This is a genomic window from Micromonospora sp. II (genome assembly GCF_001709195.1).
GTDB classification, from domain to species: Bacteria; Actinomycetota; Actinomycetes; order Mycobacteriales; family Micromonosporaceae; genus Micromonospora; species Micromonospora chalcea.
This window is the reverse complement of the sequence record NZ_LYXF01000003.1, coordinates 1-56,088: the sequence shown is the minus strand read 5'-3', so window position 1 is coordinate 56,088 and position 56,088 is coordinate 1. Positions and strand designations below refer to the sequence as shown.

57 protein-coding genes and 2 pseudogenes (1 of these 59 only partly in view) are annotated in these 56,088 nt (G+C 71.6%); 30 read left to right on the top strand and 29 right to left on the bottom strand.

The genetic code is table 11. The features are described from left to right. Positions 1–705 carry the 3' portion of a GNAT family N-acetyltransferase gene (locus A8711_RS00305; protein ID WP_043326715.1) on the top strand. 258 nt of this gene lie to the left of the window's left edge, so only the last 705 of its 963 coding nucleotides appear in the window; the start codon falls outside the window, past its left edge; it ends in the stop codon at positions 703–705. Positions 706–780: 75 nt separating this feature from the next. On the opposite strand, the gene A8711_RS00300 is transcribed toward A8711_RS00305, so the two are convergent. Beyond that, positions 781–1,236, bottom strand: coding sequence for a gamma-glutamylcyclotransferase (locus tag A8711_RS00300; RefSeq protein ID WP_030501227.1), 456 nt, complete (start codon positions 1,234–1,236; stop codon positions 781–783). 106 nt (positions 1,237–1,342) lie between these two features. Here A8711_RS00300 and A8711_RS00295 point away from each other — a divergent pair, with 106 nt between their 5' ends. The 3 genes from A8711_RS00295 to A8711_RS00285 all read left to right on the top strand — a co-directional run bounded on the left by A8711_RS00295 (position 1,343) and on the right by A8711_RS00285 (position 4,869). After that, positions 1,343–2,746, top strand: coding sequence for an NAD(P)H-quinone dehydrogenase (locus tag A8711_RS00295; RefSeq protein WP_069087160.1), 1,404 nt, complete (start codon positions 1,343–1,345; stop codon positions 2,744–2,746). A 93-nt stretch (positions 2,747–2,839) separates the two neighbouring features. After that, a complete protein-coding gene (locus A8711_RS00290; protein ID WP_069087159.1) occupies positions 2,840–3,778 on the top strand; it encodes a GDP-mannose 4,6-dehydratase in 939 nt (312 codons plus the stop codon). Continuing rightward, positions 3,775–4,869: a DegT/DnrJ/EryC1/StrS aminotransferase family protein gene (locus A8711_RS00285; protein WP_069087158.1), complete on the top strand. Its 1,095-nt coding sequence runs from the start codon at positions 3,775–3,777 to the stop codon at positions 4,867–4,869. Before A8711_RS00290 ends, A8711_RS00285 begins: the two co-directional genes overlap by 4 nt. Here the strand turns inward: A8711_RS00285 and A8711_RS00280 are convergent. The 4 genes from A8711_RS00280 to A8711_RS00265 form a co-directional block, all read right to left on the bottom strand. Continuing rightward, positions 4,866–5,711, bottom strand: a complete 846-nt coding sequence (locus A8711_RS00280; RefSeq protein ID WP_083296900.1) for an LLM class flavin-dependent oxidoreductase — start codon at positions 5,709–5,711, stop codon at positions 4,866–4,868. The genes A8711_RS00285 and A8711_RS00280 overlap by 4 nt on opposite strands. A gap of 89 nt (positions 5,712–5,800) precedes the next feature. Beyond that, a complete protein-coding gene (locus tag A8711_RS00275) occupies positions 5,801–6,349 on the bottom strand; it encodes an NUDIX hydrolase (RefSeq protein ID WP_199744086.1) in 549 nt (182 codons plus the stop codon). After that, a complete protein-coding gene (locus A8711_RS00270; protein ID WP_069087156.1) occupies positions 6,346–7,743 on the bottom strand; it encodes a hypothetical protein in 1,398 nt (465 codons plus the stop codon). Before A8711_RS00270 ends, A8711_RS00275 begins: the two co-directional genes overlap by 4 nt. A gap of 41 nt (positions 7,744–7,784) precedes the next feature. Next, positions 7,785–8,930, bottom strand: a complete 1,146-nt coding sequence (locus tag A8711_RS00265; RefSeq protein ID WP_069087155.1) for a fructose-bisphosphatase class II — start codon at positions 8,928–8,930, stop codon at positions 7,785–7,787. A gap of 350 nt (positions 8,931–9,280) precedes the next feature. On the opposite strand from A8711_RS00265, the pseudogene A8711_RS00260 reads away from it, so the two are divergent. After that, a pseudogene (locus A8711_RS00260) lies at positions 9,281–9,601 on the top strand (NAD(P)H-quinone dehydrogenase); the annotation flags it as partial. Positions 9,602–9,618: 17 nt separating this feature from the next. On the opposite strand, the gene A8711_RS00255 reads toward A8711_RS00260, so the two are convergent. The 3 genes from A8711_RS00255 to A8711_RS00245 all read right to left on the bottom strand — a co-directional run bounded on the left by A8711_RS00255 (position 9,619) and on the right by A8711_RS00245 (position 11,213). Then, positions 9,619–10,272, bottom strand: a complete 654-nt coding sequence (locus A8711_RS00255) for a DUF998 domain-containing protein (RefSeq protein WP_069087153.1) — start codon at positions 10,270–10,272, stop codon at positions 9,619–9,621. 96 nt (positions 10,273–10,368) lie between these two features. Continuing rightward, positions 10,369–10,569, bottom strand: a complete 201-nt coding sequence (locus A8711_RS00250; protein WP_051611232.1) for a hypothetical protein — start codon at positions 10,567–10,569, stop codon at positions 10,369–10,371. Between the two features lie 20 nt (positions 10,570–10,589). Next, positions 10,590–11,213: a DedA family protein gene (locus A8711_RS00245; RefSeq protein WP_043330647.1), complete on the bottom strand. Its 624-nt coding sequence runs from the start codon at positions 11,211–11,213 to the stop codon at positions 10,590–10,592. A 496-nt stretch (positions 11,214–11,709) separates the two neighbouring features. Here A8711_RS00245 and thrS point away from each other — a divergent pair, with 496 nt between their 5' ends. Beyond that, positions 11,710–12,924: a threonine--tRNA ligase gene (thrS, locus tag A8711_RS00240; protein ID WP_069087152.1), complete on the top strand. Its 1,215-nt coding sequence runs from the start codon at positions 11,710–11,712 to the stop codon at positions 12,922–12,924. Positions 12,925–12,994: 70 nt separating this feature from the next. Here the strand turns inward: thrS and A8711_RS00235 are convergent, their stop codons facing one another. From A8711_RS00235 to A8711_RS00220, 4 genes are all read right to left on the bottom strand, one after another. After that, complete coding sequence (locus A8711_RS00235) at positions 12,995–15,049, bottom strand: ABC transporter ATP-binding protein (protein WP_043326707.1); 2,055 nt, start codon at positions 15,047–15,049, stop codon at positions 12,995–12,997. Continuing rightward, positions 15,046–16,779 carry an ABC transporter ATP-binding protein gene (locus A8711_RS00230; protein ID WP_064447642.1) on the bottom strand — a complete coding sequence of 578 codons (1,734 nt, stop codon included), beginning with the start codon at positions 16,777–16,779 and terminating at the stop codon, positions 15,046–15,048. Before A8711_RS00230 ends, A8711_RS00235 begins: the two co-directional genes overlap by 4 nt. After that, positions 16,773–17,294 carry a MarR family winged helix-turn-helix transcriptional regulator gene (locus A8711_RS00225; RefSeq protein ID WP_043330646.1) on the bottom strand — a complete coding sequence of 174 codons (522 nt, stop codon included), beginning with the start codon at positions 17,292–17,294 and terminating at the stop codon, positions 16,773–16,775. Before A8711_RS00225 ends, A8711_RS00230 begins: the two co-directional genes overlap by 7 nt. Before the next feature lie 61 nt (positions 17,295–17,355). Further along, positions 17,356–17,871: a MarR family winged helix-turn-helix transcriptional regulator gene (locus tag A8711_RS00220; protein WP_064447643.1), complete on the bottom strand. Its 516-nt coding sequence runs from the start codon at positions 17,869–17,871 to the stop codon at positions 17,356–17,358. Positions 17,872–17,925: 54 nt separating this feature from the next. Here A8711_RS00220 and A8711_RS00215 point away from each other — a divergent pair, with 54 nt between their 5' ends. After that, positions 17,926–19,548, top strand: coding sequence for an MFS transporter (locus A8711_RS00215; protein ID WP_043326702.1), 1,623 nt, complete (start codon positions 17,926–17,928; stop codon positions 19,546–19,548). A 53-nt stretch (positions 19,549–19,601) separates the two neighbouring features. Here A8711_RS00215 and A8711_RS00210 read toward each other — a convergent pair whose 3' ends face one another. After that, the gene (locus A8711_RS00210; protein WP_069087151.1) at positions 19,602–20,045 is read right to left on the bottom strand and encodes a DoxX family membrane protein; all 444 of its coding nucleotides are present in this window, start codon (positions 20,043–20,045) and stop codon (positions 19,602–19,604) included. Positions 20,046–20,129: 84 nt separating this feature from the next. On the opposite strand from A8711_RS00210, the gene A8711_RS00205 reads away from it, so the two are divergent. After that, positions 20,130–20,669 carry a TetR/AcrR family transcriptional regulator gene (locus tag A8711_RS00205; protein WP_064447645.1) on the top strand — a complete coding sequence of 180 codons (540 nt, stop codon included), beginning with the start codon at positions 20,130–20,132 and terminating at the stop codon, positions 20,667–20,669. Positions 20,670–20,682: 13 nt separating this feature from the next. Here the strand turns inward: A8711_RS00205 and A8711_RS00200 are convergent, their stop codons facing one another. Together A8711_RS00200 and A8711_RS00195 are read right to left on the bottom strand one after the other, a co-directional pair. After that, positions 20,683–22,122: a GuaB1 family IMP dehydrogenase-related protein gene (locus tag A8711_RS00200; RefSeq protein WP_069087150.1), complete on the bottom strand. Its 1,440-nt coding sequence runs from the start codon at positions 22,120–22,122 to the stop codon at positions 20,683–20,685. Positions 22,123–22,247: 125 nt separating this feature from the next. Then, complete coding sequence (locus A8711_RS00195) at positions 22,248–23,999, bottom strand: biotin carboxylase N-terminal domain-containing protein (RefSeq protein WP_069087149.1); 1,752 nt, start codon at positions 23,997–23,999, stop codon at positions 22,248–22,250. A 132-nt stretch (positions 24,000–24,131) separates the two neighbouring features. On the opposite strand from A8711_RS00195, the gene A8711_RS00190 reads away from it, so the two are divergent. The 4 genes from A8711_RS00190 to A8711_RS00175 all read left to right on the top strand — a co-directional run bounded on the left by A8711_RS00190 (position 24,132) and on the right by A8711_RS00175 (position 28,048). Further along, positions 24,132–24,722, top strand: coding sequence for a PadR family transcriptional regulator (locus A8711_RS00190; protein ID WP_043326691.1), 591 nt, complete (start codon positions 24,132–24,134; stop codon positions 24,720–24,722). A 127-nt stretch (positions 24,723–24,849) separates the two neighbouring features. Beyond that, positions 24,850–25,809 carry a daunorubicin resistance protein DrrA family ABC transporter ATP-binding protein gene (locus A8711_RS00185; protein WP_043326688.1) on the top strand — a complete coding sequence of 320 codons (960 nt, stop codon included), beginning with the start codon at positions 24,850–24,852 and terminating at the stop codon, positions 25,807–25,809. 17 nt (positions 25,810–25,826) lie between these two features. After that, positions 25,827–26,582 carry an ABC transporter permease gene (locus A8711_RS00180; RefSeq protein WP_013284036.1) on the top strand — a complete coding sequence of 252 codons (756 nt, stop codon included), beginning with the start codon at positions 25,827–25,829 and terminating at the stop codon, positions 26,580–26,582. Positions 26,583–26,644: 62 nt separating this feature from the next. Further along, the gene (locus A8711_RS00175) at positions 26,645–28,048 is read left to right on the top strand and encodes a sugar MFS transporter (protein ID WP_069087148.1); all 1,404 of its coding nucleotides are present in this window, start codon (positions 26,645–26,647) and stop codon (positions 28,046–28,048) included. Between the two features lie 78 nt (positions 28,049–28,126). Here A8711_RS00175 and A8711_RS00170 read toward each other — a convergent pair whose 3' ends face one another. The 6 genes from A8711_RS00170 to A8711_RS00150 all read right to left on the bottom strand — a co-directional run bounded on the left by A8711_RS00170 (position 28,127) and on the right by A8711_RS00150 (position 32,716). Continuing rightward, positions 28,127–28,780: an O-methyltransferase gene (locus tag A8711_RS00170; protein ID WP_069087147.1), complete on the bottom strand. Its 654-nt coding sequence runs from the start codon at positions 28,778–28,780 to the stop codon at positions 28,127–28,129. A 9-nt stretch (positions 28,781–28,789) separates the two neighbouring features. Next, entirely contained in the window at positions 28,790–29,446 is a 657-nt protein-coding gene (locus A8711_RS00165) for a nucleoside triphosphate pyrophosphatase (RefSeq protein ID WP_069087146.1), read from the bottom strand. Between the two features lie 10 nt (positions 29,447–29,456). After that, positions 29,457–30,524: a S8 family serine peptidase gene (locus A8711_RS31270; protein ID WP_082931073.1), complete on the bottom strand. Its 1,068-nt coding sequence runs from the start codon at positions 30,522–30,524 to the stop codon at positions 29,457–29,459. A 62-nt stretch (positions 30,525–30,586) separates the two neighbouring features. Continuing rightward, positions 30,587–31,954, bottom strand: a complete 1,368-nt coding sequence (locus A8711_RS32280; protein WP_158629857.1) for a hypothetical protein — start codon at positions 31,952–31,954, stop codon at positions 30,587–30,589. Then, on the bottom strand, positions 31,951–32,403 hold the full coding sequence (locus A8711_RS00155; protein WP_069087144.1) for a hypothetical protein: 453 nt from the start codon (positions 32,401–32,403) through the stop codon (positions 31,951–31,953). The genes A8711_RS32280 and A8711_RS00155 overlap by 4 nt, the downstream gene beginning before the upstream one ends. A 100-nt stretch (positions 32,404–32,503) precedes the next feature. After that, complete coding sequence (locus A8711_RS00150) at positions 32,504–32,716, bottom strand: acyl-CoA carboxylase subunit epsilon (protein ID WP_069087143.1); 213 nt, start codon at positions 32,714–32,716, stop codon at positions 32,504–32,506. Between the two features lie 91 nt (positions 32,717–32,807). Here A8711_RS00150 and A8711_RS00145 point away from each other — a divergent pair, with 91 nt between their 5' ends. Further along, positions 32,808–34,793 (top strand): serine/threonine-protein kinase, encoded by a 1,986-nt coding sequence (locus A8711_RS00145; RefSeq protein WP_069087142.1) that lies wholly within the window; start codon positions 32,808–32,810, stop codon positions 34,791–34,793. An 87-nt stretch (positions 34,794–34,880) separates the two neighbouring features. Next, positions 34,881–35,087 carry a hypothetical protein gene (locus A8711_RS00140; protein WP_043326669.1) on the top strand — a complete coding sequence of 69 codons (207 nt, stop codon included), beginning with the start codon at positions 34,881–34,883 and terminating at the stop codon, positions 35,085–35,087. A 66-nt stretch (positions 35,088–35,153) separates the two neighbouring features. Here the strand turns inward: A8711_RS00140 and A8711_RS00135 are convergent, their stop codons facing one another. After that, on the bottom strand, positions 35,154–35,906 hold the full coding sequence (locus A8711_RS00135) for a GH25 family lysozyme (RefSeq protein WP_069087141.1): 753 nt from the start codon (positions 35,904–35,906) through the stop codon (positions 35,154–35,156). Between the two features lie 128 nt (positions 35,907–36,034). Further along, positions 36,035–36,214, bottom strand: a complete 180-nt coding sequence (locus A8711_RS31265) for a hypothetical protein (RefSeq protein WP_233514584.1) — start codon at positions 36,212–36,214, stop codon at positions 36,035–36,037. Between the two features lie 99 nt (positions 36,215–36,313). On the opposite strand from A8711_RS31265, the gene A8711_RS00130 reads away from it, so the two are divergent. The 4 genes from A8711_RS00130 (at position 36,314) to A8711_RS00115 (ending at position 39,518) form a co-directional block, all read left to right on the top strand. Continuing rightward, positions 36,314–37,057 carry a M50 family metallopeptidase gene (locus A8711_RS00130; protein ID WP_069087140.1) on the top strand — a complete coding sequence of 248 codons (744 nt, stop codon included), beginning with the start codon at positions 36,314–36,316 and terminating at the stop codon, positions 37,055–37,057. 49 nt (positions 37,058–37,106) lie between these two features. After that, positions 37,107–38,090, top strand: a complete 984-nt coding sequence (locus A8711_RS00125; protein WP_069087139.1) for a ketopantoate reductase family protein — start codon at positions 37,107–37,109, stop codon at positions 38,088–38,090. 62 nt (positions 38,091–38,152) lie between these two features. After that, positions 38,153–38,653, top strand: a complete 501-nt coding sequence (locus A8711_RS00120; protein ID WP_043326656.1) for a SigE family RNA polymerase sigma factor — start codon at positions 38,153–38,155, stop codon at positions 38,651–38,653. Then, positions 38,646–39,518 (top strand): hypothetical protein, encoded by an 873-nt coding sequence (locus A8711_RS00115; RefSeq protein WP_069087138.1) that lies wholly within the window; start codon positions 38,646–38,648, stop codon positions 39,516–39,518. Before A8711_RS00120 ends, A8711_RS00115 begins: the two co-directional genes overlap by 8 nt. A gap of 43 nt (positions 39,519–39,561) precedes the next feature. Here the strand turns inward: A8711_RS00115 and A8711_RS00110 are convergent, their stop codons facing one another. Further along, a complete protein-coding gene (locus A8711_RS00110; protein WP_069087137.1) occupies positions 39,562–41,145 on the bottom strand; it encodes an acyl-CoA carboxylase subunit beta in 1,584 nt (527 codons plus the stop codon). A gap of 72 nt (positions 41,146–41,217) precedes the next feature. Between A8711_RS00110 and A8711_RS00105 the strand changes: the two genes are divergently transcribed. Both A8711_RS00105 and A8711_RS00100 read left to right on the top strand, forming a co-directional pair. After that, positions 41,218–42,090 carry a biotin--[acetyl-CoA-carboxylase] ligase gene (locus A8711_RS00105; RefSeq protein ID WP_043330645.1) on the top strand — a complete coding sequence of 291 codons (873 nt, stop codon included), beginning with the start codon at positions 41,218–41,220 and terminating at the stop codon, positions 42,088–42,090. 111 nt (positions 42,091–42,201) lie between these two features. Continuing rightward, the gene (locus A8711_RS00100) at positions 42,202–42,771 is read left to right on the top strand and encodes a PH domain-containing protein (protein ID WP_043326648.1); all 570 of its coding nucleotides are present in this window, start codon (positions 42,202–42,204) and stop codon (positions 42,769–42,771) included. 63 nt (positions 42,772–42,834) lie between these two features. Here A8711_RS00100 and A8711_RS00095 read toward each other — a convergent pair whose 3' ends face one another. Together A8711_RS00095 and A8711_RS00090 are read right to left on the bottom strand one after the other, a co-directional pair. Beyond that, on the bottom strand, positions 42,835–43,527 hold the full coding sequence (locus A8711_RS00095) for a GtrA family protein (RefSeq protein ID WP_043326646.1): 693 nt from the start codon (positions 43,525–43,527) through the stop codon (positions 42,835–42,837). Positions 43,528–43,589: 62 nt separating this feature from the next. Continuing rightward, positions 43,590–44,126: a GtrA family protein gene (locus A8711_RS00090; protein ID WP_043330644.1), complete on the bottom strand. Its 537-nt coding sequence runs from the start codon at positions 44,124–44,126 to the stop codon at positions 43,590–43,592. 491 nt (positions 44,127–44,617) lie between these two features. Here A8711_RS00090 and A8711_RS00085 point away from each other — a divergent pair, with 491 nt between their 5' ends. The 4 genes from A8711_RS00085 to A8711_RS00070 are packed head-to-tail and all read left to right on the top strand — an operon-like array spanning position 44,618 to position 49,344. Continuing rightward, positions 44,618–46,459 carry a phosphoenolpyruvate carboxykinase (GTP) gene (locus A8711_RS00085; protein ID WP_043326644.1) on the top strand — a complete coding sequence of 614 codons (1,842 nt, stop codon included), beginning with the start codon at positions 44,618–44,620 and terminating at the stop codon, positions 46,457–46,459. 40 nt (positions 46,460–46,499) lie between these two features. After that, positions 46,500–47,345, top strand: coding sequence for a hypothetical protein (locus A8711_RS00080; protein ID WP_069087136.1), 846 nt, complete (start codon positions 46,500–46,502; stop codon positions 47,343–47,345). Positions 47,346–47,381: 36 nt separating this feature from the next. Then, complete coding sequence (locus A8711_RS00075; RefSeq protein WP_069087135.1) at positions 47,382–48,542, top strand: geranylgeranyl reductase family protein; 1,161 nt, start codon at positions 47,382–47,384, stop codon at positions 48,540–48,542. A 31-nt stretch (positions 48,543–48,573) separates the two neighbouring features. Next, on the top strand, positions 48,574–49,344 hold the full coding sequence (locus A8711_RS00070; RefSeq protein WP_043326637.1) for an isoprenyl transferase: 771 nt from the start codon (positions 48,574–48,576) through the stop codon (positions 49,342–49,344). 100 nt (positions 49,345–49,444) lie between these two features. Here the strand turns inward: A8711_RS00070 and otsB are convergent, their stop codons facing one another. The 3 genes from otsB to A8711_RS00055 form a co-directional block, all read right to left on the bottom strand. Beyond that, complete coding sequence (gene otsB, locus A8711_RS00065; RefSeq protein WP_043326635.1) at positions 49,445–50,269, bottom strand: trehalose-phosphatase; 825 nt, start codon at positions 50,267–50,269, stop codon at positions 49,445–49,447. Between the two features lie 69 nt (positions 50,270–50,338). Further along, positions 50,339–50,692 carry a hypothetical protein gene (locus tag A8711_RS00060; RefSeq protein WP_013284062.1) on the bottom strand — a complete coding sequence of 118 codons (354 nt, stop codon included), beginning with the start codon at positions 50,690–50,692 and terminating at the stop codon, positions 50,339–50,341. 163 nt (positions 50,693–50,855) lie between these two features. Beyond that, a complete protein-coding gene (locus A8711_RS00055; RefSeq protein ID WP_069087134.1) occupies positions 50,856–51,296 on the bottom strand; it encodes a helix-turn-helix transcriptional regulator in 441 nt (146 codons plus the stop codon). A gap of 264 nt (positions 51,297–51,560) precedes the next feature. Between A8711_RS00055 and A8711_RS00050 the strand changes: the two genes are divergently transcribed. The 6 genes and pseudogenes from A8711_RS00050 to A8711_RS31260 all read left to right on the top strand — a co-directional run. Beyond that, the gene (locus A8711_RS00050; RefSeq protein WP_064447658.1) at positions 51,561–51,902 is read left to right on the top strand and encodes a hypothetical protein; all 342 of its coding nucleotides are present in this window, start codon (positions 51,561–51,563) and stop codon (positions 51,900–51,902) included. Further along, positions 51,899–52,324, top strand: coding sequence for a hypothetical protein (locus A8711_RS00045; RefSeq protein ID WP_064447659.1), 426 nt, complete (start codon positions 51,899–51,901; stop codon positions 52,322–52,324). Before A8711_RS00050 ends, A8711_RS00045 begins: the two co-directional genes overlap by 4 nt. 318 nt (positions 52,325–52,642) lie before the next feature. After that, positions 52,643–54,052, top strand: coding sequence for a PhoH family protein (locus A8711_RS00040; protein WP_069087133.1), 1,410 nt, complete (start codon positions 52,643–52,645; stop codon positions 54,050–54,052). Between the two features lie 233 nt (positions 54,053–54,285). After that, on the top strand, positions 54,286–54,969 hold the full coding sequence (locus tag A8711_RS00035) for a transglycosylase SLT domain-containing protein (protein WP_043326625.1): 684 nt from the start codon (positions 54,286–54,288) through the stop codon (positions 54,967–54,969). A gap of 103 nt (positions 54,970–55,072) precedes the next feature. Next, positions 55,073–55,732 (top strand): rhomboid family intramembrane serine protease, encoded by a 660-nt coding sequence (locus A8711_RS00030; protein ID WP_064447660.1) that lies wholly within the window; start codon positions 55,073–55,075, stop codon positions 55,730–55,732. 106 nt (positions 55,733–55,838) lie between these two features. Continuing rightward, positions 55,839–55,991, top strand: a pseudogene (locus tag A8711_RS31260) (FAD-dependent oxidoreductase); the annotation flags it as partial. Positions 55,992–56,088: the final 97 nt, after the last annotated feature.

Below are 56,088 nucleotides of genomic sequence, written 5' to 3'. Positions count from 1 at the left end.
CTGGTCGACCCCGACCGTGGCGCCGACCTGCGTGCGCCGCTGCTGGCGCGGCTGCTGGAGCGGGTCGCCGAACGTGCCGCCGAGCGCGGCCTGCCCGCGCTCACCGCCCGCGCCGGCGTGTACGCGCCGGAGACCCGCTGGGCCGGTGAGCTGGCCGAGGCCGGGTTCACCCGGATCAAGCGCTACATCCGGATGAGCCGCTCGCTGGCCGACCTGCCCGCCGAGCCGGCGCCCCCGCCCGGGGTGACGGTGCGGCCGCTGCGCGCCGACGACGAGAACGACCTGCGGCTGTTCCACCGGATCTACGACACCGCGTTCCGGGACACGCCCGACCACGACCCGCTCGACTTCGAGCAGTGGCGGGACCTGCTGCCCTCGTACGGGAAGGTCTGGGACGAGTGGTTCCTGGCCGAGGTCGACGGCGAGCCGGCCGGCGCGCTCCAGTCCTCCGACCAGGCGCTCGACCAGGACCGGGGGTGGGTGCGGACGCTGTCGGTGCTGCCCGCGTACCGGCGGCGCGGGGTGGGTGCGGCGCTGCTGCGCCGGGCCTTCGCGGTCTACGCGGCGAAGGGCCGCGAAGGGGCCGGGCTCGGCGTCGACCTGGCCAACCCGACCGCACCGGTCACGCTCTACCGCTCCGTCGGGCTGGTGGAGGAGCGCTGGGTCGACATGTACGAGCGGAGCGTGCCCGCCTCGCGGGTGTGACCCGGCACCCCTCGTACCGGGGTCGCCGAGCGCGGGTGCGGCCGCACGGCGCACACTGTGGGTGTGGGAGACGCGCTACGCGGACGCGGTGCCGGTGGGGCGGGACCGCAGCTCGGTGACGTAGTCGTCCGGCGCGCCCGCCTTCTCCGCGGCGTTCGCCAGCTCCGACAGGTACCACGCGGTGGGCAGACCGCCCTCGTAACCGTCGAACACGTAGACCCACGCGGTCACGTCGCCGTCGAGCGTCGACACGCGCACGGTCAGCCTGCGGTACGTCTCGGCGGTCACGCCCTCGATCTCGTCGAGCTGCGCGGCGTCGTACGGGTGGATGTCGTAGAGCGCCACGAAGACCCGGTCACCCGGGGACTCGACAACGGTGCTGACCGAGCCCTCCCATCCGATGACGTCCTCGCCGGCGAAGGTGAGCCGCCACCCCTCCAGCCAGCCGGTACCCACCATCGGCGAATGCGGGCAGTAGGCGCGCATGCGGGCCGGGTCCAGGTTTGAGCCGTAAGCAGCGTAGAGACGCACGGCGACGACGATAGCCCGGCTGGCGGGTGGGGGAGAATACGACAGTGCGTGTCGAACCCGACGGGGAGAAGAAAGTCACTGTGAGCACAGACGAGGGGCTAATGCTGTGAGCCAGATCGTGATCATCGGCGGCGGGCCGGCCGGGTACGAGGCGGCCCTGGTCGCCGCGCAGTTGGACGCCGAGGTCACAGTGGTCGAGGCGGAGGGGGCCGGCGGCGCCTGCGTGCTCTCCGACTGCGTGCCCTCCAAGACGTTCATCGCCAGCTCCGAGGTGGTCACCGGCTACCGGGACACCGAGGAGTTCGGCGTGCACTCCGACGGCCTGGAGGCGGTCACCGTCGACGCCCGGGCGGTGCACGAGCGGGTCAAGCGGCTCGCGCTGGCGCAGTCCGCCGACATCCACACCAAGCTGGTCAAGGCCGGCGTCGAGTTCGTGGCCGGCACCGCCCGGCTGGGCGAGGACACGCTCGGCCACACCCACCGCGTGATCGTCACCCCGGCCGGCGGCGGCGAGGAGTACTCCATCGCCGCGTCGACGGTGCTCGTCGCGACCGGCGCGACCCCGCGCCAGTTGCCCACCGCCGTACCGGACGGCGAGCGCATCCTGACCTGGCGTCAGGTGTACGACCTGCCCGACCTGCCCGAGCACCTGATCGTGGTCGGCTCCGGCGTGACCGGCGCCGAGTTCGCCAGCGCGTACCTGGCCATGGGCGTCAAGGTCACGCTGGTCTCCAGCCGGGACCGGGTCATGCCGCACGAGGACGCCGACGCCGCGATGGCGATCGAGCGGGTGTTCCGCAACCGGGGCATGAGCATCCTGAACAACTCCCGCGCCGAGGCGGTCCGCCGCGTCGGCGACGGGGTGGAGGTGATGCTCTCCGACGGCCGCCAGGTCACCGGCTCGCACGCGCTGATCGCCGTCGGCTCGATCCCGAACACCGCCGACCTGGGCCTGGCCGAGTACGGCGTGGAGCTGGCCCGGGGCGGTTACGTGACTGTCGACCGGGTGTCCCGTACCAACGTGCCGGGCATCTACGCGGCCGGCGACTGCACCGGCGTGCTGCCGCTCGCGAGCGTCGCGGCCATGCAGGGCCGGATCGCCATGTGGCACGCGCTGGGCGAGGCGGTCCGGCCGCTGCGGCTGCGTACCGTCGCGGCGAACGTCTTCACCGACCCGGAGCTGGCCACCGTCGGCGTCTCCCAGGACGAGGTGGACGCCGGCAAGACCCCGGCCCGCCAGGTGATGCTGCCGCTGTCCGGCAACGCGCGGGCGAAGATGGACGACCTGGCCGACGGCTTCGTCAAGCTGTTCTGCCGGCCGGCGAGCGGCCAGGTGATCGGCGGCGTGGTGGTGGCGCCGAAGGCCAGCGAGCTGATCCTGCCGATCACGATGGCGGTGGAGAACAACCTCACCGTCAACGAGCTGGCCCACACCATCACCATCTACCCGAGCCTGTCCGGTTCCATCACCGAGGCCGCCCGCCAGCTCATGCTCCACGAGCTGGAGTGACCCGGCGAGCGGCGGCCGGCTTCGAATTCGCCGGTGGCTGCGTGCCGTCGATGTCCGTAGGATGCGGCCAGGGCGAGCGGCGGAGCGTGTCGGATGCGGGTCCTGATCACCGGGGCTGCCGGATTCATCGGCACCCACCTGCGACGGCACCTGACCCGGTCCGGCGCGACGGTCATCGCCGTGGACCTAGCCGACTGTGACATCCGGGACCACGACGGGATGCGCGACGTCGTCGCCGGCGCCAGCCCGGATGCCGTCTACCATCTCGCCGCCCTGGCCAGCGTGAGCGAGTCGTGGACGCGCCCCTTCGACGCCTGGTCGGTCAACGTCCTCGGCACCGTCTCCGTGCTCGATGCCGTGCGGACCGCCGCTCCGGGCGCCCGGGTGCTGCTGATGAGCACCGCGAGCGTCCATGACGGCGGCGACGTGGCCGACCCGATCACCGAGGAGCAACCGGTAGCGCCGTTCTCGCCCTACGGCAGCAGCAAGGCCGCGGCGGAGGCCGCCGGTCGGCAGTACTTCTCCGCCTTCGGCACGCACGTGATGTTCGCCCGTGCCACCAACGTGATCGGGCCGGGTCAGGCGGCCACCTACGTGGTGCCGGCCCTCTGCCGGCGCATCCTGCACGCCCAGTCGGCGAATCTTCCGCAGATCAATGTGGGTAACGTGGAATCCGAACGGGACTTCGTCGACGTGCGGGACGCCGTCCGGGCACTGGCCGCGATCATGGAAGGCGGCCGCCCAGATCGCGTGTACAACGTCTGCACCGGGGTCGGCACAAGGATCGGCGACGTGGCGCGTCGCTTGTGCGAACTGGCCGGCGCCCGGCTGGACGTACGGGTGGAACCGGCGCTCGACCGGCGATCCGACACCCGGCGGCTGGTGGGTGACCCCACCCGGACCGGCAGGGAAATCGGGTGGCGCTGGGAGACCCCGCTGTCCCGCACGCTCGCGGACGTGCTGGCCGCCGCTCAGGAGCCGGTCGTGCCCGGTCCCCGCAGCGGCCACTGCTCGACGGAGGCCGGAAGATGACACCGAGGATCCCGCTCTCGCGCCCCGCCCTGGGTCCCCTGGAACGCAGGTACGTCGAGGACGCTCTGGCCTCCGGGTGGATCTCCGGGACCGGTCCCTACCTGGAGCGGTTCGAGGCTGCCATCGCTGAACGGGTCCGACGCTCGCACGTCGTGGCAGTGTCCAGCGGCACCACCGCCCTGGAGTTGACGCTGGCCGCCCTTGGGATCGGGCCGGGCAACGAGGTCATCGTCCCGGCCCTCACCTTCGTCGCCCCCGCAGCCGCGGTGCTGACGGTCGGCGCGGTTCCAGTCCTGTGCGACGTGTCCCCGGTCGACTGGACCATCGATCCGGTGAGGGCTGGGGACCTCGTCACGTCCCGCACCCGTGCCATGATCGCCGTGAACACCCTCGGCCATCCCTGTGACCATCGGGCACTCGCCAGGCTAGGCATTCCCGTGATCGAGGATGCCGCCCAGTCTCACGGCGCCGCGGTCGGCGCCTCGCCGGCCGGCAGCTTCGGCCGGGTGTCCGTCTTCAGCTTCCACGCCAACAAGGCGGTCACGTCAGGCGAGGGCGGATGCGTGGCGACCGACGACGGAGACCTGGCCGCCCGGATACGACTGCTCGCGAACCACGCGATGAGCCCGGACCGGCCGTACGTCCACCACCTCGTCGGCCGCAATGGCCGGATGACGAACCTGACGGCCGCGCTCGGGCTGGCGCAGGCGCAACGGTGGGACGAACTGGTCGACGCGCGACGTCGGATCGGTGACCGGTACGTCGACCAGGCGAGAGAACTCGGGCTCGGTAGTCGTCCGACGCGCCGGGGCGTGACGCCGTCCTGCTGGCTCCACACTGTGGTGACGGCACCGGAGACCCGGAACCGCATGATCCGGTTGGGCCGCGACGCCGGGATCGACGTCCGCGCCATCTGGCCGGCCCTGCCGAGCCTGGATCTGTACTCAGGTCGAACGCCCCGGCCCTGTCCGGTCGCGGTCGGGGCCTCCGCATCGGCCGCCTGGCTGCCGACGTCGGCCGACCTGACTGACGTCGAGATCGAGACGGTGGTGGAACGGGTGCTGAGGCCGGTTGCCGGCGCGAGCGCCTAGCGACCGAGCGCTTCGAGCACGCGGCGCACCTGGGTCAGGGGATCGGCGCCGATCGGACGGAGCACCACCGTGTCGGCGCCCGCATCCCAGAGCGAGGTGACGCGCTTCGCCGCCGTTCCCGGATCGCCCGCCGCGATCATGGCGGGATCGGGCGCGACCCGGTGCAGCTCGGCGAACTTGGCGATGACGGGTCCGCCCACCTTCTCGACATGTCGCTTGTCGGAATGGATCAGCAGGTGCTGGTAGACCACGACCTCGTGGGGCCCGGCGCCGCCCGCCCTGAGGTACGCGAGATCGCGTCCGAGGACGTCCGGTGTGCATCCCTCGGCCAGGACCGTGCCGTCCGCGATGCGGCCGGAGAGCGCGAGCGTCCGGGGTCCCACGGCGCCGACGTACAGCGCGGGCGGTACCGGAGGCACGTGTTCCAACCGCGCGTCGTCGAGGTGGACGGACTCGCGTCGGAGCGTGACCCGGTCCCCCGCGAGCAGACGACGGACGGCCGCGAGCGTCGCTTCGAGGAGGGCAAGCTGCGATCCGCCACGGGGCGCGACCCGTCGCAGCCGGGCCGGTGAGCCGTGCCCGAGCCCGGCGATCAACCGTCCCGGGTGCAACTCGGCCAGCGCGGCGAGTTCCATGGCGTGGAGTACCGGGTTGCGCAGGGGCACCGGGCAGACGCCCATGCCGATCCGCAGCCGGGAGCTGTTGGCTAGCGCGGTCGCGGTGAGGGCCACCGAACCCGCCCATCCGATGTCCTCGACGATCCAGCAGTCGTCGACCGGCATCCTGTCGAGGGCACGGACGAACTCGGGCAGCGCGGTGGGTCGGTGCGAGCGGTCGAACATGACGCCGATCGATCGCCCCCGCAGTGGCGTGTGCCTGGGCGGCATAGGTCCTCCTGACACCACCGGTGAGGTGCTAACCTGCTGAAACGCTATAACATGGCAAGTGCGTCGAGCCCCAGGTAGCCAATGTCCACATCCACGAAGTCACCGGTCCGGAGCAGGCGCCGGAAGGCCGTCGGGCTGACCACCAGCACCTCGATGAATTCCTCCGGGTCTGGACGTGGCGCCCGAGCCACGATGCAGTCGCGGGCCACTCCACAGTATTTCCTGGCTGTGGCGTACGAATCGCCGTAGCATTGGCCGACGATCTCCATCACCCCCGCGAAGCCGGTCTCCTCCAACAGTTCCCGCTCGGCGGCGACGGCAGGGCTCTCTCCGTCCTTTAGGTAGCCACCGGCCAGTTCGTACACGAACCGTCCGGGACCGGGACGGAACTGGCGCGTCAGGATCACCTCCTGCGCCGGGGTCAGTGCCAGCACGCCGACGTTGTCGCGCTCGGCTCGGAGCGTGAAGGTGTCCTCCCGCCCGGAGGGCAGGCGGAAGTCGACCTCGACCACCGCACGACCGAACCGCTCGTAGACGGTGCGCCTGCCGAGTTCCTGCCAGGCGACGGGCGCCAAGCCCTGCCGGGGGTTCAACCGCTCGCCGTCCGTCGGAGCACCCGCCAGAGCAGGACCAGAGGTAGCACGATGAGGGTGGCCGAGATGCCGAGTCGTACCCATGTCCCGGCGTCGGCCCAGTCCGCGATTTGCTCCACGAAACCGGGCACCTGCACGACGGCGAGGACCACCGCGAGCATCGCGATTAGGGCGTCCCTTCGGGAGCGTTCGGTCTCCTCGTGTACGCGGTACAGGCTCATCGCCAACGCGCTATACCGGTCAATGTGGCGCAGCAGTGCACTCGTGGCGCGACTGCCCGAACGGTAGGTCGTGATCTGCTCGTCCAGCGCCCGGTTGCGAGCCTCGACGAATTGATCGCGGAAGGTGACGATCCGGTCGAGCAGCCGAGAGTGCCGCACGTGGAGGCGCGTCATCTCCGCCTGCTCGACCACGGTGATCTGACGACGGGCGATCAGGTCCACCACCGCTTCCCGGTATCGCTGGCTGAGATCCTCGGCGATCGCGGTGCGCAGCATGCTGATGGACCAAACGAAGATCGATGAGGAGTCGTATCCGTAGTTGGTCAGGCGGAAGTCGGACCGGTCCCGGAGCCAGGCGGGAAGGTGGGCCATCTCCAGACAGCAGTCGGCGTTGACGAAGACCATGTGGTCGTCAAAGAAGCCGGACCCCGACCGCACCGTGCTGTAGATCTGCTGCCGGCTCCGTCGCCGCCACAGCCCGTCTTCCTTGAAGTGGTCCGAACTGTAGGAGAGGATCGCCGAGATCTCCCACGAGTACTCCGCGGACTCCTTGCTTCCCTCGTACAGCTTCGCGGTGTCCCGCCCTGTCGTTCCGTCGAGGTTCCAAATCTGGATGCCGAACGATCCGGTGACGGGCCAGGTCCGCTCGATCTCGTCCACCCGCAGGCCCAGCCTGCGCGCCAGGGCTGCGGCGGCCTGCTCTCCGACAGAACGCGCTATGGCCGGCTCGGCGAGGAGACCGAGGAACCGCAGCAGGCCGTCCACGGTCAACGGGGCAGTCAGTTCGATGCCCGCGCGGTCCGGTCGGCGTACCGAGAGGAAGAACGGGATCGCCGATACAACGTACTCCTCGCCGAGCCACAGCACGGACTGCTGGAGCCGGGCGGCGTGGTTGCTGTGCACGATGCGGGTCAGGGCTGCCGGCACCGGACCGGCGTCGACGAACGCCGAGTACTCAAGTCCGGAGCCGGGCCGGACCTTGCTCGCGTACGACCGGTCGTCGTCGATCGAGGCGAGGGTGCCGAGTTCGAACGCCTCCGCCAGGCGGGTCGGGGAGGCCAGCCGGTGGGCGTGATAGCTAACCACGCTGCAACCGCTGATGAGCAGGCGGTCGGTGACGGGTGGGGCGGGCACGTCGTCGAGGGACGAGAGGATGACGCTGCCGTTTTCCACGCTACCTGCCTTCCTGATGGTCGGCGCGGACGAGAGCTGGATCAGCCGTAAAACACCTCGAGGCGGGTCACCTGCCCGCCCGGTTCGAACAGCAGCCCCTGGGTGCGACGCCGAGTGCGTGGATCCGGCCCGGCGAGCCCGAGCATCGGTTCGTCGGTGACCGCGAAGACCACGGCGGCTCGGCCACCGCCCGGCCGGACGACGTCCGTGTTGGTGTACTGGCGGTCGGTATGCCAGCCGTACCGCGCGAACTCCCGCTCCTCGTCCGGTGAAAAGTCGAAGATCGGATCGAGCGTCACCGAGGTCGGCCGGGACCGAGGCCCGTCGATCGATGCGGCTCGGAACGCGAAGCCGTGGTCGGGTGCGACGAGGTCGAGCAGGAGCGCCGCGAAGGCCAGCTCGGACAGGCCGATGCTGCCGATCATCGTGTCGATGCGCGGCTCGGCCAGCCCTGCGAGGCTTACCAGATATGGCGGCTCGATTGTCACGAGGGGCGGCACGATCACGGTGCCGGCGCGGGAACGGAGCAGCTCCACCAGCGTCTGGTGCAGCGGCTTCCCGGAGAGGGAATGGGTGAAGACGGTGAGTTCCGGGACCGGCTTTCCGAGCGAACGGGCGAGCTGTCCGAGCACCGCCTCCGCGTGCTTCTCCGGAGGCGACATGATGTCGATGCGACCGAGCAGGGAGGCCGGTGCGAGCACGAGGTACGCCGACAGGTCGGGCACCGGGCGAAGATCGATGCCGAGTCCGCCCAGCGCCAGGGCTCCCGGCTCGCCGGTCGCCGCCAACGTCGTGCCGTCCACGTAGTCGAAGATGCCGTCGAGGACGGGCACTCCGGCCGCCCCGCGCCCCAGCACCTGCCCGCTGTGCGCGCCAGGGCTGCTGTCGCGCTGTCCCTCTCCGCCTGTGACCCTGATCCGCGCGGGGGACCGCTGGAAGACGGCCTCGGCCGCCTCTGTCGCGGCCCCGTCGACCAGTGTCTTCGTCTCGGGCAGCGGCGCCCGGTCGGTGTCGACGCCGGCCGCCGCGAGCGCGGCCGCCGACATCGCCGCGATCAGGGTCGCCCGCTCGGGGGTCGGCAACGGCGCCCCGTCCGTCGCCTCTCGAACCCGGCTGACGCTTACCGCTACGACCCGGTCGTCGAGGGCCCGCATCGCCCGCTCCAGCTCCTCACGCGGTTCCGCCATCAGCGTCCTCGTTTCGTCATGATCGTGCGAAGGTGAGCCCGTCCCGCGCGACGGCCGGCGGAGGGCGGACACAACGTCCACAGTGACATGCCGGCTCGACGCCGGCGACAGGACGGTCGGCTTTCGGCGCCCCGCGCCCGACGCGCGCGACGGCGGAAGCCGGACCGGCGCCGCTCAGTCAGCCGTGACGCGCGCCTCGGCCTCGGCGGCGGAATATCGGGCGTCGGTCCAGGTGATCGCCCAGCCTGCCGCCGCGAACCCGCTCGCGGCCACGCCGCCGATCAGCAGCAGCCGCCACGCCGACTGGTTGAGCGCCGTGCCGCCCAGTTGGCCGACGAGCGGGCCAGCCGATCGGCGTGTCCCAGGACGAGGTGGACGCCGGCAAGACCCCGGCCCGCCAGGTGATGCTGCCGCTGTCCGGCAACGCGCGGGCGAAGATGGACGACCTGGCCGACGGCTTCGTCAAGCTGTTCTGCCGGCCGGCGAGCGGCCAGGTGATCGGCGGCGTGGTGGTGGCGCCGAAGGCCAGCGAGCTGATCCTGCCGATCACGATGGCGGTGGAGAACAACCTCACCGTCAACGAGCTGGCCCACACCATCACCATCTACCCGAGCCTGTCCGGCTCCATCACCGAGGCCGCCCGCCAGCTCATGCTCCACGAGCTGGAGTAGCCCCCTTCTTTCGTCGATCATGGAGTTGCGGCCCCCGATCCGACCGGTATGCCCGGTCTGTGCGGGGTCACAACTGCATGATCGACGACTTTGGTCAGGGCGAGGTGCAGGGCCAGGGTGGTGATGACTGCCGTCTCCGTGAGGATGAGCGCGCGCTCGATCAGGCCCAGCAGGGCCCGGTCGCCGGGGTAGGCGGACCAGATCATCGCGCCCGCCAGCAGCAGGCTGGCCACGGTCAGGCCGCGCAGCCAGGCCGCGGCTCCCGCGACCGGGTTGCGGGCCAGCAGCCAGGCGGCCACGGGTAGGGCCAGGAACGACAGCACCGAGGCGTACCGGTGCACGTACGCGGCGGTGTCCATCGGCGTACCCGGCTCGTTAGTGGGCACCACCGCCGCGGCCAGCAACCCGGCCGACCAGGCGGTGAGCAGCGCGAGCGGCACCCGGCCCGCGCCGGCCCGGCGCAGCGCCGGCAGCAGCACCACGCTGGCCGCCGCGAGCACCGCCATCGCGGTGTCGATGACGCCGCCCCGATCGGAGACGGCGAAGTCGCTGACGGTCAGCGACCAGGGATCCAGATCGTCGCTCACCCCGACGTGACCCATCACCGCGAGCACCGCCGCCAGGACGATCCCGCCGAGGGCCAACAGGCCGCTGCTCCGCGTTCCAGGCATACGGCCAGCCTGTCGCCGGAACAGCCCCAGACGGATCCGGGACCACCACCCACTTCGCTACCCGGGTCGTCCCCTACCGGATCCCCGAGAACGGCGTCAGGTCCCGTCGGGTGAAGGCGCATCGTCTGCCGGGTCTCCCGTCGACTGCGCGCCGTTGATCGAGGCCAGCATCTGTTCTCTGAGCTGCCCGCGCCGGGTCACGCGCTCGGCGTCATCCCATGAGGGATCGATTCGCCGAGCCCTGGCCTTGACGTCGTGCCACGCCGCCGTGTCGCTCATGGCCTGTTCTTCCTTCACGTCGATCAGGTGCTCGGGGGTCAGCTGCCGGTCGAGTCGGCGGTGGCCTCGGCGCGGGTCTGCCGGGCGCTGCTGATCCAGGTCATCGCCCATCCGGCCAGCGCGAACCCGGCCGCCGCCACCCCACCGATCAGCAGCAGCCGCCACGCCGAGTGGGTCAGCGCCGTACCGCCCAGGTGGCCGACGAGCGCGCCGTAACTGGACCAGGCGAGCGCCGCCGCCGCCTCGTAGGGCAGGAAGAGGCGGTACGGGTAGCGGCTGCGGCCGGCCGAGAAGCAGGCCGCCATCCGGCCGCCGGGCACGAACCGGCAGAGCAGGATCACCAGCGGCCCCGGCTCGCGCAGCCCGCGGGTGACCCGGGTGACGGCGCGGCGTGCCCGTCCGCGTGGCGTGGCCCGTGCCGGCCGGCGGGTCGGCGTGGTGCGGCCGATCAGGTAGCAGGTCAGGTCGCCGATGAAGACGCCGGCCGCGCCGACAGCGATGGTGACCGGCAGGCTGAGCCCGCCGTAGACGGTCAGCGCCCCACTGGTGATCATGACGAGCTGGGTCGGCACCACCGGGACGAAGGCGTCGGCGATCAGCAGGGTCAGCAGCAGCGCGTACGCCCACATGGGCGACGCGACGTCAGAGATGAGCTCGGCCACGACCGCCACCTCGCCGGAGTTCTCCGTTCGACCGGATCGAGGGTGACGCCGTGTCCGGCGTCACCACCACCGGCCCCACCTGGCGGTGACCAGCGACACCGACGGGCCGTAGGTGTGGAACGAGCCGACCCGGCCGGAAGTGACGGATGGGCGGGGCCGCGGAGCGGGGCGGCGGATCGACGGATCGCGGCGTACCGTTGGCGGGACGCGGCACCGGAGCCGTCGGGTCCCCCGTTCCCGATGTCCGGGCCGCCGCGGGTCGCCGGCAGGTCCCGTGTCGGCGACCCGCACCCTCTCTCCGAAATCCAGGTGCGCCGGTGTCGTCCGCGCGTCTACGGTCGGGGCATGCGCAGCGCGGTAGTGACCACGACGCCGGGTGTTCCCGGCGCGCCGCACTGACGTTTCCGTCGACGAGGCCCCGGGGCGATCCGCTCCGGGGCCTCGCGGCGTTCCGGGCCTGCTCGCCTCCGGGTCGTACCCGATCAAGGAGAGCGACATGATCGACCACCGCAGGCTCGGCCGGGACCTGGAGCTGTTCGTCTCCGACCCGCTCGCGGGCGCCGGGCTGCCGATCTGGCTGCCGGACGGCGCCGCCGCCCGGCACGCCGTCGAGGAGTACGTGCGGGAGCTGGAGCGGCGGGCCGGCTACCGGCACGTCTACTCGCCGCCGCTGGGCAAACGGGAGCTGTTCGAGCTGTCCGGGCACCTCGGCTACTTCGCCGACGACATGTTCCCGCCGATGCGGCTGAGCGCCGACGACGAGTTCGTGCTGCGCCCGGCGCTGTGCCCGCATCACGCGCTGGTGTTCCGCGCCCGTGGGCGCTCCTACCGGGAGCTGCCGCTGCGGATCGCCGAGCTGGGCGGCATGTACCGGGCGGAGCGTTCCGGGGTGCTCGGCGGGCTGTCCCGGGTGCGCGCCATCTCGCTCAACGACGCGCACACCTTCTGCGCGCTGGACCAGGTCGGGGACGAGGTCCGCGAGGTCCTGCGGCTGATCGGCGAGGCGCACGCCGCGCTCGGCGTCCGCCCCGCCGGGTTGCGGCTGTCGTTGCGCGGGCCGGGCCAGCGGTACGTGGGCGACGACGCGAGCTGGGCGCGGGCCGAGGACCTGCTCCGCGCGGCGCTCGACGGGGTGGACGTCGTGGAGGCGCCGGGCGAGGCCGCGTTCTACGGCCCGAAGATCGACATTCAGATCGTGGACGCGGCCGGCCGGGAGTCGACCATCTCCACCGTCCAGCTCGACTTCGACAAGCCGGAGCGGTTCGACCTGTCGTACACCGACTCGGACGGCCGCCGGAAACGGCCGGTGATGGTGCACCGCAGCCTCGTCGGCAGCATGGAGCGGCTGTTCGCGTACCTGATCGAGGTGCACGAGGGCGCGTTCCCGGCCTGGTACGCCCCGGTGCAGTTGCTGCTGCTCCCGCTCGACGCGGCGCAGGCCGACGCGGCCGCCGGGCTGGCCCACCGGGCCGAGGCGGCCGGGCTGCGGGCCGAGGTGGACCATGCCGGCTCGCTCGGCGCCCGCATCCGCGACGCGGCCCGCAGGCGCATCCCGTACACCGGGGTGGTCGGCCCCCGGGAGGCGGCCGACGGGTCGGTCTCGCTGCGTCTGCGCGACGGCCGGGTGCTCGACCCGATGCCCGCCGCGCAGGCGCTGGGCCTGATCGGCGCGGTGGTCGCGAGCCGGTCGGCGGCGCTGCTCCCGGTCTGACCCCGGCCCGTCCGGGTGCCGGTGAGGCACCCGGACGGGGACCGGTGTCGGACCTGTGGCCGGGTCCACGTCAGTTCCCGACCGGCGTGCCGGCGCCGGCACGCATTCCGTTCGGCGGGCCGGCCGGTGCCGGCGCCGGAACCTCGTCGGTGATCACCGCGCCGGTGAACTGCGCCCGGTAGAGCCGGGCGTACGCGCCACCGGCGGCGACGAGCTGCTCGTGGGTGCCCTGCTCCACGATCCGGCCCTGCTCCATCATCAGGATCAGGTCGGCGTCGCGGATGGTGGAGAGCCGGTGCGCGATGACGAAGCTGGTCCGGTCCGAGCGCAGCGCCGCCATGGCGCGCTGGAGCAGCACTTCGGTGCGGGTGTCCACCGAGCTTGTCGCCTCGTCCAGGATCAGCAGTGACGGCTCGGCCAGGAACGCGCGGGCGATGGTGATGAGCTGCTTCTCGCCGGCGCTGACGTTGCTGCCCTCCTCGTCGATCACGGTGTCGTAGCCGTCCGGCAGGCTGCGGACGAACCGGTCCACGAACGTGGCCCGCGCGGCGGCGAGGATCTCCTCCTCGGTGGCGTCCGGGCGGCCGTAGGCGATGTTGTCCCGGATGGTGCCGCCGAACAGCCAGGTGTCCTGCAGGACCATGCCGATCCGGCCGCGCAGGTCGTCGCGGCGCATCGTGGAGATGTCCACCCCGTCCAGCGTGATCCGGCCGGCGTCCAGCTCGTAGAACCGCATGACCAGGTTGACCAGCGTGGTCTTGCCCGCGCCGGTGGGACCGACGATGGCGACCGTGTGGCCCGGCTCGGCGACCAGGGACAGGTCGTCGATGAGCGGCTTCTCCGGGTCGTACCGGAAGGAGACGTGCTCGAACTCGACCCGCCCGTGCGGGTCGGCGATCCGGGCCGGCTCGGCCGGGTCGGGGCTCTGCTCGTCGGCGTCGAGCACCGCGAAGACCCGCTCGGCCGAGGCCACGCCGGACTGCAGCAGGTTGGCCATCGAGGCGACCTGGGTGAGTGGCTGGGTGAACTGCCGCGAGTACTGGATGAACGCCTGCACGTCACCGAGGCTCATCGAGCCCGACGCCACCCGCAGCCCGCCGACCACCGCGATCGCGACGTAGCTGAGGTTCCCGATGAAGAACATCGCCGGCATGATGATGCCGGAGACGAACTGCGCGCCGAAGCTGGCCCGGAACAACTCCTCGTTCTTGGCGTGGAAGGCGGCCTCGACCTCCTTCTGCCGGCCGAAGACCTTGACCAGCTCGTGCCCGGTGTACGCCTCCTCGATCTGGCCGTTCAGCTCGCCGGTGTGCTTCCACTGCGCGATGAACTTGCCCTGGGACCGCTTCGCGATCTGGCCGGTGACCACCACCGACAGCGGCACCGCGACCAGCGCGACCAGCGCCAGCAACGGCGAGATCCAGAACATCATCCCGAGTACGCCGACGACTGTGAGCAGCGACGTGAGCAACTGGCTCAGCGTCTGCTGCAGCGTCTGCGACACGTTGTCGATGTCGTTCGTGACCCGGCTCAGCAGCTCACCCCGGGGCTGCTTGTCGAAGTACGGCAGCGGCAGCCGGTTGAGCTTGTCCTCCACGTCGGCGCGCAGCTTGAGCACGGTGCGCTGCACCACCCCGTTGAGCACCCAGCCCTGCGCCCACTGCAGGATGCTCGCGCCGATGTAGAGCACCACCGCGAACGCCAGCACCCGGCCCAGCGCGTCGAAGTCGATGCCGGCGCCGGGGATGACGTCCATCCGGGCCAGCATGTCGGCGAAGTTGCCGTTGCCCTCGGCGCGGGCCGCCTCCGCCGCCGCCTCGGTGGTGGTGCCGGGCGGGAGCTGCCGCCCGATCACCCCGCTGAAGATGATGTCGGTGGCGTGGCCGAGCACCTTCGGTCCGACGACGCTGAGCCCGACGCTGCCCAGGGCCAGCGCGAGCACGCCGGTGAGCTGGAGCCGGTACGGCCGCAGCCGCCCCAGCAGGCGGCGCGCCGACGGCCCGAAGTTCATCGCCTTCTCGGCCGGCATGCCCATGTTCATGTGCGGCGGTCCACCGGCGGGCCGGCGTCCGGCCGGAGGCAGCCGCTTCGGTTCGTTCTTCTGCTGCGGTACCGGCGCGCTCACGCGGCCACCTCCGCCGTCTGCTGCGACGCCACGATCTCGGCGTACGTGGGGCAGCTCTCCAGCAGTTCCTCATGTCGTCCCATCCCGACGACACCCCCGTCCTCGAGCACGATGATCTGGTCGGCGTCGACGATCGTGGAGACCCGCTGGGCCACGATTACCACCGCCGCGTCCGCGGTGACCGGCTTGAGGGCGGCCCGCAGCCGGGCGTCCGTGCCGAGGTCGAGCGCGGAGAAGGAGTCGTCGAAGAGATAGATCTCCGGTTTGCGTACGAGCGCACGGGCGATCGCCAGCCGTTGCCGCTGGCCACCGGAGACGTTCGTGCCGCCCTGCGCGATCGGCGCGTCCAGTCCGCCCGCCATCTCGGCGACGAAGTCACGCGCCTGGGCGATCTCCAGCGCGGCCCACAGGTCCGCGTCGGTGGCGTCCGGGTTGCCGTACCGCAGGTTGCTGGCGACGGTGCCGCTGAACAGGTACGGCCGCTGGGGTACCAGCCCGATCCGCCGCCACAGCTCATCCGGGGCGAGTTCCCGGACGTCCACGCCGTCGACCAGGACGGCGCCGGCGGTCGGGTCGACCAGCCGGGGGATCAGGGTCAGCAGCGTCGTCTTGCCGGCGCCGGTGGAGCCGATGATCGCTGTGGTCCGGCCCGGTTCGGCCCGGAACGAGATGTCGTGCAGCACCGGCGCGCTCGCGCCCGGGTACTGGAATCCGGCGCCGCGCAGTTCCAGCTCGCCGTGGCCGGTGACCTCGGTGACCGGGTCGGGCGCCGGCACCACCGACGAGTCGGTGTCCAGCACCTCCTCGATGCGTTCGGCGCAGACCGCGGCCCGGGGCACCATCATCAGCATGAAGGTGGCCATCATGACCGCCATCAGGATCTGCATCAGGTACTGCAGGAACGCGGTCAGCGCGCCGACCTGGATCTGGCCGGAGTCGACGCGCGCCGCGCCGAACCAGAGCACCGCGACGCTGGAGACGTTCAGGACCAGCATCACGATCGGGAAGATCAGCGCCTGGAGCCGTCCGATCCGCAGCGCGGTGGCGGTCAGGTCGGTGTTCGCCGCCCGGAACCGGTCGGTCTCGTACGGCTCCCGGACGAAGGCCCGGACCACCCGGATGCCGGTGATCTGCTCGCGCATCACCCGGTTGACGGTGTCGATCCGGGTCTGCATGAGCCGGAAGCCCGGCACCATCCGGCGGATGATCAGGCCCAGCGCGACGGCGAGCACCGGTACGCAGACCAGCATCAGCCAGGAGAGCCCGACGTCCTCGCGCAGCGCCATCACCACGCCGCCGACGCTCATGATCGGCGCGGCGACCAGCATGGTGCAGCTCAGCAGCACCAGCATCTGCACCTGCTGGACGTCGTTGGTGTTGCGGGTGATCAGGGACGGCGCGCCGAACCGGGCCACCTCGCGGGCGGAGAAGCTGTTCACCCGCCGGAAGATGGCGCCCCGCACGTCGCGGCCGAAGCCCATCGCGGTCTTCGCCCCGAAGTAGACGGCGGCGATCGAGCAGGCGATCTGGAGCAGGCTGACCAGCAGCATCCAGCCGCCCGTACGCAGGATCTGGTCGGTGTCGCCGACGGCGACGCCGCGGTCGATGATGTCGGCGTTGAGGCTGGGCAGGTAGAGCGAGGCGATGGTGCCGACGAACTGGAACGCCACCACGGCGACCAGCCATCGTCGGTACGGGCGTAGATGTGTGCGGAGCAGGCGGATCAACACGGATGGCTCCCCGTTGGCGGCTCGGTGTCGGACTCGCTGTCCCGGTTCAACCGACGGAGGTCTCCGTCGGACATGCCGGTGATGATTTCGATCAGGAACTCGCGGATGACCGCCCGCTTGTCCGGGTCGGCGTCGACGGACGTCAGTGGCCGGTCGCTGTGGATCATGTCGATGATGGTGCGGGCGTGCTCGCCGCCCTTGTCGGTGAGGGCGAGCCGGACGGTGCGGCGGTCCTCGGGCGCGCGGCGCCTGGTGACGAAGCCGTCGCGTTCGAGGGTGTCCACGATGCCGGTGAGCGTGGCGGGCCGGACGAAGCACAGCTCGGCCATTTCCCGGTGGCTCACGTCGCCGGATCGGAGGAGGATCATCAGGACCCGCATGCCGGCGGACGTGAGCCCGTGGTGTTCGGCGAGGTAACGCCCCCAGTGCTGCTCGACGACGTGGCCGGCGATGGAGACCAGCCGGCCGAGTGGCGCGTGGTGCAGGGCGTCGGGGAAGCGGACGAGCGGGCCCATGTTCACGAGCGTCAGATTAGCTCCCGAACCATCAGGGCCCAAACTATTTCTGAGAATCTCCTCAGCCGCGGTCGGCGCGGGCGCGCGGAGGCTCGTCCGGGGCGGTGGCGACGTACTCGCGCATCACCTCGGTGACCTCGCGCAGGAACGCCGTGGTGGCCTCGGCCTGCTCGGGGGTGAGCCGGGAGACCGCCCGGTCGACGCCGACGAGCATCGGGCGCAGCGCCTCCAGCACCTCACCCACGCCGCTCTCGGTCACCTGGAGGCTGAGCCGACGCCGGTCGTGCGGGTGCGGGGCCCGGGCGACGTGACCGGCCTGCACCAGCCGGTCCACGAGCGTGGTCGCCGAGGCGGACCGGATGCCGAGCCGGTTGCCCAGTTCGACCGGGCCCAGTGGCTCCGGGCTGGAGATCAGGTGATGGATCGCGGCGGCGTCGGTCGAGTTGAGGCCCAGGCGGCGGGCCAGCGCGGCCCGGGTGTCACCGGCGATCCGCAGCACCTCGCGCAGCGCCCGGGAGGTCTCGCTGCTCGGCGGCGGACCCGGTGCGGGCTCCCCGGTTGACGGCACCCCCTCCATGGGATAAAGCTAGCACTTCGGGTAGCTAGAAAATCTAGCTAAAGGGAGGGCACCATGCGCGGCGACGGGCGCGGACGCTGGTTCGGGCTGCTGGCCATCAGCCTCGGCGTAGCGATGATCATCGTGGACGCCACCATCGTGAACGTCGCGGTGCCGCAGATCATCCGGGACCTCGACATCACCTCCACCGACGCGCAGTGGGTGCAGGAGGCGTACACCCTGGTCTTCGCCGCGTTGCTGCTGGTCGCCGGCCGCTTCGCCGACCGGTCCGGACGGCGGCGGATGTTCCTCGTCGGCGTCACAGTGTTCGTGGTCGCCAGCGTCCTCGCCGCGCTCGCCGGCTCCGGCGAGACGCTCATCGCCGCCCGGGTGCTCCAGGGCGTCGGCGGGGCGATGATGCTGCCCACCTCGCTCTCCCTGCTCAACGCCAACTTCACCGGCCGGGAGAAGGGCATCGCGTTCGCCGTCTGGGGCTCCACCATCGGTGGCGCGGCAGCGCTCGGGCCGCTGCTCGGCGGCTGGCTCACCACCACGTACTCCTGGCGGTGGGCCTTCGGCATCAACGTCCCGGTCAGCCTCGCCGTGATCGTGGCGACGCTCGTGCTGGTGGCCGAGTCCCGCGACGACCGGGCCGAACGCGGCCTGGACCTCACCGGCGCGCTGCTCTCCGTGATCGGCATGACCGGCGTGGTCTTCGCGCTGATCGAGGGCCGCACCTACGGCTGGTGGGAGCGGGAACGGCCGTTCAGCCTCTTCGGGCTGGACTGGACCGCGTCGATCTCACCGGTGCCGGTGGCCGCGCTCCTCGGGCTCGCCGCGCTCGGGCTCTTCCTGACCCAGCAGGTACGCCGCAACCGGGCCGGCCGTCCGGCACTGCTCGACCTGTCGCTGTTCGGCATCGGCTCGTTCCGCAACGGCATCCTGGCCGCCGCGATCGTCAGCCTGGGCGAGTTCGGCCTGCTGTTCGCGCTGCCGCTGTGGTTCCAGAACGTGCTCGGCTACAGCGCCTTCCGGACCGGCCTGGCGCTGCTGCCGCTCGCCGTCGGCAGCTTCCTGGCCAGCGGCATCGGTGCGCCGCTGACCCAGCGCTGGGGCGCGGCCCGGGTGGTCCAGCTCGGTGTCGCCGCCGAACTGGTCGGCGTGGCCGGGCTCGGATTCGTGGTCGCGCCGGACACCAGCTGGTGGGCGCCGGTGGGCTTCCTGTTCGTCTACGGCGTCGGCGTCGGCCTGGCCACCGCCCAGCTCACCGGCGTCTCGCTGTCCGAGGTGCCGGTACGCCGCAGCGGCCAGGGCTCGGGCCTGCAGAGCACCGCCCGGCAGGTCGGCTCCGCGCTCGGCATCGCGGTGCTCGGCACCGTGCTCTTCGCCGGCCTCGGCGGGCTGCTCGGCGACCGCCTGGCCGACCAGCCCGGCCTCGACCCGGCCCAGCGGGACCAGGTGGTCAGCGCGGTCAAGGAGAGCGCCGGCGCGGCGATCGGCGGGCTGGAGGCGGACCCGCGTACCGCGCCGATCGCCGAGGAGGCGAAGGCGGCGTTCTCCGACGCCACCCGGTACGCGGCGTTCGCGGGCGCCGGCTTCCTGCTGATCGGTCTGGTCGCCTGCCTGCGCCTGCCGACAGTTCGCCACGGGGAGACCGGGGAGTCCCAGCCCGCCGAAGCGGAGCCGTCCCGGGCCTGAGCCGGGTTCCGCCGGTCGGCGTGGGCGGGCGGGGTCGCCGGGCCCGCGGCGGGTCATCCGCCGAGGGTCACCGTCAGCGCCGCGGCCACGAAGACGACCTGGAGCACGGTACGGACGCCGAGCGGCGTCACCGGGCGCCCGGCGAGCGTGAGGCGTCGCCGTGCGGCTGACACGTTGGCCGGGAACATGGCGAGCATCAGCAGTGCCAGCCCGGCCGCCGCCGGGCGCGCGGTGGCCGGGAACAGCAGCGCGAGCGCGCCGGCCAGTTCCAGTACGCCGGTGACGGTGACCAGCAAGGCCGGCCGGGGCAGCGACGGCGGGACCATCGCGATGAGGTCGTCGCGGCGGGACGCGAAGTGGGCCACGCCGGTCAGCACGAACATCAGCGCCAGCCCCACTCGCAGCGCGGGGTGCCACCCGTCCAGGGCGTCCACGCCGAGCAGGCCGGCTATCCGGGCCAGCGCGGTGCCGGCGAGCAGTGCGATCAGGGGTGCCATTGTCGATCCCTCCGACGAACATCTTGTCGCTGACAAGATTGCGACGATGGTGCCATCTTGTCAATGACAAGTTAGGGTGACTGCATGGCCTCGTACCACCACGGCGACCTCCGCCGCGTCCTGCTGAGCACCGCCGCCGAGGCGATCGCCGAGTCCGGACCGGCCGCGCTGAGCCTGCGTGAGCTGGCTCGGCGCGCCGGGGTCTCGCACGCCGCGCCGGCGCACCACTTCGGCGACAAGGCCGGGCTGCTCACCGCGTTCGCCACCCAGGGCTTCGACCTGCTCGCCGACGCGTTGCGGCAGGCCGGGGACGACCTGCTCGACACGGGCGTGGCCTACGTCGGGTTCGCGGTGCGGCACCGGGCGCACTTCGACGTCATGTTCCGGCCCGAGCTGTACCGGGCCGACGACCCGGAGCTGGTCGCCGCCCGCGCCCGCTCCGGCGACGTGCTGCGCGAGGGGGTGGCCCGGCACACCGGGCGGGAGCCGGACGCCGACGCGCTCGCCGCCTGGTCGATCGTGCACGGCTTCGCCACGCTCTGGCTCTCCGGCGCGCTGCCGCCACGGGTGGGCGACGACCCGGAGGCTGCCGCCCGTACCGTGATCAGGCGGTTGTTCGACTGAGCGGGACCGAACGTCACCAGCTCGTCGGCAGCGGCATCCCCTCGGTGTAGCCGGCGGCGCTCTGCACACCGACGAGCGCCCGCTCGTGGAACTCCTCCAGGCTGCGCGCGCCCGCGTAGGTGAACGCGCTGCGCACCCCGGAGATGATCTCGTCGATCAGGTCCTCGACGCCGGGCCGGTTCGGGTCCAGGTACATCCGGGCCGAGGAGATGCCCTCCTCGAAGATCGCCTTCCGGGCCCTGTCGAACGCGCTGTCCTCGGCCGTACGGGCGCTCACCGCACGCGAGGACGCCATGCCGAAGCTCTCCTTGTAGCGCCGCCCGTCGGCGTCGGTGTACAGGTCGCCGGGGGACTCGTAGGTGCCGGCGAACCAGGAGCCGATCATCACGTTCGACGCGCCCGCGGCCAGCGCCAGCGCCACGTCGCGCGGGTGGCGTACGCCGCCGTCGGCCCACACGTGCCGCCCCAGCGAGCGGGCCGCCGCGGCGCAGTCGAGCACCGCGGAGAACTGCGGACGGCCCACGCCGGTCATCATCCGGGTGGTGCACATCGCGCCCGGCCCGACACCCACCTTCACGATGTCCGCACCGGCGTCGACCAGGTCACGTACGCCATCAGCGGTGACCACGTTCCCCGCCGCCACCGGCACCGGCGGGTCCAGCCGGCGGACCGCCCGCAGCGCCTGGAGCATCCGCTCCTGGTGCCCGTGCGCGGTGTCCACGACGAGCGTGTCCACCCCGGCCTCCAGCAGGGCGGCGGCCTTGCCGGTGACGTCGCCGTTGATGCCCACCGCGGCGGCGATCCGCAACCGCCCCCGGTCGTCCACCGCGGGCTTGTACAGCGTGGCGCGCAGCGCGCCTTGCCGGGTCAGCACCCCGACCAGGCGGCCGTCGCCGTCCACCACCGGCGCGATCCGCCGCCGGCCCGCCGACAGCCGGTCGAATCCGGTACGCGGGTCCGCGTCCGCCGGCACGGTGTGCAGCTCGGTCGACATCACGTGCCGGAGCTGGGCGAAGCGGTCCACCCCGACGGTGTCCGCCTCGGTCACCACGCCCATCGGCCGGCCGTCCCCGTCGACCACCACCACCGCGCCGTGCGACCGCTTCGGCAGCAGGTGGATGGCGTCGCCGACGGTGTCGGTCGGGCCGAGGGCGATCGCCGTGTCGTGCACCAGGTGCCGCTGCTTGACCCAGCCCACCACGTCGGCGACGACCTCGATCGGGATGTCCTGCGGGATCACCGCCACCGCGCCGCGCCGGRCCACCGTCTCGGCCATCCGCCGGCCCGCGACGGCCGTCATGTTCGCCACCACGAGCGGGATGGTGGTACCCGTCCCGTCGGTGGTGGCCAGGTCGACGTCGAGCCGGGAGCCCACCTCGGACCGGTTGGGCGCCATGAAGACGTCGTTGTAGGTCAGGTCGTGCGCGGGGACCGCGCCGTGAAGGAACCGCACCCGGCCATCATTCCCGCCCCGGGCCGTGCCCGCCCCCGGTGGTGGCTCACACCACCCGGCCTCGCGCTGTTAAGAAGGGGCCCCTTCACTACCTCAGGCGTTAAGAAGGGGCCCTTCCTTACACCTCAGGCGATGGTGCAGATCGCGGCGCCGGACGTGATCACCGCGCCGACCTCGGCGGCGAGCCCGCTGACCGTGCCGGCCTTGTGCGCGTGCAGCGGCTGCTCCATCTTCATCGCCTCCAGCACCACGACCAGGTCGCCCTCGGCCACCTCGTCGCCGTCGGCGACCGCGATCTTCACGATCGTGCCCTGCATCGGCGAGGTGAGCGTGTCGCCGCTGACCGCGGCGCCCGCCTTGCCTCCGCCGCCCCGGCGGGCCGGCTTCTTCGCGGCGGGCGCGGCTGCCGCCGTACCCGCGCCGAGCCCGGCGGGGAGGACGACCTCCAGCCGCTTGCCGCCCACCTCGACCACGACGGTCTCGCGCTCGGCCGGCTCGTCGGCGGCGCCGGCGGCGGCGGTGAACGCCGGTACGGTGTTGTCCCACTCGGTCTCGATCCACCGAGTGTGCACGGTGAACGGTTCGGCGGTGAACGCCTCGTCGCGGATCACCAGGCGGTGGAAGGGCAGCGCGGTGGCCATGCCGTCGACCACCATCTCGTCGAGCGCCCGGCGGGCCCGCTCCAGCGCCTCGGCGCGCGTCTCGCCGACGATGATCACCTTGGCGAGCAGCGAGTCGAAGTTGCCGCCGATCACGTCGCCGGCCGAGATGCCGGTGTCCACCCGCACGCCCGGCCCGGAGGGCAGGCGCAGCGCGGTGACGGTGCCCGGGGCGGGCAGGAAGTTGCGGCCCGGGTCCTCGCCGTTGATCCGGAACTCGATGGCGTGTCCGCGCGGCGTCGGGTCCTCGGTGAAGCGCAGCTTCTCCCCGTCGGCGATGCGGAACTGCTCGCGTACCAGGTCGATGCCGGCGGTCTCCTCGGTCACCGGGTGCTCGACCTGGAGCCGGGTGTTGACCTCCAGGAAGGAGATCGTGCCGTCCGCGCCGACCAGGTATTCCACGGTGCCGGCGCCGTGGTAGCCGGCCTCGCGGCAGATGGCCTTGGCGCTGTCGTGGATCTGGGCGCGCTGGGCGTCGGTGAGGAACGGCGCGGGCGCCTCTTCGACGAGCTTCTGGTGCCGGCGCTGCAGCGAGCAGTCCCGGGTGCCCACCACGATCACGTTGCCGTGCTGGTCGGCCAGCACCTGCGCCTCGACGTGGCGCGGCTTGTCGAGGTAACGCTCGACGAAGCACTCGCCCCGGCCGAACGCGGCGACCGCCTCGCGGGTGGCCGACTCGAACAGGTGCGGGATCTCCTCCATGGTGCGGGCGACCTTGAGGCCACGCCCGCCACCGCCGAAGGCGGCCTTGATGGCGACCGGCAGGCCGTGGTCGACGGCGAACGCCATCACCTCGTCCGCGTTGCCCACCGGGTCCGGGGTGCCGGGCACCAGCGGCGCGCCGGCCCGCTGCGCGATGTGCCGGGCGGTCACCTTGTCGCCGAGGTCGCGGATCGCCTGCGGGGTGGGCCCGATCCAGGTCAGCCCGGCGTCGATGACGGCCTGGGCGAAGTCGGCGTTCTCGGAGAGGAAGCCGTAGCCGGGGTGCACCGCGTCCGCGCCGGAGCGGGCCGCGACGTCGATCAGCTTGTCGATGCGCAGGTAGCTGTCCGCGGCGGTGTCGCCGCCGAGCGCGTACGCCTCGTCGGCGAGCGTGGCGTGCAGGGCGTCCCGGTCGGAGTCCGCGTAGACGGCGACGCTCGCCAGGCCGGCGTCGCGACAGGCGCGAATGACGCGGACGGCGATCTCGCCGCGGTTGGCGATGAGAACCTTGCGCACCTTGAGGCTCCTCCCGGGAGGTCGTTGCCGGGAGTTTAGCGGCCTGCCTGCGGAGCCTAACGATCGCTCAGTGTGGGATGCGGCACTGTAGTCAAATTTGCCTATTACGCTTGTCCGGTGTCGGCAACGAGGATGATGATTCTGGGCCTGGTCCGGTGGATGCAGCCGGTGCACGGCTACGACGTGCGCCGTGAGCTGCTGAGCTGGAGCGCGGACAAGTGGGCCAACGTGCAGCCCGGCTCGATCTACCACGCGCTGCGCAAACTCACCGACGAGGGCCTGCTGCGGACCGTCTCGGTCGAGCAGGTGGGCGCCCGCCCGGCCCGCACCACGTACGAGGTGACGGCGAAGGGGGAGGACGAGTTCGAGACGCTGCTGCGCGCGCAGTGGTGGCAGGTGCAGGAGCCGCCGGACCCGTTCGTGGCGGCGTTCTCCTTCCTGCCGGCGATGCCGCGCGAGGAGGCCGCGGCGGCGCTGCGCAACCGGGCGAACCTCCTTCGCGCCGGGGTCGAGTCGATGCGCGCCTCGCTCGACTCGGACTGGGTACGCACCCGCAAGCCGGTGCACGTCGGGTGGATGTTCGAGCTGTGGCTGGCCCGCGCCGAGGCGGAGACGGCGTGGTGCGAGCGGATCGCGGAGCGGATCGAGTCGGGAGTGTCGTACCTGCCGGATGGGATGGAGCGGGCCGAGGGCTGGTCGGGCTGGACCGACGGCTCCCGATGACACGACATAATCAACGTTGACCAAAGAAGCTATATCGCGTTAGCCTCGGCAGGAATCGCGGGGGATTCGTGCGTCCTCGCGGACGATCGGCGGCCGGTCAGGCCCGCCCGGACGACCAGGAGCAGAAATGATCGAGACCAGGGGGTTGCGGAAGTCGTACCGCTCCCGCGAGGGTCGCGAGACGAAGACCGTGGACGCCGTCCGCGGCGTCAACCTCGACGTCGCCGAGGGGGAGATCTTCGGCTTCCTCGGGCCCAACGGCGCCGGCAAGACCACCACGCTACGGATGCTCGCCACGCTCATCGAGCCGGACGGCGGCGAGGCCACCGTGGCCGGCGCCGACCTGCGCAAGGACCCGGCCGAGGTGCGCCGCCGGATCGGGTACGTGGCCCAGGGCGGCAGCACCTGGGACGAGTCGAGCGCCCGCGAGGAGCTGGTGCTCCAGGCCCGCCTCTACGGCATCAGCAAGGCCGAGGCGCACCGACGCGCCGAGCGCGCGCTCGAAGCCTTCCAGCTCACCGAGTACGCCGACCGCAAGTGCAAGACCTACTCCGGCGGCCAGCGCCGGCGGGTCGAGATCGCGCTCGGCATCATCCACGAGCCGAAGATCGTCTTCCTGGACGAGCCGACCACCGGCCTCGACCCGCAGAGCCGCGCGCACATGTGGGACGAGATCCGCCGGCTGCGTACCGAGGGGATGACCGTCTTCATCACCACGCACTACCTGGACGAGGCGGACGCGCTCTGCGACCGCATCGCGATCATGGATCACGGCGAGATCGTCGCCGAGGGCACGCCGGCCGAGCTGAAGCGGGAGATCTCCGGCGAGGTGGTGATCGTCGGACTGGACGCCCCGAGCACCCCGCGCGCCGCCGAACTGCTCGACACCGAGGCGTACGTGAGCAAGCTGGAGACCGTTGACGAGGGCGGCCTGCGCCTCTACGTCGACGAGGGCGCCACCGCCATCCCGCAGGTGCTGCGCCGCCTCGACCACGCCGGGCTGGACCTGCGCTCGATCGAGCTGCACCGGCCCAGCCTCGACGACGTCTTCCTCACCAAGACCGGCCGCTCGCTGCGCGAGTCCTGAACCCCGGAGAAGCTGTCATGAAACTCGCCCGCGACACCTGGCTGATCTTCCAGCGCCAGACGCAACTGCTGCTGCGCAACCCGGTGTGGATCTTCGTCGGCGTCTTCCAGCCGGTGATGTACCTGCTCCTGTTCGCCCCGCTGCTCAAGCCCGCGCTGAACGCCCCGACGCAGGCCGCCGCGTACAAGATCTTCGTGCCCGGCCTGCTCGTGCTGCTGGCCATCTTCGGCGGCCTGTTCCAGGGCTTCGGCCTGATCGCCGAACTGCGGGCCGGCGTGATCGAGCGCTCCCGGGTCACCCCGGTCAGCCGGCTCGCGCTGCTGCTCGGCCGGTCCCTGCGGGACGTGGTCTCGCTCATCGCGCAGGCGATCATCATCACGCTGCTGGCGCTCGCGTTCGACCTGCGCGTCTTCATCGGCAACCTGCTCCTGGCGTACCTGATGCTCGCCCTCATCGCGCTGATGACCTCGGCCGTCTCCTACGGCATCGCGCTCAAGGTCAAGAGCGAGGACGCGCTCGCCCCGCTCATGAACACCGTCGCGCAGCCGGTGCTGCTGCTCTCCGGCATCCTGCTGCCGCTCACCTTCGCCCCCGGCTGGCTCCAGGGCGTGGCCAAGTGGAACCCGTTCTCCTGGGCGGTCGAGGGCACCCGCGCGCTGTTCAACGGCGACCTCGGCAACGACCGCGTCTGGCAGGGCCTCGGCATCATCGCGGTGCTCGCCGCCGCAGGCGTTTTCTGGGCCGCCCGCCAGTTCGCCCGCAGTGTCCGCTGACCAGGAGAGACGTACCTCTCAGGAGGCAGGGGGCACCGGCGCCACGCGCGTAGCGTGGGCCGGTGCCCCGCCTCACCCGTGACCGGATCACCTGGCTGACCTACGCCCAGCTCGGTCTCTGGGGCTTCTTCCTCTACGGATTCGGCCCGGTCGTACCGCTGCTCCGCGACGAACAGGGCACCAGCGCCGCCGTCGCCGGCCTGCACAGCACCGGCATCGCCGTCGGCGCGCTGGCCGGCGGAGCGCTGTTCGCCCCGATCGCCCGCCGCCTCGGCCGCGGCCCCGCCATCTGGCTCGGCCTCGCCGGCGTCGCCGCCGGCGTCACCGCGCTCGGCCTGCTCCGCCCGCTACCGGCCACGCTCGCCGCCGTCGCGGTCATCGCCACCTTCGGCATGATGATCGTCAGTGGCGTCAGCGTGGTGCTCACCGCCCGGCACGGACCCGCCGCCCCCGCCGCGCTCACCGAGGCCAACGCCGCGTGCGCCGGCATGGGCATCCTGGCGCCGCTGACCATCGGCGCCAGCGTCGACGCCGGCCTCGGCTGGCGACCGCTGATGGCCGTCGAGGTCGGGCTGATCACGCTTGTCGCGCTCGCGGCTCTGACCTTCCGGGTACGCGGGCCGAACCGCGCCCCCGCTGTCGCGGCTGCCGGCACACCGGTCGCCGTGGCCGCATCCACCCGGGTGCCCGCCGTCCCCACGTCCGGGGTGGCCGAGGCCGCCGCGCCCGCTCCGGCAGTACCCGCCGTCGGCGCATCCGACGCCGCCGTGCCCGCTTCGGGCGCTCCCGTCACCGTGTCGTCCGGGGGCGCCGCGCCTGTGCCCGCTTCGGCCGTGCCCGCGCCGGGGTTGCCGGCGTCGGAGGTGCCCGCCTCCGGGGTGCGTGGGGCAGCGGGGCGGCTGCCGCGTGCGTACTGGATCGCCTGGGTTCTGATGTCCGTCACCGGGTCGATCGAGGTCTGCCTGTCGCTCTGGACCGCCGACGTGCTGCGGACCCACGCCGGGCTGAGCGCGGGCGGGGCGTCGGCGGCGGTGGCCGCGATCGTCTGCGGCATGTTCGCCGGCCGGATCGCCGGTGGCCGGGCCGCGCTGCGCTGGCCGCCGGTGCCGCTGCTGCTCGGCGCGCTCACCGTCTCGCTGGCCGGGTTCGCGCTGTTCTGGGGCAGTACGGTCGGCTGGCTCGCCGTCACCGGCCTGGTCGTGCTCGGCCTGGGCAACGCGCTGCACTACCCGCTGGCGATCTCCATCGCGCTCGCAGTCGCCGGTCCGGCCGCCGACAAGGCGGCGGGCTGGTCGGCGTACTCGATGGGTGTGGGTTTCGGGATCGCGCCGGTCGCGCTCGGGTGGGTGGCCGACGGCGCCGGCCCGCACCCGGCGTTCCTGCTGCTGCCCGCGTTCATCGCGGTGGCGGTGCTGCTGACGGTGCGGCTGGGGCGTGCCTTGCCCGCGCCGGTCCGCGCGACCTGATCGACTCCATTTCGGCGAGGTGGTGGTATCCGGTGTTCAGGGTTGCCGCCACTTCGGCGAGGTTGTGTTCGGGCCGGCTCAGAGCACTCGGGCGAGCGTGACGCCGTCGGCGATCGGCAGCATGACCGCCTCGACGCGCACGTCCGCGATCACCGCGTCGTTGAAGGCGGCGATCGCCCGGTCGTCGGCGTTGCGCGGGGCGAGCACCCGGCCGTCGCGCAGCGTGTTGTCGACGGCGACCACCGCGCCGGGGCGCATGCGCGGCACCAGCTCGTCCCAGTAGATCGGGTAGCCGACCTTGTCCGCGTCGATGAACGCGAAGTCCAGGTAACGCTCGCGGGGCAGCTCGCGCAGCGTCTCGGCGGCCGGGCCGATGCGCAGCTCGATCCGGTCCTGCACACCGGCGCGCTCCCAGTAGCGCCGGGCCACGCCCGTGTACTCCTCGGAGATGTCGAAGCAGGTCAGCCGCCCGCCATCGGCGAGCCCTCGGGCGATCGCCAGCGAGGAGAGGCCGGTGAACGTGCCCACCTCGACCGCCTGCCGTACGTCGAGCAGCCGGGTCAGGAACGTCAGGAACGCCGCCTGCTCCGGCGCGACCTGCATGACCGCCTCGGCGGGCAGGGCCGCCCGGGTCTCCTCGGCCAGCTCCCGGACGATCTCGTCCGGCGCGGACCCATGGGCCACCAGATAGGCGTGCAGTTCCGGGGTGAGCGGCAGAGGCTTCGTGGTCATGTCCGGACGTTAGCCGAGATGCTCGATCTCCTGGCCCCCGGGCGCGACCTTCGTCCACAGGTCGACGATGCTCAGCTCCACCTCGGCGAGCAGCCGGCGCAGCAACGGCAGGGACAACCCCACCACTGTGCCCGGGTCACCCTCGATCCCGGTCAGGAACGCGCCGCCCAGCCCGTCGATGGTGAACGCGCCGGCAACGGCCAGCGGCTCGCCCGTCGCCACGTACGCGGCGATCTCCTCGTCGCTGATGTCGGCGAAATGCACAGTGGTCGACGCGACGGCCTCGGCCCGCGACTCGTACGTCACGTCGATCAGACTGTGCCCGGTGTGCAGGACACCGCTGCGCCCGCGCATCCGCTGCCACCGCCGGGTGGCGTCCGCCGCGTCATCAGGCTTGCCGAGGATCTCACCGTCGAAGGCCAGCACCGAGTCACAGCCGAGCACGAGAGTGCGCTCATCCCGCGACGGCCGCAGCCGATCGCGTACGGCCTGCGCCTTCAACCGGGCCAACTCCAGACACAGATCCTCGGCGCGCTCGCTGACCACCTGCGACTCGTCCACGCCGCTGACCAGCACGTCGGGCTCGATGCCAGCGGCCTGGAGCAACTTGCGGCGGGCGGGAGACTGCGAGGCGAGCACGAGGCGCACCGGTACGGAGGTCGACACCCCGCCGACGCTACCGGCTGACCCTCGGCGGCGGGTCGTCGGCACGTCGGCGCCGACGCCAGAACAGGTATCCGCCGCCCGCCGCCACCAGCACACCCAGGGTGGCGAGCCCGCGTACGGTCGCGCTGCTGTCGTCGCCCTTTTCCGGGGCTGCCTCCGCCGACGCCGGTGGCGTGACGTTCGAGGACTCGAAGCCGAGCGGGGGGACATCAGCGGTGAGCGCCGCTACCAGGTCGATGACGCCATAGCCGTACTGGTCGTCGCGGCCTGGTGGTCCCTTGTCGACGGCGGTGGCGGTCAGCCGGTGGGCGACTTCCTGCGCGGGGAGGTTGGGGTACTTGGAGCGGATCAGGGCAGCAGCGCCGGCAACAATCGCGGTAGCACTGGATGTCCCCGTGCCCTTCGAATATTTGCCGCCGTAGCTGGTGCTGTAGATATCAACGGCTGGGGCAACAATATCAATCTCTGGCCCGCGGACTGAAACGGAAGCGTGGTTTCCCGTGCGGTCTACTCCTCCGACTGCAATTACACCGGGCTCACTTGCGGGATAGCCAACATGAGTGTCGTCGGGGGCGTTTCCGGCAGCTGCGACAACGATAATGTTGGCCGAAAGGGCAGCCCGAGTTGCGTTAACCAACTCGGGGCTTGATGCGCCGCTACTGGAGACGCTAATTATATCGGCATGTTGCGAGATTGCGTAGCGTATCCCCGAAGCGAGGTCATCTGCTTCTCCTATATTGTTCCCGCCGGAGGACTGGATTGGCAAGATCTTTGCCGCCGGGGCAATCCCAATCGCTCCTGTTCCGTCTGACTGCCCATGCGCGGCGATTAGGCCGGCCATGCTGGTGCCGTGACTGTTCAGGTCACTGCGGCCGTCGCCGGACCTGCCCGCTATTGTTGTCGTCCCGGGAAGTAGATTACTTAGTAGGTCTGGGTGGGGGTCAACGCCGGTGTCAGGAACTGCAACTAGCACCCCGCTCCCGCGGCTGATTGAATTGGCGTCATCCGCCCGTAAGTAGCGCAGGTGCCACTGGTCTGCCCGTATGAGGTCTGCGGGCGCAGTCGGTGCTGCGATCATTTGTTGTGCCGGTAGGGCTCCGAGGAGTGTCAGAAGTGCTGCCAGGAGCGGTCGACCCACACTCACCGGTTAAAGCCGATTGCTGGGCCAGGGTCTATCGGGCCGTCCTCTTCCGGTGGAAGCATCACGGGATCCACGCCTCTGTTGGTTCGCCATGGATGGTCCGCGTCCCACAGCGGTGTTCCCTCGCCGTCATGCTCGCGCCGGTTCCTAGTACCAAAGTGCGATGCTGCAGAAGGTGAGCCGCCTACTGGGAAGTTGCCGTAGCTAGCTCCTGGTTGAGTAGTTCGTCCTGCTCCAGGCCTAGAACCCGCCGCGCCGCTAGGTGCAGTGCCTGCGCCGCCACCAATGACCCCACCAATGGGATTTACGCGCCGCGGATTGTTGGGAGTTGGTTGGCCGATGCTCCCGCCTGTCGGTGTTCCAATAAAGCCATTGGGCAGAGCCTGGCGTCCGCTGCCGCCAGGTGAAGTGCGGTTCGGGTCGTTGAAAGGCAGGTTTGGCCCGCTCGGGGGTGCTGGCGGGCGCGGCGAAACTGGTCCCATGCTTCCTGTGGGTGCGAAACCTGCCTGGGCGCCAATGCTGGGCGTGGTTGGAGACGTCGGCTTGATGGGTGGCGCAGATGCCTCAGGCGGGGCCTGCGCCGTGCCAGGTGCGGCTGCTCCGAGTATCGGTCCGACGCCGCTGATCGGAGGCGTCAAGGGTTTCGTCTCGACGGGGGAGACCGCAGGGTTTCTAGGCGACGGTTTCCCCGAGCTGCCTGAAACCTGCACTGGAACGACAGGCGGGATAATTGGAGGAGCCTGGTCGTAGGTGTCGGGATCATTAACCTGACGACCTGGACGACCGGGGCCGACTGGTGTTGGCGGGCGCTGGAGCATGACCTGGGCGTGCTGTAGCTCGCCGCTCAACCCCGTCATCAACCCGCGCGCCCGTACGTTCAACTGCTCCAAGTCGTCGTCCGTGACCGGGGGCCGTTCCGGCAACCGGCTACCCGCCACCGCCTTCGGGTCGGCGATCGTCGCCTCGTACGCCCGCTTCTGCCGCAGCCTCTTCTCGTACTCCTCGTGCAGGGGTTGCAGCTCGGCCCGCGCGCTGCCGATGGCGCGGGTGGCGGCGGCGAGCGCGTCGTAGTTCGCGGCGGCGGCGTCGTGGGTGCGCTGCACGCGGTCGATGAGCTGGTCGAGTTCGGCGATGTACGCCCGCGCGGCGGCATTGGTCTCGGGTGGCCAGGCCTCGGCGAGGCCGCGCCGGTATTCCCGCAGCCGACTCAGGTGGGTCAGCGCGAGGTCACAGACCTTGCGCCAACCGGCGACCTGCTTCCACTGGCCGGCGGTGTCCTGGTCCTGGAGGCACGCCCACATGCTGAGGACGTCCATCAGCCGCCAGTCGGTCAGCCCGGAGGTGCGTCCGCTGCCCCGTTCGATCACGGCAGGATCACCCGGCTCTGTTCGGGGGCGGTGGGGTCGGCCAGTGGCGGCAGCGGGCGGGCGACGGTGCTCGACGGCCCGGCGAGTGCCCGTTCGACGTCGGTGACCCGTGCGGAGGAGAACGCGTCGGCGTCGCCGTAGTGGTTGGCGATCCGGCCGGCGGCGTCGGCGAGCCGGCCGGTGGCGGGTGCCAGGTCCCACACGGCGCTGACCGCTGCCGTCTGGGTGTCGTGGTGGGCCTGGAGGAAATGGACCAGCTCGATGAAGGCGTCGGCCGGGTTCGGCACCGGGGCCCTCATGTCGTCGGCGATGTACGACAGATGCGGCGAGTAGTTGCGCGTCACCTCGTCCTGGAGGCGGTCGGCGAACTCCCGCATCTGTCGGATGTCGGCCTCGATGCCGCCGTAGCCGCGCAGCCAGCCGGCTGGCTGGTTGTCCTCCGGGATCATCGGAGCCTCCTGCCCGTCACCACACGGTTTCCCTGAGTGAGGTTAGTGGCTCAACGTGGATCCCGGCAGCCCCGCCCGGCGCCGCGGGTGGAACCAGACGTCAGCGGGGCAGGCCGGAGGCCCGCCACGCGCCGACGCCGGCGACCGGGCCGGCGAGGGCGGGACGTGCGCTGCGCGCCCACTGCGACACGGGGGCCGGCGTGGCGGCCTGGGCCGGGCGGGTACGCACCATGATCGCGCCGACCAGAGCGGCCAGCTCCTCGGCGGTGGGCACGCCGCGGACGATCCGGAACAGCGGCTCTTCGGCAGACATGCCCCAAGGGTAACCGTCACGAATTCGACCTTCGCCGTACAGTGGCGTGCCGACGGTGTAGGCGTCGCAGCGGCCGGGTACGGTTTCTGCGATGTCGAACGCGCTCCCCCAACTCGTCGCCGACCGGTACCGGCTTATCACGCCGCTCGGTCAGGGCGGCATGGGCCGCGTCTGGAAGGCGCGGGACGAGGTGCTGCACCGGGACGTGGCCATCAAGGAACTGGTCCCGCCGCCCGGCCTCACCCCGGAGGAGCGCCGCGAGATGCGCGAGCGCTCGCTGCGGGAGGCGCGGGCGATCGCCCGGCTCAACAACGTCAACGTGGTCCGCATCTTCGACGTGCTGCGCACCGACGGCGATCCGTGGATCGTCATGGAGTACGTGGCGTCGAAGTCGTTGCAGGACACCATCGCCGAGGACGGTCCGGTCTCGTCGGCCAAGGCGGTCGAGATCGGCCTCGGCGTGCTGAACGCGCTGAAGGCCGCGCACAAGGCGGGCATCATGCACCGCGACGTCAAGCCGGGCAACGTGCTGCTCGGCGAGGACGGCCGCGTGGTGCTCACCGACTTCGGCCTGGCCACGATCCCCGGCGACCCGAACGTGACGCGCACCGGCATGGTGCTCGGTTCGCCCGCGTACATCTCGCCGGAGCGGGCGCGGGACGGCACGGCCGGGCCGGAGGCCGACCTCTGGTCGCTCGGCGCCACGCTCTACGCGGCGGTCGAGGGCAAGTCGCCGTACGCGCGTCCGTCGGCGATCGCCACGCTGGCCGCGCTCGCCACCGAGCCGCTGCCGCCGCCGCGCAACGCCGGGCCGCTCAAGCCGGTGCTCCAGGGCCTGCTGCGCAAGGACCCGGACGAGCGGATCACCGCCGAGGTGGCGGAGCGCATGCTGCGCAAGGCCGCCGGTCGCCGGGCCAAGGGCATTTCACTGCTGGACGGCGTACGCCGGCCGGGGCCGAACGGTCCGCGCGTGCCGCGCCCGCCGCTGGTGCCGGCGCCGCGCCCGGCCGACCAGGCCGAGCGCGCGGCGACCTCGGTCTCCGGGGCCGCCACCGGGGGTACGGCCGCGGCCGTCGACCCGACGGCGAAGGTGGCGGCGCCCACCTCGGACGCCGGCCCGACGGCGAAGGTGGCTCCGCCGGCCGCCGATCCGACCACCAAGCTCGACCCGGCGCCCTCCACCGACGAGACCCGGGTGGACGACGAGGCCCCTGTCGACGGCGTCGACCCGGCGCTGGACGAGACGCGGCTCGACGGCGAGCCGGTCACCGACGCCCCGGCGCCGGTCAGCCCGGCCGTGACCGGCTCCGCACCGGTCAGCCCGGCTCCGGTGCAGGAGGCGCAGTCGACCGGCCGGGCCACGGTGCTGCCGGTCGAGAAGTCCGCGCCCAACCGGCGCAACCTGCTGATCGGCGCGCTGGTACTGCTGCTGCTGGTCGGTCTGGTGGTGGCCGTGCCGCTGCTGAACAACGGTGACGACGGCGACGGCGGTGAGCCGACGGCCGGCACCTCCGCGTCGGCGGCGCCGCCGCCCGCGGCGAGCGAGAGCGCGTCGCCGAGTGCCCCGGCGACCAGCGCGTCGGCCAGCCCCACGCCGTCGGCCAGCCCGTCGGCCTCGGGGTTCACGCTGCCGGCCGGCTGGCGCCTCTACACCGGCCCGAACGGCTTCAAGGTGCCGATCCCGAACGGTTTCGAGGCGCGGGTCCGCAGCGACAACGTCGTGCTCTACGAGGTCGGTGGCGCTCGGCGGGTGCTGTTCATCCAGTGGACGCCGAACCCGAAGAAGGACGCGTACGCGGACTGGAAGAGCCAGGAGTCGAGCCGGCGCAACTTCGTGCGCAACTACAAACTGGTCGGCATCACCAAGTGCGACCCCTACTTCCGCACCTGCGCCGACTGGGACTGGCTGGAGACGCGCAACGGCGACACCCGCTTCCACGTCCGCAACCGTGGTGTGGCGACCGCCAGCAACCGGGGCTTCGCGCTGCGCTGGGAGGTCCCGGCGAAGGACTGGGACGCCAACCTGGCGAACTGGGAGATCATCACCAAGGGCTTCGTGCCGGACCGTCAGAACTGACCGGGAATCCCGCCGGTCACGAAACTCGCTCGCATGGCTTTCCGTCCTCGGGGGTATGAATCCTCCGACGACGGAAGGAGGTGCGACATGGGTTACCGACGCAGGGACACCGGCCCGCGGCTGGCACTGTGGATGCTCGTTGCGCTCGGCGACGTCGTGCTGCTCCTGATCGCCGCCGGCCTGTCCGCGCCGGTCGCGGTCCTCGGTGTGCTGACCCTCACGATCGCGGGTGTGGCGGCGTGGCGCTGGATGCGCCGGACGCCCGTGCCGGCCTCCGCGCGCCGCAGAGCCTGAGCCACGTACGACGCGACAGTGGGACCGCCTCGCACGGAGGCGGTCCCACTGTCGTAAGCCGGTGGATCAGGTGTTGTTGGCCAGGGCGATCAGCCGGCTGCGGTCGCCGTTCCAGTAGTTGCGGTCCACGTTGCCGCTGATCCCGGAGACGGAGCCGGTGCTCGTGTACTGCCAGAAGCTGTAGAACGGAGCGCCGGCCGGCAGGGTGCCGGGCGAGCTGGCCCAGCGGGCGATCCACAGCGGGTGGTTGGCCCACGGGCCGCTCCAGCTGCCGGTGCACTGGTTCCACCAGCTCGTCGTGGTGTAGATGACCGCGTACCGGCCGGTGCGGGAGCGGTAGGTGTTGAGGAAGTCCTGGACCCAGTTGCGCATGCCGGTGGTGCTCAGGCCGTAGCAGTAGCCGCCGCTGTACGGGTTGCCCTCCAGGTCCAGCGCGGCGGGCAGCGTACGGCTGTCGGCCGACCAGGCGCCGCCGTTGCTGGSCAGGTAGTTGGCCTGGGTGGAACCGGCGGAGATGTTCGGCCGGGCGAAGTGGTACGCCCCGCGGATCACCCCGGCGTTGTACGCGTTGACGTAGTTCGCGTTGAAGTTCGGGTCCTTGTAGCTCGTGCCCTCGGTGGCCTTGATGAAGGCGAACTGGATGCCCGCGTTGCGCACGCTGGTCCAGTTGATGCTGCCCTGGTAACGGGAGACGTCGATCCCGGGCGTGGTCGCGGCGGCGGCCGGTCCGGCGGTCGCCACGAGGGCCACGGCCGCGGTGGCGGCGGCGGCCAGGCCGGCAGCGAGGAGCCGGCGTACGGAGAGTCTGGTACGGGCCATGGTTGCCTCCAGAGGAACGTCCGTTTATTGACGCCCATCTTTGGAGCTTAGTGCCCTAGATCGCAATAGGGAGCAAGGAAATTTTCATCGACGCCCATCGTTCGCCCAGGTGGCGCGTCGTTTGCGGATCAACGGAGCGCGCTCGGGTCCATCGCCCAGCGGAACGGCTCGGTGACACTGAGCGTCTCACCCGCCTTGGCCACCGCGTCCTCGACGTAGTGCGCGCCGTCGAGCCGGTGCAGCCGCAGCGAGTGGCTGTCGCCGTCCTGCTCGTGCGAGCTGTAGGGCTCCAAGGGAGCTGCGCTCACCGACCTCACCTCCGCTCCGGCGCCTCGTCCGATCAGTCTCACACTCTATGAGACTCGGCCGGTCGAACGACACGGCTCGGGCCGGTAGGCTCCCCGCCCATGCCCCTGATCGACGGCCTCACCACGCTCTGGGACACGCTGACGAGCGCCCAGCCGGACCCGCCGCCGCTGCTGGTGGTGCTCACCGCCGTGGTCGCGCTCGCCGTGGTCGCCACCCGGCTGCCGTGGCGGATCGCCCGGAACGCGGTCACCATCGCGCACGAGGGCGGCCACGCGCTCGTCGCGCTGCTCACCGGCCGCCGGCTGCACGGCATCCGGCTGCACTCGGACACCTCCGGGCTGACGCTCTCCGCCGGCCGCCCCACCGGGCCGGGGATGATCCTCACGCTGCTCGCCGGGTACGTCGCGCCGTCGCTGCTCGGCCTCGGCGGCGCGTGGCTGCTGGCCGGGAACCGGATCACGCTGTTGCTGTGGCTGGCGGTGGCGCTGCTGCTCGCCATGCTGGTGATGATCCGCAACCTGTTCGGCGTGCTCTCGCTGCTTGTCACCGGCGGGGTGGTGCTCGCCGTCTCCTGGTACACCTCGCCCGAGGTGCAGGCCGCGTTCGCCTGGACGTCGGTCTGGTTCCTGCTGCTCGGCGGCGTACGACCGGTGTTCGAGCTGCACCGGCAACGCGCCCGGGGCCGGATGCCGCAGTCCGACGCCGACCAGCTCGCCCGGCTCACGCCGTTCCCGGCGCTGTTCTGGGTGGGCGTGTTCCTGCTGGTGAGCGTGGGCGCGCTGGTGGTCGGCGCGCTGCTGCTGGCCGGTCCGATCCTGGCCGACGCGGGGCTCACCGCCTGACAAGCGGCGTATCCGGCGGGCGAGGCCACATAGGGGCAGAATCGGACCCGTGCGATACGTGATCATCGGAGCGGGCGCGGTCGGCGGCACCATCGGCGTACTCCTGGCCGACGCCGGCCACCACGTGACGCTCGTGGCCCGCGGCGCGCATCTGGACGCGCTGCGGGAGCGGGGTCTGACGCTGCGCACGCCCGAGCGGGAGGTCACCGGCCGGCTGCCGGCGGTGGCCGGGCCGGACGGCCCGCCCCTGCCGGCCGACACCGTGCTGGTGCTCACCGTGAAGTCGCAGGACACCGTGGCGGCGCTGACGGCGTGGGCGGACGCGCCGGTCGAGGGCGGCGGAACGGCGGGCGAACGGCTGCCGGTCGTGCTGGCCCAGAACGGCGTGGCGAACGAGCCGGCCGCGCTGCGGCGCTTCGCCCGCGTACACCCGGTGTGCGTGTGGCTGCCCGCCACCCACCTGGAACCGGGCCTGGTGGTCGCCAACGGGCATCCGCACCCGGGCATGCTGCACATCGGCCGCTACCCGAGCGGCGCCGACGACACCAGCCGGGCGGTCGCCGCCGACCTGACCTCCGCCGGGTTCGTCGCGCCGGTGCGCGACGACGTGATGCGCTGGAAGTACGGCAAGCTGCTCGCCAACCTCGGCAACGGCCTCCAGGCGCTGCTCGGCCGGGACGTGCCCGAGGCCCTGTCGAAGCGGGTACGCGCCGAGGGTGAGGCGGCGCTCGCCGCCGCCGGCATCGCGCACACCACAGTCGAGGAGGAGGCCGCCGAGCGCGGTGACCTGGTGTCGCACCGGCCCGTCGGCGGCGAGGAGCGCTCCGGCGGTTCCACCTGGCAGAGCCTGGCCCGGGGCGCGGGCTCGGTCGAGACCGACCACCTCAACGGCGAGATCGTGCTGCTCGGGCGCCTGCACGGCGTACCCACCCCGGCCAACGCGGCGGTGCAGACCGCCGTCCGCCGGGCCGTCCGCGACCGGATCCCGGCCGGCGGCTTCCCGCTCGGCGAACTCGAGAAAATGATCGGCTGAGCGGGCAACCGCACCAGGCACGCCAGGCGTGTCCCCTGCGACCGTCACTCGGGAGGTAGCAGGTGCCGGACGTCGACGGATTCGACGAGTTCTACCGGGGCAGCCGACAGCGGCTGCTCGGCTTCGTCTACGTGCTCACCGGCGACCTCGCCGAGGCGCAGGACGCCGTGCAGGAGGCGTACATCCGGGCCTGGCAGCGGTGGTCCACAGTGCGCGGATACGACGACCCGGAGGCATGGGTGCGGGTGGTGGCGAGCCGGATCGCGGTGAGCCGCTGGCGCAGCCTGCGCAGCCGGGCGCGTGCCTATCTGCGCCATGGCGCCGAGGAGAGCATGCCGGCGCCGAGCACCGACACGGTCGAGGTGGTGGCCGCGTTGCGGCGGCTGCCCGAGGAACAACGCGTCGCTCTCGCGCTGTACTACCTGCTCGGCATGCCGGTCGCCGAGGTGGCCCGGGAGACCGAGGCCCCGGTCGGCACCGTCAAGGCCCGGCTGTCCCGGGGCCGAGCCGCCCTGGCCGAACTGCTCGCGGTAGTGGATCTGGAGGAGCCCGCCGATGCGTGACGACGACCTGGCGTTCATCGACGTGATGCAGCGGGACCTGCGCAACGTCCGCTGGGCGGAACCGGCCGAGCTGCGGGCACGTGCCCGGCGCCGCAGCCGCCGCACGGTGGCCGCCGCGGCGGTGGCGGTGCTCGCACTCACCTCCGGGGCCGCGTTCGTGGCCTCCGGGCGTGCCGCCTCACCAGCGCGGGCCCCGGTCGCCGCCAATCCGTCGGCGACACCGTGGAGCGCCACGGAGGTGCCCGCCGAGGCGCTGCTGCAACCGTCCGACGTGCGGCCGGCCGGCACCACGCCGTGGAACGACTCCGGCCTCGACGAGGAGATCCAGCTGGACAAGATGCTGGAGGTCTGCCGGCAGGAGCAGGGCCTGCGGACGGAGTGGGTGAAGTCCCGCTACTCGCGGTCGGTGACCCTCCTGCGGAAGCGGCCGGGCGCCGGTGACCAGTCGGCCCCGCAGGCGGTGGTCCTGCAGGATGTGCACCGGCTGGCGCCGCAGGACGGCGAGCGGCTCTTCGACGAGCTGCCCGCGCTGCTCGCGCCCTGCCGCACGTGGCGGTTCACCGGCCCGGTGGAGTTGAAGGGCAAGCGGGTCCAGGCGGAGGTCGTCCACTCCTGGCAGACGGTCGACAGCGGCTTCGCCGGCGACGAGTCGGTGCTCGTGCGGCACGCCGTCGGGCAGGGCCGGCGGCTGGACACCGGGGCGCGGCTCGGTGACGGGACCCCGCCGAAGGAGCAGGTGGTGGTGCGGGTCGGTGACCTCGTCACGGTGCTGAGCACCGGACCGGGCGGCGACGAGGTGACACTGCGGGACCTGGCCCGGGTCGCGGCCGAGCGGCTGTGCCGCGCCACGAACCCGGGCTGCTGACGCCGGTGCCCCCGCCACCGAGGCGGCGGGGGCACCCGACGTACTACAGCGGGATGTTGCCGTGCTTCTTCGGCGGCAGCGTCTCGCGCTTGGTCCGCAGCACCCGCAGCGCCCGCACGATCTGGGTACGCGTCTCGTGCGGCGGGATCACGCCGTCCACGTAGCCGCGCTCGGCGGCGATGTACGGGTTGGCGAGCGTGTCCTCGTACTCGGCGATCTTCTCGGCCCGGACCGCGGCCGGGTCCTCGGCGTTCGCCAGCTCCGAGCGGTAGAGGATGTTCACCGCGCCCTGCGCGCCCATCACCGCGATCTGCGCGGTCGGCCAGGCGAAGTTCAGGTCGGCGCCGAGGTGCTTGGAGCCCATCACGTCGTACGCGCCGCCGTACGCCTTGCGGGTGATGACTGTGACCTTCGGGACGGTGGCCTCGGCGTACGCGTAGATGAGCTTCGCGCCGCGCCGGATGATGCCGTCCCACTCCTGGCCGGTGCCGGGCAGGAAGCCGGGCACGTCCACGAAGGTGAGCACCGGGATGTTGAACGCGTCGCAGGTGCGTACGAACCGGGCCGCCTTCTCCGACGCGGCGATGTCGAGCGTGCCGGCGAACTGCATCGGCTGGTTCGCCACCACGCCCACCGGGCGCCCCTCGACGCGACCGAAACCGACCACCATGTTCTGCGCGTACAGCGGCTGCACCTCGAGGAACTCGCCGTCGTCGAGCACGTGCTCGATGACCCGGTGCATGTCGTACGGCTGGTTGGCCGAGTCCGGGATCAGCGTGTCCAGCTCCCGGTCCTCATCCGTGACGTCGAGGATCGCGGGCGCGTCGAACACCGGCGGCTCGTCCAGGTTGTTCGACGGCAGGTACGACAGCAGCGCCTTGACGTACTCGATCGCGTCCTCCTCGTCGGTGCCGAGGTAGTGCGCGTTGCCGCTGCGGGTGTTGTGGGTACGGGCGCCGCCCAGCTCCTCCATGCCGACGTCCTCGCCGGTGACCGTCTTGATCACGTCGGGGCCGGTGATGAACATGTGCGAGGTCTGGTCGACCATGACGGTGAAGTCGGTGACCGCCGGGGAGTAGACGGCGCCGCCCGCGCACGGGCCCATGATCAGCGAGATCTGCGGGATGACGCCGCTGGCCCGCACGTTGCGGAAGAAGATCTCGCCGTAGAGCCCGAGGGACGTGACGCCCTCCTGGATCCGCGCGCCGCCGGAGTCGTTGATGCCGACGACCGGGCAGCCGATCTTCATCGCGAGGTCCATCAGCTTGACGATCTTCTCGCCGAAGACCTCGCCGAGGGAGCCGCCGAAGACGGTGAAGTCCTGCGAGAAGACGCAGACCTGCCGGCCGTCCACGGTGCCGTAGCCGGTCACCACGCCGTCCCCGTACGGGCGGGTCTTCTCCAGCCCGAAGTTGGTCGAGCGGTGCCGGGCGAACTCGTCCAGCTCGACGAACGATCCCTCGTCGAGGAGCATCTCGATCCGCTCGCGGGCGGTCTTCTTGCCCCGCGCGTGCTGCTTCTCGACCGCGCGTGCCGACCCGGCGTGCACCGCCTCGTCGAGCCGTCGCTCCAGGTCCGCCAGCTTGCCGGCGGTCGTGTGGATGTTGAACCCGGTCTCGGTAGTCACCCGTGGAATATAACGATGGTTCAGGTGTCTGAGGCTGTGCAGTACGCCTCATCCGGGCCGTAGGCTGGCGTGATGCCCGGCTCGCCGTACACGGATCTGGACCGACCGCCGCTCTCCGCGGCCCGGCTGCGGCGCGCGCTGGTCGCGCCGAACGGGCCCTGGCGACGCTTGGAGTTGCTGGCCGAGACCGGCTCGACGAACGCCGACACGGTGGCCGCGGCGCGGGGCGGCGAGCCGGAGGGTCTGGTGGTGGTCGCCGAGCGGCAGACCTCCGGCCGGGGCCGTCGGGGCCGTGTCTGGCAGTCGCCGCCGCGCGCCGGTCTCGCCACGAGCGTGCTGCTGCGGCCCGGCGAGGCGGTCCCCGAGCGCGGCTGGGCGCCGGTGCCGGTCACCGGGTACGGGTGGCTGCCGCTGCTCGCCGGTGTCGCGCTGGTCGAGGCGGTACGCCTGCTGGCCGAGCTGGACGCGCGGCTGAAGTGGCCCAACGACCTGCTGGTGGACGGCGCGAAGTGCGCCGGCGTGCTGGCCGAGGCGGTGCCGGGGGAGAACGACAGGCCGCCCGCGATCGTGGTCGGTGTGGGGCTGAACGTGACGCTGCGCGCCGACGAGCTGCCGGAGAACCCGACCGGGCTGCCCGCCACCTCGCTCCAGCTCGCCGGCGCCACCGCCACCGACCGGGACCCGCTGCTGCGGGCGCTGCTGCGCTCGCTCGCCGACTGGTACGAGCGCTGGCGTGACGCCGGAGGCGATGCGGAGGCCAGTGGGCTGCGCGAGGCGTACCTGGCCGGGTGCGCCACCATCGGTCGCCAGGTGCGGGTGTTGCTGCCCGACGGCAGCGAGGCGCACGGCACCGCGACCGGGGTGGACGCCGACGGGCAGCTCCTGGTGGAGACGAATGCCGAGACGCTGCGGCTGGCCGCGGGAGACGTGCTGCACCTGCGGTGAAAGGAAGGGCCCCCTCTTAACAACCACGGGCAGCCGCCCGCGCGGCCGATGCCGACGGGATGCGCCGACCGGTTACGGTCAGCGCGTCCTGTTCTGCGAGGAGGTTCCCCCGTGGCGTTCCCCGAAGACGTGCTCACCGAGGACGAGCACGTCGTGTTGCACCTGCACCCGCACTGGAAGGCCCTGATCCGGCCGGTCCTGGTGCTCGTGCTCGCCGTCGCGGCGGTCGTCGCCGGTTGGATTCTGCTGCCCGACGGCAGCGGCGGCACCATCGCGCTCTACGCCCTCGCGGTGGTCGCCCTGGCGCTGGTGCTGTGGCTGGCTCTGTGGCCGTTCCTGGTCTGGCGCACCACGCACTACCTGTTCACAAACGAACGCGTGCTGCTCCAGCAGGGGGTGCTGTCGCGCAACCGGCGGGACCTGCCGTTGACCCGGATCAACGACCACGCCATGAACCAGCGCTTCGTGGAGCGGCTGCTCGGCTGCGGCACGCTGACCATCGAGTCGGCGGGTGAGCGCGGCCAGTCGGTGCTGCACGACGTGCCGGGCGTGGACCGGGTGCAGACGAAGCTGTACGAGCTGGTCGAGGCGCACCACGACAAGCACAGCCTGGGCGACGACGAGATGCGCGAGATCCTCGCCGACATGGCCGAGGGCAAGTCCCTGCGCGACCAGCCCTGACCGCGCCGCCGACCGAAGAGGGCCGGCACCCCCGGAAGCGGAGGTGCCGGCCCTCTTCGTCGGTCAGCGGCGCGCGCGGCGGGGCTGGAGTTCGGCGGCGAATTCGGCGTCCAGGTCGGCGCCGAGCGCGCCGCCGAGCCCGGCGTCAGCAGGTGCCGGACGGCCCCGGGGTGGCGCGTAGTCGGGTCGCCCGGCGCCCGGGGGAGGTTCCTCCTCCTCCAGCTCGCTCACCGACTCGGCCAGCTCGGCCACCGGGTCCATCTCGGCGACGTTGTCCCACTCGTCACGCGGCACCGAGTGCCAGGTCTCCTCGGCGTGCTTGGGCACCGGCTGGAAGACGAACGTGCGGTAGGACCAGAAGCGGAACAGCGTCGCCAGCAGGACACCGATGGTCTTGGCGACGTTCAGCGCCAGCAGTCCGTGTACGCCGAGGCCGTACTTGGCCAGGGCCAGGACGCCGAGTTCGATGACCAGGCCGGCGCCGTTGAAAAGGAAGAACAGGACGTATTCCCGCCGGAGTGCCGATTTCGGCCGATCCCGGTACGTCCAGTGACGATTCATCAGATACGACGTGATCGTGGCGACAATCGTCGCGATCACAGTCGCTTTCAGCTGACCGTCGCGGAAAACCGTGAGTGCCAGGGCATTGAACACCGCGTAATTGATGACGGTGTTGATGCCGCCGACGATGCCGAATTTGAGCGCCTCGTGGATGAACTTCTGCCAGCGCTCGGGCAGCAGACGGACTCCAGGCATGCGGAACACCTTAGGCAGTGGGCTGGGCCGGCTCGGCCCGGCGGGTCGGGATGGGCGGTTCGTCACGCCCCGGACTCTCGGTCGTGGCTCGTTGCCGGAACGGGTGGTGTTCCCGCGTCGACGAAGACGAACCGTCGGTACGACCAGAACCGGAAGAGCGTCCCGAGGCCGGTGCCGACGATGAAGCTGGCGATGTTGTCGGCCAGTGGGGTCTGGAACACCGCCGGCCAGACCGCGCCCAGCCCGTAGTGGCTGACCGCGAGACTTGCCACCGCGATACCGAGGCCGACCGCGTTGAAGAAGAAGAACAGCGCGTACTCCCGGGCCGGGTTGGAGCGCTGCCGGTGCCGCCAGGTCCAGAACCGGTTGCCGAGGAAGGCGACGGTCGCCGCGATCACCGTGGAGATGGTCTTCGCGGCGAGCGGCGGCATGTCCCGGCCGCTGGACAGGAAGTTGAAGAGGACGAAGTCGACCACGAAGGCGAAGCCGCCGACGGTGGCGAACTTGCTCAACTCGTGGATCAGGTGACCGAAACGGTCGAGTAGTGCTCCGATCGGACCCCGACGGGTCTGCGGAGCCCCCGGTTGGTCCCCGGTCATCGTCGCGGCCACCCGCCGAGAGTACCGGTTGTGGGGTACACGGGCGGACCGCAACGGCGAGTCGGCCACGACGGCTTCGTCGTGGCCCTCGCGGCCGGGCCGCCCGGGTCGGGGATCTGTCGCCCGTTCTCGATGTCCGTGAGCAGAGGGTAACCCGCTGTGTGAATCTGTGGAGCCCATCACGGAATCGTCTTTCACGACATGTTCGTACGCTTCCCCGCGATCGGGCGTCGCGGTCACTCCGGGGACGGAGCGGGCCGTCGAAGGTTCACCGCAGGATTTGCGTGAAACTGCGCGCGAAAGCGGGTATCAGATCGTGAAGCCGCAGCGTGGCCGTACCTTGTGCAGTTCTTCACAACCAGTCCCACTGACTGGCGAGGCAGTCCGGTTTACGCTGAGCCCAATCCCAGGTTTCCACGAGGCGGCGTACTTGCCCGCCAGAACTCGTGCACCCCATAGATCGGTCAGCGTCGACCACAAGGAGAAGTGACATGGTTGCTCCGGCTGCTGTTCGGGGTATCGATCAGGCCCCGACGTCCCACCCCAAGCTGCTGGCCTGGGTACGTGAGGTCGCGGAACTGACCACCCCCGACCGCGTGGTCTGGGTGGACGGGTCTGATGAGGAGTGGCGCCGCCTCACCGACGAGCTCGTCTCAAACGGCACCCTCATCCGGCTGAATCCCGAGAAGAAGCCCAACTCGTTCTACGCGCGTACCGACCCCACGGACGTCGCCCGGGTGGAGGAGCGCACCTTCATCTGCTCCGTCGACGAGGCGGACGCCGGCCCCACCAACAACTGGATGGCGCCGGCCGAGATGAAGCGGACGATGACGGAGCTGTACCGCGGCAGCATGCGCGGGCGCACCATGTACGTCATCCCGTTCTGCATGGGTCCGATCGAGGCCGAGAACCCCATGTTCGGCGTGGAGATCACCGACAGCCCGTACGTGGTCGCCTCCATGCGGATCATGACCCGGATGGGGTCGGCGATCCTGGAGGCGATGGGCGACGACGCCGACTTCGTGCACGCGCTGCACTCGATCGGCGCGCCGCTGGCCCCGGGTCAGCAGGACGTGGCCTGGCCGTGCAACGAGACGAAGTACATCTCGCACTTCCCGGAGACCCGGGAGATCTGGTCCTTCGGCTCCGGCTACGGCGGCAACTCGCTGCTGGGCAAGAAGTGCTACTCGCTGCGTATCGCCAGCGTGATGGGGCGCGACGAGGGCTGGCTGGCCGAGCACATGCTGATCCTCAAGATCACCTCGCCGGAGGGCAAGGTCTACCACATCGCCGGCGCCTTCCCGTCCGCCTGTGGCAAGACCAACCTCGCCATGCTGGAGCCGACCATCCCGGGCTGGAAGGTCGAGACCATCGGCGACGACATCGCCTGGATGCGGTTCGGCCAGGACGGCCGCCTCTACGCGATCAACCCGGAGTACGGCCTGTTCGGTGTCGCCCCTGGCACCGACTGGAAGACCAACGCCAACGCCATGCGGACGCTGGACCGCGGCAACTCCATCTTCACCAACGTGGCGCTGACCGACGACGGCGACATCTGGTGGGAGGGCATGGGTGAGCCGCCGGCGCACCTGATCGACTGGAAGGGCAACGACTGGACGCCGGAGAGCGAGAACCTCTCCTCGCACGCGAACAGCCGATTCTGCACCCCGATCACCCAGTGCCCGATCCTGGCCGACGACTACTACGACCCGAACGGCGTGCCGATCGACGCGATCCTGTTCGGCGGCCGTCGGCGGGACACCATCCCGCTGGTCACCGAGGCCCGCGACTGGGTGCACGGCGTCTACATGGGCGCCACGCTCTCCTCGGAGACCACCGCCGCCGCCTCCGGCGCGGTCGGCGTGGTGCGTCGTGACCCGATGGCCATGCTGCCGTTCATCGGCTACAACGCCGGCGACTACTTCCGGCACTGGATCGAGATGGGCAAGGGCGCGGACGGCGACGAGGCCAAGCTGCCCAAGATCTACTACGTCAACTGGTTCCGCAAGGACGCCGAGGGCAACTTCCTCTGGCCGGGCTTCGGCGAGAACTCCCGCGTGCTCAAGTGGGTCATCGAGCGGTTGGAGGGCCGGGCCGAGGCGGTGGAGACGCCGATCGGCATGGTCCCGGCGCAGGACGCGCTCGACGTCGAGGGTCTGGACATGACCCCGGAGGACGTCCGGATCGCGCTGAAGGTCGACGCGGACGAGTGGCGCGACGAGCTGCCGCTGGTCACCGAGTGGTTCGAGAAGTTCGGGGACAAGCTCCCCGGCGTGCTCTGGGCCGAGCTGGACGCGCTGCGCGCCCGCCTCGACGCGGAGCCGCAGAAGTAACAGGTGTGCCTGTTGCCCGCGCCGGGCAACATCGGATGCCATGGGGACGGCCGCTGAACCTGTCGAGGTCCGGCGGCCGTCCGCCGTCCGGGCGCTGACCACGCTGCTCGCCGTGACCGCGGCGGCCACCGTCGTGGTCGAGCTGCTCAACTACTGGTACGCCCCGGAGCAGGAGTTCGGTCTGGCCGTACGCACCGGCTGGGCGATGCTCCGATCGCTCGGCTTCCTGCTGCTGATCGGGCAGGTGAACAAGGGCCGGGTGGGCGCCCGGCCGTTCGGGCTGATCCTGGCGGTGACCACGATCTTCGCGGTCGGGCGGCTGATCGTGCCCCGGCAGGGGGTGCCCGCGCTGCCCGGCCTGATCGGGTTCGCCGTGCTCACCGCGCTCTGCGTCGCCGTGGTGCTGCTGCTCTACCGTTCCGAGGCGATCCGCGCCTACCTGGTCCGGCACCGCAAGGGCCTGGTCGTCGAGGGCGGGACGATCGCCTGGCGGGAGATGACGCCGAAGCGTCCGCAGGCGAACGGCTGGCTGCTCACCGCCCGGGTCGCGGCGTTCACCTACAGCCCGCTGATGCTGGTGCCGGCGCTGGTGGCGACCGGCGCCGTGCTGGACGGGCGGCTCGCCGCCGTACCGGCATTGATCTTCTGGTTCGGCGCCGGCATCGCGGTCAGCTACGCCGTCCTGTTCTGCACCGCGTTCCTGCTGCGCGACAAGGCGTGGGCGCGGAAGGGCCTGGTGGCCGTCACCCTCGGCGTCCTCGCGATCGACCTGCCCCTGTGCTGGTGGCTGCTCGGCGCTGATGGCCTGATCCGCGACGGCGCCCCGCTGGTCACGGCGGCAGCCCTCTGCGTCTGGTCGCTGTACCGGGCCACCCGGTCCCGTTGATGCCCGGGGTGGGGGCCGGCAGGGGAGGATGAGGGGGTGTGGGACGTCGTGGTGGTGGGGGCGGGGCCGGCGGGAGCGGCCGCCGCGCTCGGCGCACGACGGGCCGGGGCGGCGCGGGTGCTGCTGCTGGACCGGTCCGACTTCCCCCGCGACAAGGCGTGCGGGGACGGCATCGCCGCGCACGCGCTGGACGTCCTCGACGAGCTGGGCGTGACCGGGGCCGTCGACGGCTACCCGCCCCTGCCCGCGCTGCGCCTGGTAGCACCCGGTGGCGGCACCGTCGCCCGGACGCTGCCCCGGCCCGCGTACACGGTGCCCCGCCAGGTGTTCGACGCACGCCTGGTGGCGGCGGCGGTGGCGGCCGGCGCCGAGTTGCGGCGGCACACCGTACGCCGGGTGGAGATCGCTCCCGACCGGGTGGTGCTCGACGGTGAGCTGTCCGCGCGGGCGCTGGTCGGCGCGGACGGCGCCGGTTCGGTGGTCCGGCGCGCGCTCGGGCACCCGGTCAACCCGGACCGGCACCTGGCGCTCGCCATCCGGGGCTACGCGCCGGCCCCGCCGGGGCCGCCCGAACAGCTCATCGTCACCTCGGCGGCGCGCTGGCCCGCGTACGCCTGGGTCTTTCCGATCGGTGACGGTCGCGCGAACGTCGGGTACGGGGAGGTGCTGCGCGGCGAGCCGCTCAGCCGCGCGCACCTGCTGGACCGGATGGCCGCGCTGCTCCCCGGCGTCGACCCGGCCACGGTGACCGGCCTGCGCGCGCACCACCTGCCGCTGTCCACCCACCGGCCGGCGCCCGGGCGGGGCCGGGTGGTGCTGGCCGGGGACGCGCTGTCGCTGATCAACCCGTTCACCGGCGAGGGCATCTTCTACGCGCTGCGCTCGGGGGCGCTGGCCGGCGCGGCGGCGGCCGGCAGTCCGGCCGAGGCCGCCCGGGGGTACGCCGCCGCGCTGGGCGCCCGGCTCGGCACCCACCTGCGGCACAGCTCGGCGGCGGCCTGGCTGGCGCGTCGGCGCTGGGTGGTCGACGCGGTGGTCGGCGCGGCCGGGCGCGACGAGCGGGTCTACCGCACCGTGGTGGAGCTGGGGCTCGGCGACGGGCGGCTGGACGCCCGCACGCTCGCGGCAATCGCCGCTGACGTGCCGCGACCGCGCCGGACCGGCTCGCCGTCGGCTGATACGCCACCGAGACACTGATCTTTCTCACGGGTCGCTACCCTGCAAGGTGATGACTCTGCGGAAACTCCTCTACTCCGTGTACGAGCGCCGGCTGACGGCGAAGCTCGCGGGCAAGCCCGTACCCGCGCATGTCGGCGTGATGTGCGACGGCAACCGCAGATGGGCCCGGGAGATGGGCTTCGTCGACCCGAACGACGGCCACCGGATGGGCGCCGAGCGGATCAAGGAGCTGCTCCGCTGGTGCGACGCGGCCGGTGTCGGGCACGTCACGCTGTGGCTGCTCTCCACCGACAACCTCTCCCGCCCGGCCGCCGAGCTGGACCCACTGCTCCAGATCATCGAGGACCTCACCACCGAGCTGGCCGAGGAGGGCAACCCCTGGCGGCTGCGGATGGTCGGCGCGCTCGACGTGTTGCCGGCGCAGCACGCCGCCGCGCTCAAGGCCGCCGAGGAACGCACCCGGGACCGCGACGGCGGGGCTCAGGTCAACATCGCGGTCGGGTACGGCGGGCGGCGCGAGATCGCCGACGCGGTCCGCTCGCTGCTGGCGGAGCACGCCGCGAACGGCGGCACGCTCGAGGAGCTGGCCACCTCGCTCGACGTCGACCACATCTCCGAGCACCTCTACACCAAGGGGCTGCCGGACCCGGATCTGATCATCCGGACCAGTGGCGAGCAGCGACTCTCCGGTTTCATGCTCTGGCAGAGCGCGCACTCGGAGTTCTACTTCTGCGAGCTGAACTGGCCCGACTTCCGCAAGGTCGACTTCCTGCGTGCCCTGCGCTCCTACGCCACCCGCCAGCGCCGATTCGGCACCTGACCGCCGCCTCCCCGTCGATCTTGCACTTCCGGCCCCGCGTGCGCGGCTTTCGTCCCCGTTTGTCGGGGCGGCAAGTGCAAGATCGACGCGGAAAAGCGGGTCAGGTCAGGTGGCGCAGGGCGTCGGTGAGGAACTCGGCCAGGGCGGCGGGGGAGTCCAGGGTCAGGTCGGCGGCGTCGGCCACCTCGTGCCCGGTCTCCGGGTTGGCCACGGCGACGCAGACCCCGAGGAAGCCGGGGTCGGCGGCGGCGCGGGCGCGCAGCGCGGCGAACGCCTTGATGTCGGAGACGTCGTCACCGAAGTACCAGGCGCCGCCGGCGTCCCGGACCGTCTCGCCGATCACCATGCCCTTGTCCCGGTCGACGGGGGGCTTGAGTTCCAGCACCATCCGGCCCGGCTGGGCGCGCAGGCCAAGCCGCTCGGCCTGGGCGCGGCCCCACTCCTGCACCAGCTCACCGAGCTGCGGGGCGGTACGCCAGTGCAGCGCGACGGAGAGCCGCTTGTACTCGACCAGCGCGCCCGGCGGCAGCTCGGCGCGGGCCTGCTCGGCCAGCTCGGACATGGTGGGCACCCACGGCAGAGCGGCCGGCTCGGTGACCGTCTCACCGCCGGAGTGGCTGTGCTCCAGGCCGTACAGCCCGTACAGGTCGATTCCGGCGAGGCCGCCGAGGTGGTCGCGGAGGAAGTCCACCGGCCGGGCGGAGACGATGGCGATCCGCCGCACGTGCGGGGCGAGCGCCTCCAGCGCGGTGAGCACGTTGGGCGCGGGCCGGACGGCCGTGGGGTCGTCGTCGACCGGCGCCAACGTGCCGTCGAAGTCGAAGAAGAGAACGACGTCCCGTGCGCGATCGGCGGTCGCACGCCAGGCGTGCTCCGCGTTCAACGGGGTCTTCGGCTGCTGGTTGCCCAGATTCAACGGCGGCACGCGCGTCAGCGTACCCCGCGCCGGGCGGCGTATTCGTGGCCGAGATGTGACGTGGGAACGTCGTGGGGATCAGCGTTCGGCGGCTCCCCGTCCCCGGCGCCCGAACGGCACCACTGCCGCCTCCTGCCCGTGGCTGAGCAGGTAGCCCTCCACGAAGCCGGTGTTGCGGTCGCCGGTGTGCGCCTCGATCTCGTTCAGCCGCGCCACCAGGAACTCGGTGAGCGCGCTGACCCGGTCGTTGAGACGATCGTGCAGCTCGGCGACGACGGCGAGGATCACCGCGGTGCCGGCCGTGGTGAGCGCGAAGAGGTTGACGACCAGGGGAAGCTGCCCGCCGTCCAGTACGCCGACCACCACGTTGCCGGTCACGCACGATGTCAGCGACACCACCGCGACCACGACTGCCAACCATTTCAGGGTCATGGACAGACCCCTCCTTCTGTCCCGCAGGGCTGGGTTCGGCTGTGTCCCGTCCCCCCGCCGATGACGAGCCCCTAGCAGTACAAACGTGGACGCTAGCGGGTCCGATCCGTCCCCGAGGCGAAACGATCGGGTCTGACCTTCCGTTCTTTCGCCATCTGAGGAACTACCCGGCCTGTTTCCCCCTATTTCGGACACCGCCCGGCAGTGTCGGGCGATATGCGAGGTAACGAATGGTTTCTCGAATGTGGAACTTCTCCGCGTCCGACACGGTCGGGTCGACCAGCCGGCGCAGCAGCGCCTCCACGTCCGGGTCCATCGGAGGTGGGATGGGCGTGGCCCGTGGGCCGGCGGCGCGGTCCCAGCCGAGCGCGGTGAAGGCGGCGGCCGGATCGAGCCCGAGGCCCTCGCAGAAGGCGACCACCCGCTCGGCCTCCGGGTCGCTGGCCCAGTCGCCGCGGACCCAGCGGTTGATGGTCTGGCGGGAGACGCCTGTGCGCCGGGAGACCTCGGTGCCGCTCCAGGCCCGCAGCGCTCGCGCGTCGTCGAGCGCACGTCGGACGAAGGTGGCGAAGGCGATCTTCCGCGCGTTGGCCGTCTCGGTCACCCCGTGACGGTACGGCCAGTCGGTCCCGTCGGGCGGTCTCGGCACGCTGCTGTCACGCTGACGTGACGGTGATCGCGGTTTTCCGGTAAACGATCCAGTGCTGCTCCTGAGGGGTGTCACCTGGGCAGAATAGATGGACACGAGTACGGCGGCAAAGGTCTGAAAAGCTGATACTGTCACGCTCATGAGACAACTTACGGTGTGTCACGTGCTTGAGACGACGAGTGCTCACATGCGTCACTCCGCGGGTGCCGAGGGGGTCTCGTGACCGAGCTCGCGACCCGTGCCCAGGCCTTCGGGCTGATCGCGGACGGCGTGTCCGCAGGGCTGAGCGCCCCCTGGCGTCTCTATCTCGCCCGCGGGTGCCGGTATCTCTCGCTCAGCGTCGGCGACCGGGGGGAGTGGGACGCCTGGCGTACCCACCTCGGCTGCCCCGAGCTGAGCGTGCGGGTCTACGACTCCGGCGGCGAGATCCGCCGGGCGTCGGTGGCCGAGGTGATCCTCGACGGCTGCCGGATCAGCGTCGAGCTGGTCGAGGAGGTCAGCACCGACGACCTGGAACGCCTGCTGGTGGTCGACCCACTCCCCGGGACGGACGAGCGATGACCCCTTTTCTCGCCGTGGTGCTCGTCCTGGTGCTCGGCTCCACCTGCTACGCGGCCGGTCGCCTGCACGGGCAGCTGAGCTACCGCATCGGCTACCGGTTCGGCTACCGGCAGGGCTACTTCGACGGTGACCGGGGCGCCTGGAACCGCCGCCGTCGAGATGCCCAGGCCGCGATCGCCTCGGCGCTGTCCGCCCCCGGCGCGACAGTGGTGACGTCGGCCGGGCGCTCGGCTGTGCCGTTCGCCGGCACCGCCGTACCGGCCGCTGTCGCCGTGCGGTCCGGCTCCGCCCCGGCCGTCCGGGTCACCGCCACCGCCCAGCTCGGCGCGGTGGGGCGGGCGGGCACCACGTACACCGGATCGTCGTTCGGCGCGGCCGGCGCCGGGCCGAGGGCCGGCACGCTGGCGCGGCGGCCGGGCTGAGGCCCGCACCGCGACGCGGTGCCGCCCGTGGGCGACCGGCCGGGATGCGCGCAGGGGGCATGCATCCCGGCCGGTTCCGGTCCGCCCGTCACCCGAACAGGTGTACGTCCGGCGACTGGCACGCGATGATCCACGCGCACCTCTAGCCCCGCGGCCCCGCGGCGATTAGCGTCTAGGCATGGCGCGGGGTTTTCCCGGGCCAGCCGGACAGCCCGGACCTGCGTCCTCGCACACGGGGCCCGCATCCGACCCCGTGTCCTCCGGGCACCGGAAGAGGCGGAACTCGGGTGGCCGGGTGCCCATCCGCGGAGCAGGCCTGTGACCACTCGCCGTACCCCCGCCGGAGCCGAGCAGCAGACCCCGGCCTCGACCGCCCAGACCCGCCGGACCACCCGCAGCCGCCGCAGCGCCGCTGTCGAGGCCGAGGAGCCCCGACCAGCCGGCCCGGCCTTCGTCCTGGACACCTCGGTCCTCCTCTCCGACCCGGCGGCGTTCCACCGCTTCGCCGAGCACGAGGTGGTGCTGCCGCTGGTGGTCATCTCCGAACTGGAGGGCAAGCGGCACCACCCCGAGCTGGGCTGGTTCGCCCGTCAGTCGCTGCGCATGCTCGACGAGCTGCGGGTACGGCACGGCCGGCTGGACCGGCCGGTGCCCGCCAATGAGCAGGGCGGCACGCTGCGGGTGGAGCTGAACCACACCGACGACGGGGTGCTGCCGCCCGGCTTCCGCAACGAGTCGAACGACGCGCGCATCCTGTCCGTGGCGCTGAACCTGGCCGCCGAGGGGCGTGAGGTCACGCTCGTCAGCAAGGACATGCCGCTGCGGGTGAAGGCGGCCTCGGTCGGCCTGCGCGCCGACGAGTACCGCCACGGCCAGGCCAGCGATCCGACCTGGACCGGCATGGCCGACCTGGACCTGTCCGAGGAGGAGATCGGCCGGCTGTACGCGGGCGAGACGCTCGACGTCGACGCCGCGGCGGGCCTGCCCTGCCACACCGGTCTGGTGCTGCACTCGGGGCGCGGCTCGGCGCTGGGCCGGGTGCTGCCGGACAAGACGGTCCGGCTGGTCCGGGGCGACCGGGAGGCGTTCGGCGTGCACGGCCGCTCGGCGGAGCAGCGGGTCGCGCTCGACCTGCTGCTGGACGAGTCGATCGGCATCGTCTCGCTCGGTGGCCGGGCCGGCACCGGCAAGTCCGCGCTGGCGCTCTGCGCCGGCCTGGAGGCGGTGATGGAGCGGCGCCGGCACAAGAAGGTGATCGTGTTCCGTCCGCTGTACGCGGTCGGCGGCCAGGAACTCGGCTACCTGCCCGGGTCGGAGTCGGAGAAGATGTCGCCGTGGGCGCAGGCCGTCTTCGACACGCTCAGCTCGGTGGTGCACGAGAACGTGCTGGAGGAGGTCACCTCGCGCGGGCTGCTGGAGGTGCTGCCGCTGACCCACATCCGCGGYCGGAGCCTGCACGACGCGTTCGTCATCGTCGACGAGGCGCAGTCGCTGGAGCGGGGCGTCCTGCTCACCGTGCTGTCCCGGATCGGTCAGGGGTCGCGGGTGGTGCTCACCCACGACGTGGCGCAGCGGGACAATCTGCGGGTCGGCCGGCACGACGGGGTGACGGCGGTGATCGAGGCGCTGAAGGGGCATCCCCTCTTCGCGCACGTCACGCTCAGCCGATCGGAGCGTTCTCCGATCGCCGCTATGGTCACCGATCTACTGGAGGACATCCCCGGCTGACCGCCGCTTTTGCCCTAATTTGTCCTGATTCTTAGGGTGACGCAGATCACTTTTAGGCCCGGCCATTTCCCACCGGCCTCACTGTGCGCAATGGTGTCCATCGAGCGTCACCGACCACTCGGGAGCCATGTACGCCCCGCAGTCACACCGGTACCGGAGCGCTCGCGGCACCTCGGCGCGGCCCGGTAGGCCACGCGCGTGCCGCGTCCCTGCCCCCGACGAAGGGAAACTTCGTGAGTCGGCTGTGGAGCCGGTTCGGCGCCCGCACCGCCGCTGTGGCACTGCTCTCCGTGGGCGTGGCCGGCGGCTTCTATCTGGGCGAGGATCGCCAGACCCAGCAGCAGGGCCTGACCGCGCAGGTCGGCCTGGAGGTCGACCAGGCGGAGTACGCGTACCAGCGCGAACGGCTGTCCGACCACCGCGTGGACTCGTCCCGGCAGCGTGCCGCCGAGTACCAGGCGAAGCTGCGTGCCGCCGCGGCGGCGAAGGAGGCCGCCGAGCGGGCCAAGAAGGCCGAGGCGGCCGCCGCCACCCGCAAGAAGGAACGGGAGGCGGCGGAGAGCGAGACGAAGATCAAGCCGTACGACGGYCCGATCCCGTCCTCGTGCGCGGAGTACAGCGGCAACCGGAAGATCGGTTGCGCCGTCATGCTCGACAAGGGCTTCGGCATCGACCAGTTCCCGTGTCTGGACAAGCTCTGGACCAAGGAGAGCGGCTGGAACCCGAAGGCGTCCAACAGCTCCTCCGGGGCCTACGGCATCCCGCAGGCCGTGCCGGGCAGCAAGATGGCCTCGGTCGCGGACGACTGGAAGACGAACCCGGCGACCCAGATCACGTGGGGTCTCGGCTACATCAAGGGCCGGTACGACACCCCGTGCGGCGCCTGGCAGAAGTCGCAGAGTTCAGGCTGGTACTGACGTCGTGACGACGGCGGGACACCCGGGCGGAACCGGGTGCCCCGCCGTCGTCGTACCCGGCCCCGACTGGCGGCCCGCCACTTTTACTGATAGCTCTTGGTAGGTGACCTGGCCTGACAGCCCACGCGGCGGCGACCCTCACCGGTTCGGCACCGATGCGTTCTACGCGGCGCTCGGCCGGGCCTTCGTCGCCATGTGCGCGGTCGTGCCGGTGCTGTTCCTCATCGAGGCGCTCGACGTCGGCCTGCGACTCGGCCTCGACTACACCGCCGGCATCATCCCGCAGCGGATCCAGGGCCTGGACGGTGTCTTCTTCTCGCCGTTCCTGCACGCCGGCTGGAACCACCTCTACAGCAACAGCATCCCGCTGATCCTGCTGGGCACGTTCGTGCTCGCCGCGGGCACCCGCCGGTTCCTCTGGTCCACCGCCGTCATCATCCTGGTCAGCGGCCTGGGCGTCTGGTTCACCGGCTCACCCAACTCGGTGGTGGTCGGTGCCAGCGGCGTCATCTTCGGCTACCTCGGCATCCTGCTCACCCGGGGCGTCGTCGAGCGGAGCTGGTGGAACTTCGCCGTCGGCCTGCTCGTCGGGTTGCTCTACGGCTGGCAGCTGCTCGGCATCCTCCCCACCGACGAGCGCGTCTCCTGGCAGGGCCACCTGTTCGGGCTGCTCGGCGGCGTCGTGGCGGCGATCCTGTTCCGCCGCCGCAGGGACACCGGCGACGCCGACCACCTCGGCTCACCGAGGATGACGCTGCCCTGACGGCGCGTTGATCAGACCCCGGGACATGCTTGCCCGCGGCCACCCGCCCGCCTACCGTTTCGGCATCAGCGAGGGTTGATCCCGAAGCGGAAAGTGACGGTGAGCCATGCGCGAGGTCGATGTCGCCGTGATCGGGGCCGGTCCCGCCGGGCTCTTCGCCGCCTACTACGCCGGATTCCGCGGGCTCTCCGTGTCGGTCATCGACGCGCTGCCCGAGCCGGGCGGTCAGATCACCGCCATGTACCCGGAGAAGCTGATCCTTGAGTTCCCCCCGCTTTGATGGAGCGGTGGTTACCTGCTGCCGGCTGGCGCAGGGGTGGCGATAGGTGGCTCGGCTGGTTGCGGCTGGCGGGTGT

Bases quoted from the DNA above. Each gene is read 5' to 3' on its own strand.
- A8711_RS00290 (WP_069087159.1), top strand. From the start codon at position 2,840: ATGCGGGTCCTGATCACCGGGGCTGCCGGATTCATCGGCACCCACCTG.
- A8711_RS00285 (WP_069087158.1), top strand. From the start codon at position 3,775: ATGACACCGAGGATCCCGCTCTCGCGCCCCGCCCTGGGTCCCCTGGAA.
- A8711_RS00280 (WP_083296900.1), bottom strand. From the start codon at position 5,711: ATGTTCGACCGCTCGCACCGACCCACCGCGCTGCCCGAGTTCGTCCGT.
- A8711_RS00265 (WP_069087155.1), bottom strand. From the start codon at position 8,930: ATGGCGGAACCGCGTGAGGAGCTGGAGCGGGCGATGCGGGCCCTCGAC.
- A8711_RS00255 (WP_069087153.1), bottom strand. From the start codon at position 10,272: ATGCCTGGAACGCGGAGCAGCGGCCTGTTGGCCCTCGGCGGGATCGTC.
- thrS (WP_069087152.1), top strand. From the start codon at position 11,710: ATGATCGACCACCGCAGGCTCGGCCGGGACCTGGAGCTGTTCGTCTCC.
- A8711_RS00225 (WP_043330646.1), bottom strand. From the start codon at position 17,294: ATGGGCCCGCTCGTCCGCTTCCCCGACGCCCTGCACCACGCGCCACTC.
- A8711_RS00220 (WP_064447643.1), bottom strand. From the start codon at position 17,871: ATGGAGGGGGTGCCGTCAACCGGGGAGCCCGCACCGGGTCCGCCGCCG.
- A8711_RS00215 (WP_043326702.1), top strand. From the start codon at position 17,926: ATGCGCGGCGACGGGCGCGGACGCTGGTTCGGGCTGCTGGCCATCAGC.
- A8711_RS00210 (WP_069087151.1), bottom strand. From the start codon at position 20,045: ATGGCACCCCTGATCGCACTGCTCGCCGGCACCGCGCTGGCCCGGATA.
- A8711_RS00205 (WP_064447645.1), top strand. From the start codon at position 20,130: ATGGCCTCGTACCACCACGGCGACCTCCGCCGCGTCCTGCTGAGCACC.
- A8711_RS00190 (WP_043326691.1), top strand. From the start codon at position 24,132: ATGATGATTCTGGGCCTGGTCCGGTGGATGCAGCCGGTGCACGGCTAC.
- A8711_RS00185 (WP_043326688.1), top strand. From the start codon at position 24,850: ATGATCGAGACCAGGGGGTTGCGGAAGTCGTACCGCTCCCGCGAGGGT.
- A8711_RS00180 (WP_013284036.1), top strand. From the start codon at position 25,827: ATGAAACTCGCCCGCGACACCTGGCTGATCTTCCAGCGCCAGACGCAA.
- A8711_RS00170 (WP_069087147.1), bottom strand. From the start codon at position 28,780: ATGACCACGAAGCCTCTGCCGCTCACCCCGGAACTGCACGCCTATCTG.
- A8711_RS31270 (WP_082931073.1), bottom strand. From the start codon at position 30,524: ATGATCGCAGCACCGACTGCGCCCGCAGACCTCATACGGGCAGACCAG.
- A8711_RS00155 (WP_069087144.1), bottom strand. From the start codon at position 32,403: ATGATCCCGGAGGACAACCAGCCAGCCGGCTGGCTGCGCGGCTACGGC.
- A8711_RS00150 (WP_069087143.1), bottom strand. From the start codon at position 32,716: ATGTCTGCCGAAGAGCCGCTGTTCCGGATCGTCCGCGGCGTGCCCACC.
- A8711_RS00145 (WP_069087142.1), top strand. From the start codon at position 32,808: ATGTCGAACGCGCTCCCCCAACTCGTCGCCGACCGGTACCGGCTTATC.
- A8711_RS00140 (WP_043326669.1), top strand. From the start codon at position 34,881: ATGGGTTACCGACGCAGGGACACCGGCCCGCGGCTGGCACTGTGGATG.
- A8711_RS00130 (WP_069087140.1), top strand. From the start codon at position 36,314: ATGCCCCTGATCGACGGCCTCACCACGCTCTGGGACACGCTGACGAGC.
- A8711_RS00115 (WP_069087138.1), top strand. From the start codon at position 38,646: ATGCGTGACGACGACCTGGCGTTCATCGACGTGATGCAGCGGGACCTG.
- A8711_RS00105 (WP_043330645.1), top strand. From the start codon at position 41,218: ATGCCCGGCTCGCCGTACACGGATCTGGACCGACCGCCGCTCTCCGCG.
- A8711_RS00095 (WP_043326646.1), bottom strand. From the start codon at position 43,527: ATGCCTGGAGTCCGTCTGCTGCCCGAGCGCTGGCAGAAGTTCATCCAC.
- A8711_RS00090 (WP_043330644.1), bottom strand. From the start codon at position 44,126: ATGACCGGGGACCAACCGGGGGCTCCGCAGACCCGTCGGGGTCCGATC.
- A8711_RS00085 (WP_043326644.1), top strand. From the start codon at position 44,618: ATGGTTGCTCCGGCTGCTGTTCGGGGTATCGATCAGGCCCCGACGTCC.
- A8711_RS00080 (WP_069087136.1), top strand. From the start codon at position 46,500: ATGGGGACGGCCGCTGAACCTGTCGAGGTCCGGCGGCCGTCCGCCGTC.
- A8711_RS00070 (WP_043326637.1), top strand. From the start codon at position 48,574: ATGACTCTGCGGAAACTCCTCTACTCCGTGTACGAGCGCCGGCTGACG.
- A8711_RS00060 (WP_013284062.1), bottom strand. From the start codon at position 50,692: ATGACCCTGAAATGGTTGGCAGTCGTGGTCGCGGTGGTGTCGCTGACA.
- A8711_RS00045 (WP_064447659.1), top strand. From the start codon at position 51,899: ATGACCCCTTTTCTCGCCGTGGTGCTCGTCCTGGTGCTCGGCTCCACC.